The 55,195-nt window shown below is 73.2% G+C and carries 54 protein-coding genes (1 of these 54 cut by a window edge); 36 read left to right on the forward strand and 18 right to left on the reverse strand.

Features of this window, described 5'->3' with window-relative positions; genetic code table 11:
• Window positions 1–154: 154 nt before the first annotated feature.
• Window positions 155–1,756, reverse strand: coding sequence for an oxidoreductase (locus ACZ4XD_RS15425; protein WP_468042303.1), 1,602 nt, complete (start codon window positions 1,754–1,756; stop codon window positions 155–157).
• Window positions 1,757–2,019: 263 nt separating this feature from the next.
• Between ACZ4XD_RS15425 and hisD the strand changes: the two genes are divergently transcribed.
• Genes hisD through ACZ4XD_RS15480 form a run of 11 tightly spaced genes read left to right on the forward strand, consistent with a single transcriptional unit; the run spans window position 2,020 to window position 8,970 of the window.
• Window positions 2,020–3,372 (forward strand): histidinol dehydrogenase, encoded by a 1,353-nt coding sequence (hisD, locus tag ACZ4XD_RS15430; protein ID WP_468042305.1) that lies wholly within the window; start codon window positions 2,020–2,022, stop codon window positions 3,370–3,372.
• Window positions 3,369–4,487, forward strand: a complete 1,119-nt coding sequence (locus ACZ4XD_RS15435) for a histidinol-phosphate transaminase (RefSeq protein ID WP_468042307.1) — start codon at window positions 3,369–3,371, stop codon at window positions 4,485–4,487. The genes hisD and ACZ4XD_RS15435 overlap by 4 nt, the downstream gene beginning before the upstream one ends.
• Window positions 4,484–5,077, forward strand: a complete 594-nt coding sequence (hisB, locus tag ACZ4XD_RS15440; protein ID WP_362601629.1) for an imidazoleglycerol-phosphate dehydratase HisB — start codon at window positions 4,484–4,486, stop codon at window positions 5,075–5,077. Before ACZ4XD_RS15435 ends, hisB begins: the two co-directional genes overlap by 4 nt.
• Window positions 5,078–5,080: 3 nt before the next feature.
• Window positions 5,081–5,245, forward strand: coding sequence for a hypothetical protein (locus tag ACZ4XD_RS15445; RefSeq protein ID WP_468042309.1), 165 nt, complete (start codon window positions 5,081–5,083; stop codon window positions 5,243–5,245).
• Window positions 5,236–5,889, forward strand: a complete 654-nt coding sequence (gene hisH / locus ACZ4XD_RS15450; RefSeq protein WP_387248947.1) for an imidazole glycerol phosphate synthase subunit HisH — start codon at window positions 5,236–5,238, stop codon at window positions 5,887–5,889. Before ACZ4XD_RS15445 ends, hisH begins: the two co-directional genes overlap by 10 nt.
• Window positions 5,890–5,897: 8 nt before the next feature.
• Window positions 5,898–6,620, forward strand: a complete 723-nt coding sequence (priA, locus tag ACZ4XD_RS15455; RefSeq protein WP_026169748.1) for a bifunctional 1-(5-phosphoribosyl)-5-((5-phosphoribosylamino)methylideneamino)imidazole-4-carboxamide isomerase/phosphoribosylanthranilate isomerase PriA — start codon at window positions 5,898–5,900, stop codon at window positions 6,618–6,620.
• A 21-nt stretch (window positions 6,621–6,641) separates the two neighbouring features.
• Window positions 6,642–7,049: a Rid family hydrolase gene (locus tag ACZ4XD_RS15460; RefSeq protein WP_468042312.1), complete on the forward strand. Its 408-nt coding sequence runs from the start codon at window positions 6,642–6,644 to the stop codon at window positions 7,047–7,049.
• Window positions 7,046–7,810 carry an imidazole glycerol phosphate synthase subunit HisF gene (hisF, locus tag ACZ4XD_RS15465; RefSeq protein WP_042162104.1) on the forward strand — a complete coding sequence of 255 codons (765 nt, stop codon included), beginning with the start codon at window positions 7,046–7,048 and terminating at the stop codon, window positions 7,808–7,810. Before ACZ4XD_RS15460 ends, hisF begins: the two co-directional genes overlap by 4 nt.
• Before the next feature lie 26 nt (window positions 7,811–7,836).
• Window positions 7,837–8,106 (forward strand): hypothetical protein, encoded by a 270-nt coding sequence (locus ACZ4XD_RS15470; RefSeq protein ID WP_468042314.1) that lies wholly within the window; start codon window positions 7,837–7,839, stop codon window positions 8,104–8,106.
• On the forward strand, window positions 8,099–8,383 hold the full coding sequence (locus ACZ4XD_RS15475; RefSeq protein ID WP_468042315.1) for an SH3-like domain-containing protein: 285 nt from the start codon (window positions 8,099–8,101) through the stop codon (window positions 8,381–8,383). The genes ACZ4XD_RS15470 and ACZ4XD_RS15475 overlap by 8 nt, the downstream gene beginning before the upstream one ends.
• On the forward strand, window positions 8,380–8,970 hold the full coding sequence (locus tag ACZ4XD_RS15480; protein ID WP_468042317.1) for a nitrile hydratase subunit alpha: 591 nt from the start codon (window positions 8,380–8,382) through the stop codon (window positions 8,968–8,970). Before ACZ4XD_RS15475 ends, ACZ4XD_RS15480 begins: the two co-directional genes overlap by 4 nt.
• 1 nt (window position 8,971) lies before the next feature.
• Here the strand turns inward: ACZ4XD_RS15480 and ACZ4XD_RS15485 are convergent, their stop codons facing one another.
• Genes ACZ4XD_RS15485 through ACZ4XD_RS15495 form a run of 3 tightly spaced genes read right to left on the reverse strand, consistent with a single transcriptional unit; the run spans window position 8,972 to window position 12,370 of the window.
• The gene (locus ACZ4XD_RS15485) at window positions 8,972–9,715 is read right to left on the reverse strand and encodes a succinate dehydrogenase/fumarate reductase iron-sulfur subunit (RefSeq protein WP_468042319.1); all 744 of its coding nucleotides are present in this window, start codon (window positions 9,713–9,715) and stop codon (window positions 8,972–8,974) included.
• Window positions 9,712–11,661 (reverse strand): fumarate reductase/succinate dehydrogenase flavoprotein subunit, encoded by a 1,950-nt coding sequence (locus tag ACZ4XD_RS15490; RefSeq protein WP_468042321.1) that lies wholly within the window; start codon window positions 11,659–11,661, stop codon window positions 9,712–9,714. Before ACZ4XD_RS15490 ends, ACZ4XD_RS15485 begins: the two co-directional genes overlap by 4 nt.
• Before the next feature lies 1 nt (window position 11,662).
• Window positions 11,663–12,370, reverse strand: coding sequence for a succinate dehydrogenase (locus ACZ4XD_RS15495; RefSeq protein ID WP_468042323.1), 708 nt, complete (start codon window positions 12,368–12,370; stop codon window positions 11,663–11,665).
• A gap of 95 nt (window positions 12,371–12,465) precedes the next feature.
• Here ACZ4XD_RS15495 and ACZ4XD_RS15500 point away from each other — a divergent pair, with 95 nt between their 5' ends.
• Both ACZ4XD_RS15500 and ACZ4XD_RS15505 read left to right on the forward strand, forming a co-directional pair.
• Window positions 12,466–13,362 carry a LysR family transcriptional regulator gene (locus ACZ4XD_RS15500; RefSeq protein WP_468042325.1) on the forward strand — a complete coding sequence of 299 codons (897 nt, stop codon included), beginning with the start codon at window positions 12,466–12,468 and terminating at the stop codon, window positions 13,360–13,362.
• A 101-nt stretch (window positions 13,363–13,463) separates the two neighbouring features.
• Complete coding sequence (locus tag ACZ4XD_RS15505; protein ID WP_468042327.1) at window positions 13,464–14,096, forward strand: TIGR03085 family metal-binding protein; 633 nt, start codon at window positions 13,464–13,466, stop codon at window positions 14,094–14,096.
• Between the two features lie 26 nt (window positions 14,097–14,122).
• Here the strand turns inward: ACZ4XD_RS15505 and ACZ4XD_RS15510 are convergent, their stop codons facing one another.
• The gene (locus ACZ4XD_RS15510) at window positions 14,123–14,266 is read right to left on the reverse strand and encodes a hypothetical protein (protein WP_468042329.1); all 144 of its coding nucleotides are present in this window, start codon (window positions 14,264–14,266) and stop codon (window positions 14,123–14,125) included.
• Window positions 14,267–14,299: 33 nt separating this feature from the next.
• Between ACZ4XD_RS15510 and hisI the strand changes: the two genes are divergently transcribed.
• From hisI to lgt, 11 genes are all read left to right on the forward strand, one after another.
• A complete protein-coding gene (gene hisI / locus ACZ4XD_RS15515; protein WP_398834379.1) occupies window positions 14,300–14,689 on the forward strand; it encodes a phosphoribosyl-AMP cyclohydrolase in 390 nt (129 codons plus the stop codon).
• A 10-nt stretch (window positions 14,690–14,699) separates the two neighbouring features.
• Window positions 14,700–16,244 (forward strand): anthranilate synthase component I, encoded by a 1,545-nt coding sequence (locus tag ACZ4XD_RS15520; RefSeq protein WP_468042331.1) that lies wholly within the window; start codon window positions 14,700–14,702, stop codon window positions 16,242–16,244.
• Between the two features lie 66 nt (window positions 16,245–16,310).
• Window positions 16,311–16,976 (forward strand): TIGR02234 family membrane protein, encoded by a 666-nt coding sequence (locus ACZ4XD_RS15525; RefSeq protein ID WP_468042333.1) that lies wholly within the window; start codon window positions 16,311–16,313, stop codon window positions 16,974–16,976.
• 85 nt (window positions 16,977–17,061) lie between these two features.
• On the forward strand, window positions 17,062–17,307 hold the full coding sequence (locus tag ACZ4XD_RS15530; protein WP_030988665.1) for an HGxxPAAW family protein: 246 nt from the start codon (window positions 17,062–17,064) through the stop codon (window positions 17,305–17,307).
• 164 nt (window positions 17,308–17,471) lie between these two features.
• Window positions 17,472–17,912 (forward strand): DUF2752 domain-containing protein, encoded by a 441-nt coding sequence (locus tag ACZ4XD_RS15535; protein WP_468042335.1) that lies wholly within the window; start codon window positions 17,472–17,474, stop codon window positions 17,910–17,912.
• Window positions 17,913–18,090: 178 nt separating this feature from the next.
• Window positions 18,091–18,900, forward strand: a complete 810-nt coding sequence (gene trpC / locus ACZ4XD_RS15540; protein WP_018090304.1) for an indole-3-glycerol phosphate synthase TrpC — start codon at window positions 18,091–18,093, stop codon at window positions 18,898–18,900.
• Between the two features lie 184 nt (window positions 18,901–19,084).
• The gene (gene trpM / locus ACZ4XD_RS15545; protein ID WP_368080808.1) at window positions 19,085–19,213 is read left to right on the forward strand and encodes a tryptophan biosynthesis modulator TrpM; all 129 of its coding nucleotides are present in this window, start codon (window positions 19,085–19,087) and stop codon (window positions 19,211–19,213) included.
• 352 nt (window positions 19,214–19,565) lie between these two features.
• Window positions 19,566–20,852, forward strand: a complete 1,287-nt coding sequence (trpB, locus tag ACZ4XD_RS15550; RefSeq protein ID WP_468042338.1) for a tryptophan synthase subunit beta — start codon at window positions 19,566–19,568, stop codon at window positions 20,850–20,852.
• Complete coding sequence (trpA, locus tag ACZ4XD_RS15555; protein WP_468042340.1) at window positions 20,849–21,667, forward strand: tryptophan synthase subunit alpha; 819 nt, start codon at window positions 20,849–20,851, stop codon at window positions 21,665–21,667. Before trpB ends, trpA begins: the two co-directional genes overlap by 4 nt.
• A gap of 116 nt (window positions 21,668–21,783) precedes the next feature.
• A complete protein-coding gene (locus tag ACZ4XD_RS15560) occupies window positions 21,784–22,677 on the forward strand; it encodes a DsbA family protein (protein ID WP_468042342.1) in 894 nt (297 codons plus the stop codon).
• 119 nt (window positions 22,678–22,796) lie between these two features.
• Window positions 22,797–23,855: a prolipoprotein diacylglyceryl transferase gene (gene lgt, locus ACZ4XD_RS15565; RefSeq protein ID WP_468042344.1), complete on the forward strand. Its 1,059-nt coding sequence runs from the start codon at window positions 22,797–22,799 to the stop codon at window positions 23,853–23,855.
• Between the two features lie 86 nt (window positions 23,856–23,941).
• On the opposite strand, the gene ACZ4XD_RS15570 is transcribed toward lgt, so the two are convergent.
• From ACZ4XD_RS15570 to ACZ4XD_RS15595, 6 genes are read right to left on the reverse strand one after another with little or no spacing between them, the layout of a single operon-like run.
• The gene (locus ACZ4XD_RS15570) at window positions 23,942–24,958 is read right to left on the reverse strand and encodes an HpcH/HpaI aldolase/citrate lyase family protein (protein ID WP_468042346.1); all 1,017 of its coding nucleotides are present in this window, start codon (window positions 24,956–24,958) and stop codon (window positions 23,942–23,944) included.
• Window positions 24,955–26,214, reverse strand: a complete 1,260-nt coding sequence (locus tag ACZ4XD_RS15575; protein WP_468042348.1) for a CaiB/BaiF CoA transferase family protein — start codon at window positions 26,212–26,214, stop codon at window positions 24,955–24,957. Before ACZ4XD_RS15575 ends, ACZ4XD_RS15570 begins: the two co-directional genes overlap by 4 nt.
• Entirely contained in the window at window positions 26,211–27,671 is a 1,461-nt protein-coding gene (locus tag ACZ4XD_RS15580; protein ID WP_468042350.1) for an ADP-ribosylglycohydrolase family protein, read from the reverse strand. Before ACZ4XD_RS15580 ends, ACZ4XD_RS15575 begins: the two co-directional genes overlap by 4 nt.
• The gene (locus ACZ4XD_RS15585; protein WP_468042352.1) at window positions 27,668–28,972 is read right to left on the reverse strand and encodes an ADP-ribosylglycohydrolase family protein; all 1,305 of its coding nucleotides are present in this window, start codon (window positions 28,970–28,972) and stop codon (window positions 27,668–27,670) included. Before ACZ4XD_RS15585 ends, ACZ4XD_RS15580 begins: the two co-directional genes overlap by 4 nt.
• The gene (locus tag ACZ4XD_RS15590; RefSeq protein WP_468042354.1) at window positions 28,969–30,255 is read right to left on the reverse strand and encodes an ADP-ribosylglycohydrolase family protein; all 1,287 of its coding nucleotides are present in this window, start codon (window positions 30,253–30,255) and stop codon (window positions 28,969–28,971) included. Before ACZ4XD_RS15590 ends, ACZ4XD_RS15585 begins: the two co-directional genes overlap by 4 nt.
• Window positions 30,252–31,358, reverse strand: a complete 1,107-nt coding sequence (locus ACZ4XD_RS15595) for an ADP-ribosylglycohydrolase family protein (protein ID WP_468042356.1) — start codon at window positions 31,356–31,358, stop codon at window positions 30,252–30,254. The genes ACZ4XD_RS15590 and ACZ4XD_RS15595 overlap by 4 nt, the downstream gene beginning before the upstream one ends.
• Window positions 31,359–31,709: 351 nt before the next feature.
• Between ACZ4XD_RS15595 and ACZ4XD_RS15600 the strand changes: the two genes are divergently transcribed.
• From ACZ4XD_RS15600 to ACZ4XD_RS15610, 3 genes are all read left to right on the forward strand, one after another.
• Window positions 31,710–32,441 carry a VIT1/CCC1 transporter family protein gene (locus ACZ4XD_RS15600; protein WP_468042419.1) on the forward strand — a complete coding sequence of 244 codons (732 nt, stop codon included), beginning with the start codon at window positions 31,710–31,712 and terminating at the stop codon, window positions 32,439–32,441.
• Between the two features lie 318 nt (window positions 32,442–32,759).
• On the forward strand, window positions 32,760–37,382 hold the full coding sequence (gene gltB, locus ACZ4XD_RS15605; RefSeq protein WP_468042358.1) for a glutamate synthase large subunit: 4,623 nt from the start codon (window positions 32,760–32,762) through the stop codon (window positions 37,380–37,382).
• Window positions 37,375–38,835: a glutamate synthase subunit beta gene (locus tag ACZ4XD_RS15610; protein WP_468042360.1), complete on the forward strand. Its 1,461-nt coding sequence runs from the start codon at window positions 37,375–37,377 to the stop codon at window positions 38,833–38,835. The genes gltB and ACZ4XD_RS15610 overlap by 8 nt, the downstream gene beginning before the upstream one ends.
• 152 nt (window positions 38,836–38,987) lie before the next feature.
• Here the strand turns inward: ACZ4XD_RS15610 and ACZ4XD_RS15615 are convergent, their stop codons facing one another.
• Window positions 38,988–39,557: a hypothetical protein gene (locus ACZ4XD_RS15615; protein WP_468042362.1), complete on the reverse strand. Its 570-nt coding sequence runs from the start codon at window positions 39,555–39,557 to the stop codon at window positions 38,988–38,990.
• Window positions 39,558–39,624: 67 nt separating this feature from the next.
• On the opposite strand from ACZ4XD_RS15615, the gene ACZ4XD_RS15620 reads away from it, so the two are divergent.
• A complete protein-coding gene (locus tag ACZ4XD_RS15620; RefSeq protein ID WP_468042364.1) occupies window positions 39,625–40,386 on the forward strand; it encodes an ArsR/SmtB family transcription factor in 762 nt (253 codons plus the stop codon).
• Between the two features lie 15 nt (window positions 40,387–40,401).
• Here the strand turns inward: ACZ4XD_RS15620 and ACZ4XD_RS15625 are convergent, their stop codons facing one another.
• Window positions 40,402–40,983, reverse strand: coding sequence for a MarR family winged helix-turn-helix transcriptional regulator (locus tag ACZ4XD_RS15625; RefSeq protein WP_468042366.1), 582 nt, complete (start codon window positions 40,981–40,983; stop codon window positions 40,402–40,404).
• Between the two features lie 68 nt (window positions 40,984–41,051).
• On the opposite strand from ACZ4XD_RS15625, the gene ACZ4XD_RS15630 reads away from it, so the two are divergent.
• Window positions 41,052–41,774, forward strand: a complete 723-nt coding sequence (locus tag ACZ4XD_RS15630) for an SDR family NAD(P)-dependent oxidoreductase (protein WP_468042368.1) — start codon at window positions 41,052–41,054, stop codon at window positions 41,772–41,774.
• A 16-nt stretch (window positions 41,775–41,790) separates the two neighbouring features.
• Here ACZ4XD_RS15630 and ACZ4XD_RS15635 read toward each other — a convergent pair whose 3' ends face one another.
• Both ACZ4XD_RS15635 and ACZ4XD_RS15640 read right to left on the reverse strand, forming a co-directional pair.
• On the reverse strand, window positions 41,791–42,267 hold the full coding sequence (locus tag ACZ4XD_RS15635; protein ID WP_468042370.1) for a PPOX class F420-dependent oxidoreductase: 477 nt from the start codon (window positions 42,265–42,267) through the stop codon (window positions 41,791–41,793).
• Between the two features lie 72 nt (window positions 42,268–42,339).
• Complete coding sequence (locus ACZ4XD_RS15640; protein WP_042162163.1) at window positions 42,340–42,828, reverse strand: hypothetical protein; 489 nt, start codon at window positions 42,826–42,828, stop codon at window positions 42,340–42,342.
• A 157-nt stretch (window positions 42,829–42,985) separates the two neighbouring features.
• On the opposite strand from ACZ4XD_RS15640, the gene ACZ4XD_RS15645 reads away from it, so the two are divergent.
• Complete coding sequence (locus ACZ4XD_RS15645) at window positions 42,986–43,720, forward strand: MBL fold metallo-hydrolase (protein ID WP_468042372.1); 735 nt, start codon at window positions 42,986–42,988, stop codon at window positions 43,718–43,720.
• Window positions 43,721–43,800: 80 nt separating this feature from the next.
• Here the strand turns inward: ACZ4XD_RS15645 and ACZ4XD_RS15650 are convergent, their stop codons facing one another.
• Complete coding sequence (locus tag ACZ4XD_RS15650) at window positions 43,801–44,847, reverse strand: LacI family DNA-binding transcriptional regulator (RefSeq protein WP_468042374.1); 1,047 nt, start codon at window positions 44,845–44,847, stop codon at window positions 43,801–43,803.
• A 162-nt stretch (window positions 44,848–45,009) separates the two neighbouring features.
• Here ACZ4XD_RS15650 and ACZ4XD_RS15655 point away from each other — a divergent pair, with 162 nt between their 5' ends.
• Window positions 45,010–45,705, forward strand: a complete 696-nt coding sequence (locus tag ACZ4XD_RS15655; protein WP_468042376.1) for an alpha/beta fold hydrolase — start codon at window positions 45,010–45,012, stop codon at window positions 45,703–45,705.
• A gap of 39 nt (window positions 45,706–45,744) precedes the next feature.
• On the opposite strand, the gene ACZ4XD_RS15660 is transcribed toward ACZ4XD_RS15655, so the two are convergent.
• Window positions 45,745–46,644 (reverse strand): hypothetical protein, encoded by a 900-nt coding sequence (locus ACZ4XD_RS15660; protein ID WP_468042378.1) that lies wholly within the window; start codon window positions 46,642–46,644, stop codon window positions 45,745–45,747.
• Between the two features lie 264 nt (window positions 46,645–46,908).
• Here ACZ4XD_RS15660 and ACZ4XD_RS15665 point away from each other — a divergent pair, with 264 nt between their 5' ends.
• The 4 genes from ACZ4XD_RS15665 to ACZ4XD_RS15680 all read left to right on the forward strand — a co-directional run bounded on the left by ACZ4XD_RS15665 (window position 46,909) and on the right by ACZ4XD_RS15680 (window position 52,554).
• Window positions 46,909–47,703 carry a S1 family peptidase gene (locus ACZ4XD_RS15665; RefSeq protein ID WP_387245230.1) on the forward strand — a complete coding sequence of 265 codons (795 nt, stop codon included), beginning with the start codon at window positions 46,909–46,911 and terminating at the stop codon, window positions 47,701–47,703.
• Window positions 47,704–47,932: 229 nt separating this feature from the next.
• Complete coding sequence (locus ACZ4XD_RS15670) at window positions 47,933–48,109, forward strand: hypothetical protein (RefSeq protein WP_468042380.1); 177 nt, start codon at window positions 47,933–47,935, stop codon at window positions 48,107–48,109.
• A gap of 31 nt (window positions 48,110–48,140) precedes the next feature.
• Entirely contained in the window at window positions 48,141–49,298 is a 1,158-nt protein-coding gene (locus tag ACZ4XD_RS15675; protein ID WP_468042382.1) for a sensor histidine kinase, read from the forward strand.
• Between the two features lie 175 nt (window positions 49,299–49,473).
• Window positions 49,474–52,554 carry an endo-alpha-N-acetylgalactosaminidase family protein gene (locus ACZ4XD_RS15680; RefSeq protein WP_468042384.1) on the forward strand — a complete coding sequence of 1,027 codons (3,081 nt, stop codon included), beginning with the start codon at window positions 49,474–49,476 and terminating at the stop codon, window positions 52,552–52,554.
• A 42-nt stretch (window positions 52,555–52,596) separates the two neighbouring features.
• Here the strand turns inward: ACZ4XD_RS15680 and ACZ4XD_RS15685 are convergent, their stop codons facing one another.
• Complete coding sequence (locus tag ACZ4XD_RS15685; protein WP_468042421.1) at window positions 52,597–54,420, reverse strand: glycoside hydrolase family 35 protein; 1,824 nt, start codon at window positions 54,418–54,420, stop codon at window positions 52,597–52,599.
• Between the two features lie 214 nt (window positions 54,421–54,634).
• Between ACZ4XD_RS15685 and ACZ4XD_RS15690 the strand changes: the two genes are divergently transcribed.
• Window positions 54,635–55,195, forward strand: the 5' portion of a protein-coding gene (locus tag ACZ4XD_RS15690) for a helix-turn-helix domain-containing protein (protein ID WP_468042386.1). Its footprint extends 327 nt past the window's final position; 561 of the gene's 888 nt are visible here — the first part of the coding sequence; its start codon is at window positions 54,635–54,637; the stop codon falls past the right edge of the window.

Here is a 55,195-nt window from a genome sequence, read left to right on the forward strand (position 1 = left end):
TGTGGGGGGGGGTGGTGTGGGGGGTGGTTTGCTCCGTCTTCTCCCCTCCCCCCCCCCCCCCCCCCCCCCTCCGGCCCGTCCCCTCCCGTGGGTGGGTGGTGTGAGGCCGGTGGGGGTGCATGTCGGTGGTCGGGTGCGCCTCGTCGGTCGCTGTCTACTGCCGCCGCAGTAGGCGGGATGCGCCGGCCGCGACTGTCGTGGCGAGTACCCAGCCAGCCAGGATGAGCACGGCGGCCGCCCACTGTGCGCCGCCGCCCGGCTTCCAGGCGGCGCTCTGGTTGAGGTCTATCACCGGCAGGAGGAGGTCCAGGGAGTAGAGGTAGGGGTTCCAGGGGGGTGCCTCGCCCGTCTTGAGGGGCGGTGGCGGGGACATCGAGAAGTAGATCGTGCCGATCGCCCACAGGATGGCCATCCATACCGCGGCCCGTCCGGGGCGGTAGCCGTAGGCCACCGTCCAGTCCTGGAGGAAGCCCCAGGCCTTCGCCGCCAGCGGCAGCGTCTCGCGGCGCCGCCGCTGCTTGGCCAGCAGGACCTCGCGGGCGTCGGCATCCTCACCGGTGGTGCGCAGCGAGGCGGCGAGCATCTCGTACGGCTCGGGGGCGTACTCGGGGGTCGCCGCGGCCACCCACTGCAGCCGCAGCGAGAGCGGGAAGTGGCCGCGCGGGATCAGCGTCTCGTAGGCGAAGCCGGCCATCCACAGGCCGCCGAGCCCCGGCCAGCTCGCCGACTTGTCGACGAGGTTGACCACCCGGGCGCCGGAGAGGATCACCCGGCCGCGCTGCGGCCGCTCACCGAGGAACCGCAGCTCGGGCGTCTGGATGCGGCGCAGCGACAGCTCCTGGTCGGACTCCATGATGAACCGGGCGTGCTCGAAGTCGACCGCGTCACCGAACCGCCCGTCGTCCAGCCGCATCCCGCCCTCGCACTCGAAGCGCTGGACGCGGGTGCCGCGCGAGGGGGTGTAGGCGGTGCCGTACGGGGGAGTGGCGCCGCTGGAGAACGGGGAGTTGGGCAGCCCGGCGGCGGTCAGATAGAGGGTGCGCTCGACGGTCAGCTGGGGGGCGTTCAGGGCGCGGCGGCCGAAGGGGTTGCTCAGCCGGCTGCCGCGCAGGCTCAGCGACACGCCGACGGTGGCGCCGCGCAGCGACAGCTCCCCGTAGGACTCCAGCATCTCGGCCTGGAGGTCCTGGGTGACGGTCATCCCGTCCGCCATGATCGAGCGGCCCTGGCGGTCCTTGTGCACCACGGTCTGATTGAGCATCAGGTCCGTGCCTATATGGGCGTCGGTGAGCCGGATGCCGGAGTTCACCACGCAGCGCGGCAGATGGAGATCGCCCTCCGTCTGCAGCCGGGCCGCCTCCACCCGGGGTATCGCGCAGTTCACCAGCCGCAGGGTGGTGAAGCGGCTCTCGGGGAGCACCACCTCGGCCTCGAAGCGGCAGTCCCGCAGCTCCACGAATGGCTTGATCGTGCCGCCCGCAACGTCGAGAGTGTCCGTGATGTACGCGCCGGTGAGCTTGAGTGCGGAGACCCGGCCGGGCTGCGCCGGCGGCCCGTCGAGCAGCAGCAGCGCCACGACCCGGCCCCGCACCCGGCGCTCCGGGCCCCACAGATGCTGCCCGTGCGGATCGTCCCTGGCCGGATCGCCGATGTGCAGATCGCAGGTGCTGCCGTTGCGGAACGCCTGCCACATGCTCCATTCCGCGGAGGTCAGCTGTAGCTCGGCCGGCGCGTCGCCGTCCGCGGGTTCGGTCACTGTGGGTCCCCCTTGCTCTCCCGTGGTGTGTCGCCACCTGTTCGGACGCAATGCGTGCACTGGTCGTGGTGCGTCCCGCAGGTCTCCCCGTACGCCGTCGTGTGGCCCTTGCCCGCCCTGTGACTGCTTGAACACGCGCGGTCAGGGCCAACTCCGGTCAACTTCGAACGGCCGGGTCACGGTGCGTCCGGGGTGTGCTCCGCTGTGTATCACTGAGTGATACGGCCGCTCGGGCGCCGGAGCGGGTCTGAGACACTGGGGGCGTGATCTCCCGAATCGATCTGCGCGGTGACGCCCTTCCCGAGGGCGGCGCCCTGCGCGACCTGCTGCCCCGTGCCGAGTTCGACGTGGAAGCCGCCCTGGAGAAGGTGCGGCCCATCTGCGAGGACGTACGCCATCGCGGGACCGCGGCGCTGATCGATTACGCGCGGCGGTTCGACGGTGTGGAGATCGAGCGCGTACGGGTGCCCGCCGAGGCCCTGCGGGAGGCGCTCGACGGGCTCGACCCGGCCGTGCGGGCCGCCCTGGAGGAGTCGATCCGGCGCGCCCGGATCGTCCACCGCGCACAGCGCCGCACGGACGTCACCACCAAGGTCGTCCCCGGCGGCACGGTCACCGAACGCTGGGTGCCGGTCGAGCGGGTGGGCCTCTATGTCCCCGGCGGCCGCTCGGTCTACCCCTCGTCCGTCGTCATGAACGTCGTCCCCGCGCAGGAGGCCGGCGTCGCCTCGCTGGCCGTCACCTCCCCGCCGCAGGCGGACTTCGGCGGCCTGCCGCACCCCACCATCCTGGCGACCTGCGCCCTGCTCGGCGTGGACGAGGTGTACGCCGCCGGCGGCGCCCAGGCCATCGCGATGTTCGCCTACGGCACCGACGAGTGCCTGCCCGCCAACCTCGTCACCGGCCCCGGCAACATCTATGTCGCCGCCGCCAAGCGCCTGCTCAAGGGGCGGATCGGCATCGACTCGGAGGCCGGGCCCACCGAGATCGCGATCCTCGCCGACGACACCGCCGACCCGGTGCACCTCGCGGCCGACCTGATCAGCCAGGCCGAGCACGACCCGATGGCCGCCGCAGTCCTGGTCACCGACTCCGTCGAGCTGGCCGACAAGACCGAGAAGGAGCTGGCGCCGCAGCTCGCGGCGACCAAGCACGTCGAGGACCGGATCAACCCGGCGCTCTCCGGCCGGCAGTCGGCGATCGTGCTGGTCGACGGCCTCGACGAGGGCCTGCGCGTGGTGGACGCGTACGGCGCCGAGCACCTGGAGATCCAGACCGCCGGCGCCTCCGCCGTCGCCGCCCGGGTGCGCAACGCCGGCGCGGTCTTCGTCGGCCCCTACGCCCCGGTCTCGCTGGGCGACTACTGCGCCGGCTCCAACCACGTCCTGCCCACCGGCGGCTGCGCCTGCCACTCCTCCGGGCTCTCCGTGCAGTCCTTCCTGCGCGGCATCCACGTCGTGGACTACACCCGCGACGCGCTGGCCGAGGTCGCCCACCACGTGGTGACCCTCGCCGAGGCCGAGGACCTCCCGGCGCACGGCGCGGCGATCAAGGCACGTTTTGCCGGAGGCGTACCGGACAAGCACAGCGACTGGAAGGTCCCGCAGGGCAAGTGACCAGGATCGACGACCTCCCCATCCGGGACGAGCTGCGCGGCAAGTCGCCCTACGGCGCGCCGCAGCTGGACGTCCCGGTGCGGCTGAACACCAACGAGAACCCCTACCCGCTGCCCGAGCCGCTGGTCCGGCGGATCGCCGAGCGGGTCACCGAGGCCGCCCGGCAGCTCAACCGCTACCCCGACCGGGACGCGGTCGAGCTGCGCACCGAACTGGCCCGCTACCTCACCCACACCGCCGGCCACGAGGTCACCAAGGACCACGTGTGGGCCGCCAATGGCTCCAACGAGGTCATCCAGCAGCTGCTCCAGACCTTCGCCGGCCCCGGCCGCACCGCCCTCGGCTTCGAGCCGTCGTACTCGATGCACGGGCTGATCTCCCGCGGCACCGGCACCGGCTGGATCTCCGGCCCGCGCAACGACGACTTCACCATCGACGTCGAGGCGGCCACCGCGGTCATCGCCGAGCGGCGGCCCGACGTGGTCTTCATCTGCTCGCCGAACAACCCCACCGGCACCGCCGTCGAGGCCGACACCGTGCTCGCGCTCTACGAGGCGGCGCAGGCGGCCCGCGCCGACGGGGCCGGGGCCCTGGTGGTCGTCGACGAGGCCTACGGCGAGTTCAGCCACCGGCCCTCGCTGCTGCCGCTGCTCGCGGGCCGGCCGAATCTGGTGGTCTCCCGGACGATGTCCAAGGCCTTCGGCGCCGCCGGGCTGCGGCTGGGCTATCTGGCCGCCGACCCCGCCGTGGTCGACGCCGTCCAGCTGGTCCGGCTCCCGTACCACCTCTCGTCCGTCACCCAGGCCACCGCGCTGGCCGCGCTGGAGCACACCGACACGCTCCTGAAGTACGTCGAGCAGCTCAAGACCGAGCGGGACCGCCTGGTCACCGAGCTGCGGGCGGCCGGCTGCCAGGTCGTCGACTCCGACGCCAACTTCGTGCAGTTCGGCCTCTTCGAGGATTCCCACGCCACCTGGCAGGCGATCCTCGACCACGGCGTGCTGGTCCGTGACAACGGCGTACCGGGCTGGCTGCGGGTCACCGCCGGCACCCCGGCCGAGAACGACGCGTTCCTCGACGCGGTTCGCGCAGTACTGAAGGAGAGCAAGCGATGACCCGCGTAGGACGCGTGGAGCGCACCACGAAGGAAACGTCCGTGCTCGTCGAGATCGATCTCGACGGTACGGGCGACGTGCAGGTCTCGACAGGTGTCGGCTTCTACGACCACATGCTCGACCAGCTCGGCCGGCACGGCCTGTTCGACCTCAAGGTCAAGACCGACGGCGATCTGCACATCGACACCCACCACACCATCGAGGACACCGCCCTCGCCCTGGGTGCCGCCTTCAAGCAGGCGCTCGGTGACAAGTCCGGGATCTACCGCTTCGGCAACTGCACCGTCCCGCTGGACGAGTCGCTCGCCCAGGTGACCGTCGACCTCTCCGGCCGCCCGTATCTGGTGCACACCGAGCCGGAGAACATGGCGCCGATGATCGGCAGCTACGACACCACGATGACCCGGCACATCTTCGAGTCCTTCGTCGCCCAGGCCCAGATAGCGCTGCACATCCACGTGCCGTACGGCCGCAACGCCCACCACATCGTGGAGTGCCAGTTCAAGGCGCTGGCCCGGGCCCTGCGCTACGCCAGCGAGCGCGACCCGCGGGCGGCCGGCATCATCCCGTCCACCAAGGGAGCCCTGTAGCCCGTGAACGGTCTCTCCACCGTCTTCATCCTGCTCGGGCTCTTCCTCCTCGGCGGCGTCTACTCCTTCTGGAAGCAGCAGCTGCCCAAGAGCCTGATCGTGCTGCTGTCCATCGGCTCGGCGATGTGCCTGCTCGCCGGCGTGCTGCGGCTGGAGGTATGGAATTGACCTCGGCACCCCGTAAGAACGTCGTCGTCTTCGACTACGGCTTCGGCAACGTCCGCTCCGCCGAGCGTGCCCTGGCGCACGTCGGCGCCGATGTGGAGATCACCCGGGACTTCGACCGGGCGATGAACGCCGAGGGGCTGCTGGTCCCCGGCGTCGGCGCGTTCGCCGCCTGTATGGCCGGGCTGAAGGAGGCCCGCGGCGACTGGCTGGTGGGCCGCCGGCTGGCCGGCGGCCGCCCCGTCATGGGCATCTGCGTCGGCATGCAGATCCTCTTCGGCCGTGGCATCGAGCACGGTGTGGAGACCGAGGGCCTGGACGAGTGGCCCGGCACGGTCGGCCCGCTCAAGGCCGACATCGTCCCGCACATGGGCTGGAACACCGTCGAGGCCGCCGAGGGCTCGCAGCTCTTCGCCGGTCTGCCCGCCGACGCCCGCTACTACTTCGTGCACTCCTACGCGGTGCACGACTGGGAGCTGGAGGTCGGCAACCCGCACCTCGCCGCGCCCAAGGTCACCTGGGCCACGCACGGCGCGCCCTTCGTGGCCGCGGTCGAGAACGGCCCGCTGTGGGCCACCCAGTTCCACCCCGAGAAGTCCGGCGACGCCGGCGCCCAGCTCCTGACCAACTGGATCAACACCCTGTGAGCCCCCTGATGCCGAAGCTCGAACTCCTCCCCGCCGTCGACGTCCGCGACGGCCAGGCCGTCCGCCTCGTCCACGGCGAGTCCGGCTCCGAGACCTCCTACGGCGACCCGCTGGAGGCGGCCCTCGCCTGGCAGCGGTCCGGCGCCGAATGGCTGCACCTCGTCGACCTCGACGCGGCCTTCGGCACCGGCGACAACCGGGCGCAGATCGCCGAGGTCGCCCGCTCCATGGACATCAAGGTCGAGCTGTCCGGCGGCATCCGCGACGACGACACGCTCGCCGCCGCCCTCGCCACCGGCTGCCGCCGGGTCAACCTCGGCACCGCGGCGCTGGAGACCCCCGAGTGGGTCGCCAAGGTCATCGCCGAGCACGGTGACAAGATCGCGGTCGGTCTGGACGTGCGCGGGACGACGCTGCGCGGCCGCGGCTGGACCCGCGACGGCGGCGACCTCTACGAGACGCTGGCCCGCCTCGACGCCGAGGGCTGCGCCCGCTACGTCGTCACCGACATCAACAAGGACGGCACCCTCCAGGGCCCCAACCTCGAACTGCTGCGGAACGTCTGCGCGGCCACCGACCGGCCCGTGGTCGCCTCCGGCGGCGTGTCCTCGCTCGACGACCTGCGGGCGCTGGCCACGCTGGTGCCGGAAGGTGTCGAGGGCGCGATCGTCGGTAAGGCGCTCTATGCGAAGGCGTTCACCCTCGAAGAGGCGCTGGCGGCAGTGTCGTAACAGCGGACGAAAGGCGGCGTGATGACCATCGAGCGCGTACGGACCGACGGTCCCTGGGAAGAGAAGATCGGCTTCGCACGCGCCGTGGCGGCCGGCGACCGGGTCCTGGTCGCCGGCACGATGCCGCTGATCGACGGCGTCCTCCAGGGGGAGGGCGACCCCTATGTGCAGACCAAGGTCGCCCTCGCCAACGCCGTGGAGGCCCTCACCCCCTTCGGCCTCGGTGCCGAAGCGGTCCTCCGCACCCGTCTGTACCTCACCCATCTGCGCGACGTGGACGCGGCCGGCCGCGCCCACCGGGAGCTGTTCGCCGCGGCGCCGCCGGTCTCGACCCTGGTCGTGGTCTCCGGCTTCGTCGACTCCCGCGTCCTGGTCGAAGTGGAACTGGAAGCTTTCCGAGAAATGTCAGAGAGGCCTGAACCGACATGACCCTGGCGGTCCGAGTCATCCCTTGCCTGGACGTCGACAACGGCCGGGTCGTCAAGGGCGTCAACTTCCAGAACCTGCGGGACGCCGGCGACCCCGTCGAGATGGCGAAGATCTACGGGGACGAGGGCGCCGACGAGCTGACCTTCCTCGACATCACCGCCTCCTCCGGCAACCGCGAGACCACCTATGACGTGGTCCGCCGCACCGCCGAGCAGGTCTTCATCCCGCTGACCGTCGGCGGTGGCGTCCGCACCCCCGAGGACGTCGACAAGCTGCTGCGGGCCGGTGCCGACAAGGTCGGGGTCAACACCGCCGCCATCGCCCGCCCCGACGTGATCCGCGAGATCGCCGAGCGCTTCGGCAGCCAGGTCCTGGTCCTCTCGGTGGACGCCCGCCGCACCGACGCGGGCACCCCGTCCGGCTACGAGGTCACCACTCACGGCGGCCGCCGCGGCACCGGTATCGACGCCGTCGAATGGGCCCACCGCGCCGCCGAGCTGGGCGCCGGCGAGATCCTCCTGAACTCCATGGACGCCGACGGCACCAAGGACGGCTACGACGTCGAGATGATCGAGGCGGTCCGCAAGCACGTCACCATCCCGGTGATCGCCTCCGGCGGCGCCGGCAAGCTGGACGACTTCGCCCCGGCCGTCGCCGCCGGCGCCGACGCGGTGCTGGCCGCCTCCGTCTTCCACTTCGGCGATCTGCGCATCTCCCAGGTCAAGGACGCCCTCCGGGGAGCGGGCCACCCGGTGCGCTGACGGCGGTGCGCGCCTAGGCTCGCCCCATGAGCCGTGTCAACGATGTGGGTGGCCAGGCCGGGTTCGGGGCCCTGGAGATCGAGGCGGACGAGCCGCCGTTCCACGCCGACTGGGAGGCGCGGGTCTTCGCGCTGAACTCCGTGCTGGTGCGGAACGGGGTCTACCGGCTCGACCAGTTCCGGGACGCCGTCGAGCAAATGGCCCCGCAGGAGTATCTGGCGGCGTCGTACTACGAGCGCTGGCTGCACGCGATCGAGACGCTGCTCGCCGAACGGGGGCTGCTCGGCGATGGCTGACTTCCGGGCGGGGGAGCGGGTGCGGGTGCGCGCCGTCGACCCGGCGGGGCACACCCGGGTGCCGCGGTATGTGCGCGGTCAGGTGGGGCGGATCGTCGAGTGCCAGGGCCGGTGGGCGCTCGCCGACGAGATCGCGGCGGGCGTCGCCGAACCGCGCGTCGAGCCCGTCTACACCGTGGCCTTCGCCGCGGGTGATCTGTGGGGCGAGGGCGGTCACGAGGTGACCGTCGACCTCTGGGAGTCGTACATCGAGCGGGTACGGGAGGACGGCGCATGAGCGGCGAGCACACGAGTACACCGGTGGCGGCGCGGGTCAGGCGGCTGGAGGCGCGGCTGACCGGGGCCGGGGTGGTCACCGAGGAGCAGCTGGACGCGGCGCTCGCCGCGATGCTGGAGGGGGCCTCGCCGGTCAACGGGGCGCGGATCGTGGCGCGCGCCTGGACCGACCCGGGGTTCCGGGAGCGGCTGCTGGCCGACGCGAACGCGGCGCTGCCCGAAGTGGGGCTCTCGATGGCGGGCGGCATCCAGGAGCAGCGGCTCAAGGTCGTCGAGAACACCGCTACCACGCACCACGTCCTCGTGTGCACGCTGTGCTCCTGCTATCCGATCGGGCTGCTGGGGCCGTCGCCGTCCTGGTACAAGAGCGAGGCCTACCGCTCGCGGGTGGTGCGCGAACCCCGCGCCGTACTGGCCGAGTTCGGGCTGGAGCTGCCCGACGACACCACGATCACGGTGTGGGACTCCAGCGCCGAGAGCCGCTACATGGTGCTGCCGCGGCGGCCCGAGGGCACCGAGGGGCACAGCGAGCCGGAGCTGGCCGCGCTCGTCACCCGCGAGGGGCTCATCGGGACCGCCGCGGTCTGACTCAGCGGCCCTTCCGCGCCGCCCGCAGGTACTCGCGGTTCATCGCCGTGATGCTGAACAGCGGGATGCCCTTGGGGCAGGCGGTGGCACACTCACCGGCGAGGGTGCAGCCGCCGAAGCCCTCCTCGTCCATCCGCGCCACCATGTCCAGCACCCGGGCTCCGCGCTCGGGAGCGCCCTGCGGCAGCACATTGAGATGGTTCACCTTGGCGGAGGTGAACAGCATCGCGGCACCGTTGGGGCAGGCCGCCACACAGGCGCCGCAGCCGATGCACTCCGCATGCTCGAAGGCGGCATCGGCGTCCGGCTTCGGTACGGGCGTGGCATGGGCCTCCGGCGCGGCGCCGGTCGGCGCGGTGATGTAGCCGCCGGCCTGGATGATCCGGTCGAAGGCGGAACGGTCGACGACCAGGTCCTTGACGACCGGGAACGCCACGGCGCGCCAGGGCTCGATGTCGATGGTGTCGCCGTCGGAGAACGACCGCATATGGAGCTGGCAGGTGGTGGTCCGCTCCGGGCCGTGCGCCTCGCCGTTGATGACCAGGCTGCACGCACCGCAGATGCCCTCGCGGCAGTCGTGATCGAAGGCGACCGGGTCACCGCCGCTGAGGATCAGCTCCTCGTTGAGGGTGTCGAGCATCTCCAGGAACGACATGTCCGGTGAGATGCCGTCGATCTCGTAGGTGGACAGGGCGCCGTCGGCGGCGGCGTTCGGCTGGCGCCAGACGCGCAGGGTGAGCCTCATGCGTAGCTCCGCTGGGTGGGGTGGACGTACTCGAAGACCAGGTCTTCCTTGTGGAGGACGGGGGCCGTGCCGGTGGCGGTGAACTCCCAGGCCGCGGCGTAGGAGAACTCCTCGTCGCGGCGCGCGGCCTCGCCGTCCGGGGTCTGCGACTCCGTACGGAAGTGGCCGCCGCAGGACTCGGCCCGGTGCAGCGCGTCGAGGCACATCAGCTCGGCGAGCTCCAGGTAGTCCACGATGCGGTTGGCCTTCTCCAGGGACTGGTTGAACTCCTCGCCGGTGCCCGGCACCTTGAGGCGGCGCCAGAACTCCTCGCGGATCTGCGGGATCCGGTCGAGGGCCTTGCGCAGACCCGCTTCGGTGCGGGCCATACCGCAGAACTCCCACATCAGCTCGCCGAGTTCGCGGTGGAAGGAGTCCGGCGTACGGTCCCCGTCGACGGCGAGTAGCAGATGGAGCCGGTCCTGGGTCTCGGCCAGCACCTCCTGGACGGCCGGGTGGTCGTCGGTGACCTTCTCGTGGTGCGGGTTGCGGGCGAGGTAGTCGTTGAGGGTCGCCGGAAGGACGAAGTAGCCGTCGGCCAGGCCCTGCATCAGCGCGGACGCGCCGAGCCGGTTCGCCCCGTGGTCGGAGAAGTTGGCCTCACCGAGCGCGAACAGGCCGGGGACGGTGGTCTGGAGGTCGTAGTCGACCCACAGGCCGCCCATCGTGTAATGCACCGCGGGGTAGATCCGCATCGGCACCTCGTACGGGTCCTCGTCGGTGATCCGCTGGTACATGTCGAAGAGGTTGCCGTACTTGGCCTCGACGGCCTTCCGGCCCAGGCGCGTGAGGGCGTCCGCGAAGTCGAGGTAGACGCCCTGTCCGCCGGGGCCCACTCCCCGGCCCTCGTCGCAGACGTTCTTCGCGGCGCGGGAGGCGATGTCCCGGGGCACCAGATTGCCGAAGGACGGGTAGCTGCGCTCCAGGTAGTAGTCCCGCTCGTCCTCGGGGATCGTGTGCGCGGGCCGGTCGTCGCCCTGTGCCTTCGGCACCCAGATCCGGCCGTCATTGCGCAGCGACTCGCTCATCAGCGTCAGCTTGGACTGGTGGTCGCCGGTGCGCGGGATGCAGGTCGGGTGGATCTGCGTGAAGCAGGGGTTGGCGAAGTAGGCGCCCCGGCGGTGGGCCCGCCAGATCGCGGTGGCGTTGGAGTTCATGGCGTTCGTCGAGAGGTAAAAGACGTTGCCGTAGCCGCCGGACGCGAGGACCACGGCGTCCGCGAAGTAGGTGTCGGTCTTTCCGGTGACGAGATCCCGGGCCACGATGCCGCGCGCCCGCCCGTCCACGACGATCAGGTCGAGCATCTCGGTCCGCGGGTGCAGCTCCACGTTCCCGGCGGCGATCTGCCGCGACAGCGCCTGGTAGGCGCCGAGCAGCAGCTGCTGGCCCGTCTGGCCACGGGCGTAGAACGTCCGCGACACCTGCACGCCGCCGAAGGACCGGGTGTCGAGCAGACCGCCGTACTCCCGCGCGAAGGGGACGCCCTGGGCGACGCACTGGTCGATGATCTCCACCGAGATCTGCGCGAGCCGGTGGACGTTCGACTCACGGGCCCGGAAGTCGCCGCCCTTGACGGTGTCGTAGAACAGCCGGTGGACCGAGTCGCCGTCGTTGCGGTAGTTCTTCGCCGCGTTGATGCCGCCCTGCGCGGCGATCGAGTGGGCCCGGCGCGGCGAGTCCTGGTAGCAGAACTGGACGACGTGGTAGCCCTGTTCGGCGAGCGTGGCACCGGCCGAGCCGCCCGCGAGACCGGTGCCGACCACGATCACGGTGTGCTTGCGGCGGTTGGCGGGGTTGACGAGCTTCGCCTCGAAGCGGCGCTTGTCCCAGCGCCCGGCGACCGGCCCGCCCGGCGCCTTGGTGTCGCGGACCGGCTCCCCGGTCGCGTAGTCCACATAAGAGCTCATGTCAGCTCACCACTCCGGTCATGACGGCGACGGGTACGGAGATGAAGCCCACGGTCAGCACCAGCGCGAGGAGGTGGGCGAGGGTCTTCAGCAGGCGTTCGCGGGCCCGGCTGCCGACGCCGAGCGTCTGCGCGGCGCTCCAGAAGCCGTGCCGGATGTGCAGCCCGAGGGCGAGCATCGCGACGAGGTAGATGACGTTGCCGTACCAGGTGGAGAAGGTGTCCACGACGTTCTGGTACGGATGGCCCGCCTGGAAGCCGCCCGGATGCACGGTGCCGGTCGTCAGGTCCAGGACATGCCAGAGGATGAACAGACCGAGGATGATCCCGCCCCACCGCATGGTGCGGGTGGCGTAGCTGCTCCGGGCCTTCTTGTGCGCATAGCGGCTGGGGCGCGCCCGGAGGTCGCGGCGGCTGAGCTGGTAGGCGGACGTGGCATGGGCGACGACGGCCGTCACGAGGACCACCCGGACCAGCCACAGCGTCCACTCGTGGTGCATGAACGGTTCCCCGACGACGCGCAGCCAGTGGGCGTAGCCGTTGAACTCGTCCGCCCCGAAGAAGATCTTCAGGTTGCCGATCATGTGGACGACCAGATAGAGCAGCATGACCAGGCCGCTCACGGCCATCACCGTCTTCTTGCCGACGGTCGAGCCCCACAGCAGAGCCGCGAAGGACGGCCCTCGGTCCGTCCGTGTGTCCAGTGCCATGGGTCCCGACGGTAGGGACCGGGTGGCCCATCAGTCCAAGACATGGTGCGGCTCATCTCCATAGGTGCTGCCTATCGATGCCCTACCGTCGTCGTATGCAGTTGCAGCAGCTCCGCTACTTCGCCGCCGTGGCCGACACCCGGCACTTCACCCGCGCCGCCGAGCGCGAACATGTCGCCCAGCCCTCCCTCTCCCAGCAAATCCGCGCCCTGGAACGGGAGCTGGGAGCAGAGCTGTTCCACCGGGCCCGCGGCCACATCACCCTCACCGACGCCGGCGAGACGCTGCTGCCGTTCGCCCGGCGCATCCTCGCCGACGCCGAGACCGCCCGCCGCGAGGTCCAGGAGGTCGCCCAGCTCCGCCGCGGGCGGCTGCGCCTCGGCGCCCCGCCCAGCCTCTGCGCCAGCCTCGTCCCTGACGTCCTGCGCGCCTTCCACGCCGGCTACCCCGGCGTGGACCTGCTCGTCACCGAGGACGGCTCTCAGGACCTGGTCCGCGCACTGGCCGACGGAGCCCTGGACCTGGCCCTGATCATCACCCCGCTCCCGCTCCAGGCGCCCGCCCTGACCACCTCCGAGCTGCTGCGCGAGGAACTCGTCGTGGTCTCCGCCCCCGACCGCCCCGCCCCCGTCGGCCGGCGTACCCGCATCCGTGTGGAGGATCTGCGCGGGCGGCCGCTCGCCATGTTCCGCCGCGGCTACGACCTGCGGGAATTCACCACCGCGGCATGCCGGGCGGCCGGCTTCGAACCGGCCTTCACCGTCGAGGGCGGCGAGATGGACGCGGTCCTCGGCTTCGTTCGCGCCGGGCTGGGCGTCGCCGTGGTGCCCAGCATGGTCGCCGAGCGCTCCGGCCTGCGGGTCACCCGCTTCGCGACGCCCGGAATGCACCGTGTGGTGTCCGTCGCCCACCGCGGCGATGTCTCCCCGCCGCGCGCGGCCCGGGAACTGACGCGCATCCTGATGGAGCATGTGGACCCGGGCGCGTCCTGAACGGGGGCGGGCCCGGTGGCCGGGGCGACCGGGCGGTCAGTGGCGCGGGCCCGGGGCGCGGCGCCGTGGCAGGGGTGCGGGGCCGGTCGTAGGCTGGCCGCATGTCGACCCATGCGAAGCGTGAACGGCTCCTTCTCGCCGACTTGTTGGAGAGCGCCGGCCCCGAGGCGCCGACGCTGTGTGAGAACTGGAGCGCGCGGGACCTGGCCGCGCACGTGGTGGTGCGCGAGCGGCGCGCCGACGCGGCCGGCGGGCTCCTCGTCAAACCGCTGGCCGCCCGGCTGGAACGGGTCCAGGCGGAGTTCGCCGGCAAGCCGTACGAGGAGCTGATCCACCTGATCAGGACCGGCCCGCCACGGATGTCGCCGTTCGCCCTGAAGCAGATCGACGAGGCGTCCAACACCGTCGAGTTCTACGTCCACGCCGAGGACGTCCGCCGCGCCCAGCCGGACTGGGCGGCGCGCCAGCTGGACCCCGTGTTCGCCGACGCCCTGTGGTCCAGGATCGAGCGGATGGCCCGGGTGCTCGGCCGGAAATCGCCGGTGGGCCTGGTGCTGCGGCGGCCGGACGGGCGGACCGCGGTGGCCCATCGCGGCACCCCGGTGGTCACCGTCGTCGGTGAGCCGGGCGAGCTGACCATGTTCGCCTTCGGCCGGCAGCAGGTCGCCGATGTGCAGCTGGACGGGGACAAGGAGGCGGTCGACCTGGTGACGGCGGCGAAGCTGGGCATGTGAGCCCGCCCCTGCCCCGTAGGCACGCGCTACGAGCGGAGCACCACCACCGCGACCACCACGGCCACCACCACCGCCGCCGCGAAGACCGCGCCCAGGACCCGCGCCGCGACCCGCGCGGCGCGGTCCGGGTCCGGCGGCGGTGGCGGCGCGGACGGCGCGTGAGGATGCATAGGTGCAGGATGCCGCACGGCACAATGGAGACCATGAGCAGCCGCGCCACCACCCCGGACACCACCCCCGCCCTCGACCCCGCCATCGCCGCCCGCCTCAAGCGCGGCGCCGACGGCCTGGTTCCGGCCATCGCCCAGCAGTACGACACCGGCGAGGTGCTGATGCTCGGCTGGATGGACGACGAGGCGCTGCGCCGCACCCTGACCACCGGCCGCTGCACGTACTGGTCCCGCAGCCGCCAGGAGTACTGGGTCAAGGGCGACACCTCCGGACACGTCCAGCATGTGAAGTCGGTGGCGCTGGACTGCGACGCCGACACCGTCCTGGTCCGGGTCGACCAGGTCGGCGCCGCCTGCCACACCGGCGACCGCACCTGCTTCGACGCGGACGTTCTGACCACCCGGGACGCCCGGGACAAGTAGGCTCCGCGCCATGACCACGGGAACCACCGGCACCGCCCTTCCGGACCTCGACACCTTCCGCACCCTCGCCAAGGACCGGCGGGTCATCCCCGTCACCCGGCGGCTGCTCGCGGACGGCGACACACCGGTCGGGCTCTACCGCAAGCTCGCCGCCGAGCGCCCCGGCACCTTCCTCCTGGAATCCGCCGAGAACGGCCGTACGTGGTCGCGCTACTCCTTCATCGGCGTCCGCAGCGCCGCCACCCTCACCACCCGCGACGGGCAGGCGCACTGGCTCGGCACCCCACCCGTCGGCGTGCCCGCCGAGGGCGACCCGCTCGCCGTCCTGCGCGCCACCGTCGAGACCCTGCACACTCCCCGGGACCTCATCGAGGGCGAGGGGCTGCCGCCGTTCACCGGCGGCATGGTCGGCTACCTCGGCTACGACATCGTGCGCCGCCTGGAGAAGATCGGCGAGCAGACCACCGACGACCTCCGGCTGCCCGAGCTGACCATGCTGCTCACCTCGGACCTCGCCGTCCTCGACCACTGGAGCGGCACCGTCCTGCTGATCGCCAACGCGATCAACCACAACGACCTCGACACCGGCATCGACGAGGCGTACGCGGACGCGGTGGCCCGTCTGGACACCATGGCCGACGACCTCGCCCGGCCCGCGCCCGCCAGCGCCGCCGCACTGCCGCCGTCCGAGGTCCCGCCGTACACCGCCAAGTGGGGCGGCGCGGCCTACCAGGACGCCGTCGAGGACATCAAGGAGCGCATCCGGGCCGGTGAGGCCTTCCAGGTCGTGCCCTCCCAGCGGTTCGAAACCCCGTGCACGGCGAGCGCGTTGGACGTCTACCGGGTGCTGCGGGCCACCAACCCCAGCCCGTACATGTACCTCTTCCGCTTCGAGGGCCCCGACGGAGGCGAGGACGGCGCCTTCGACGTGGTGGGCTCCAGCCCCGAGGCGCTGGTGAAGGTCGAGGACGGCCGGGCCATGGTCCACCCCATCGCCGGGACCCGTCCGCGCGGCGCGTCCGTCCAGGAGGACCAGGCCCTGGCGGACGAGCTGATGGCCGACCCCAAGGAGCGCGCCGAGCATCTGATGCTGGTCGACCTGGGCCGCAACGACCTGGGCCGGGTCTGCGAACCGGGCAGCGTCGAGGTCGTCGACTTCATGTCCGTCGAGCGCTACAGCCATGTGATGCACATCGTCTCGACGGTCACCGGGCAGGTCGCGGCGGGCCGCAGCGCCTTCGACGTGCTCACCGCCTGCTTCCCCGCGGGCACCCTCTCCGGCGCCCCCAAGCCGCGCGCCCTCCAGATCATCGAGGAGCTGGAGCCGTCCCGGCGCGGTCTGTACGGCGGCTGTGTCGGCTATCTCGACTTCGCCGGCGACTCCGACACCGCCATCGCGATCCGCACCGCCCTGCTGCGCGACGGCACCGCCTACGTCCAGGCGGGCGCCGGGGTCGTCGCCGACTCCGACCCGGTGGCCGAGGACACCGAGTGCCGTAACAAGGCGGCCGCGGTGCTGCGCGCCGTGCACACCGCCAACCACCTGGGCAGGTAGCGGGCCGGTCACCCGCAGCACCCCCGCGCACCGGCCCCCGGCGGCCGGTGCGCGATAGTGGTACGCGTGAGTGCCGCATCCCAGACCCCCACCGACACCGCGCCGCAGGGCGATTCGGGCCCCCCGCCGGCCCGGCCCGCGCGCCGCGCGCACCGCAGCCTCGCCCTGGCGCTGCTGTCCGGCGCGGCGGGCGCCGGCCTGGCGCTGCTGGCCTCCGGCCGCACCTGGGCCGAGGGCTCCGCGGTGCTGGCCCAGGGCGCGCTGCCGCGCACGGTGACCGGCGCCGATGTGACCGGTGTGCCCGGTGCGCTGGCCGTCGTCGGCCTGGCCGCGCTGGTCGCCGTCTTCGCGGTCCGCCGGGCCGGCCGGATCGCGGTCGCCGCCCTGCTCACACTCAGCGGCGTGGGCATCGCCGTCGCCGCCGTGCTGGGCAACTCCGACACCTCGGCGCTGCGCGAGAAGGCCGCCACCGCGGTCGGGCTGACCGGAACCGATGTGCATCACGTCACCCACACCGGATGGCCGTGGGTGGCCGCGGCCGGCGGTCTGCTGCTGCTGGCCGCCGGTCTGCTGGCGCTGGTGTACGGACGCCACTGGCCTGCGATGTCGGGCAAATACGAGCGCACGCCCGGCGGCGGCCGCGGCCCGCGGCGGACGCCGGCCCCGCCGGATCTGGACCGCCCCGAGGAGATCTGGAAGTCCCTGGACCGCGGTGAGGACCCCACCCGGTAAAAGGGCTCCTTCCGGCATCGGTGACAATGGGCCGAGCGGATCATCGCGCCCCGACCCCGGCGCGACAGAGCATCGAGGAGCATTCATGTCGAGCAGTGGCCACGGACACACCCCCGCCGCCTGGACCGGCGTCATCATCTCGTTCATCGGCTTCTGTGTGGCCGGAGCCTTCATCGTGCTGGCGAATGTGCCCGGCTTCTGGGCCGGCATGGCGCTCATCGGTCTCGGTGCCGTCGTGGGCGGTCTGATGCGCATGGCCGGTCTGGGCTCGGAGCCCAAGCGCGCCGCCAAGCCGCGCCCCCAGGCGCAGGCGCAGCCGCAGGAGGGCTGAGCCCCCGCTCCCGTGGCGCCGGGGTCCGGCGCCACTCCCGCAGCACCCCCGAAGGCGCCGCTTCCCGGCCCGTACGCACCGTGGTGCCGTACCCGCCGTCCGTGACCGTTCCGTACGGCGGCCGAGAAGCTGCGCCTTCGCCTGTCCGGCCGGACAATCGGCACGTGAGCCAACCCGCGGTCCGGCCCGGCACCTCCCCGCGCGGCGGTCTGCCGCGCCGCCTCGTGGCGCCCCTCGGCGCCCTGGCCGCCGCCACCGCCGCCTTCGCCGTCCTCGGCGCCGTCGATCCGAACGAGCCCGGCCACTACCCCGTGTGCCCGCTGCTGCACCTCACCGGCGTCTACTGCCCGGCCTGCGGCGGGCTGCGCAGCGCCCATGCCGTCGCGCACGGCGACCTCGTCGCGGCGCTGGGCGCCAACGCGCTCGCGGTGGCCGGGTACGCCGCCTGTGCGGTCTTCTGGGCGCTCTGGCTGGGCAATGCCGTCCGTGGGCGCCGCACGGCGGGACCGCGGCCGCGAGCCGTCCACTGGTGGGCGCTGGGCGGGCTGCTGCTGGTCTTCACGGTCGTCCGCAACCTCCCCTTCGGCAGTGGGCTCGCACCGTGACCCGGCGGCCGTGCGGACCCGGTGCCACCGGCCCCGCGGCATCCGCAGAAGTCCAGGTCGTGGGATCACGGTCCACCGGATGTGAGAGCTGCCTCGCTTGGCGGATACCATCGGAGTGCCGGATGGGATCGTTCGTCCGGGGGACCGTCCACCACCGCTCCAGAAGGAGGCCGCTCGCGTGAGTGTGCTCGACGAGATCATCGACGGCGTGCGCGCCGACCTCGCGGAGCGGCAGGCGCGGGTGAGCCTCGACGAGCTCAAGGAGCGGGCCCAGAAGGCGCGCCCCGCGAAGGACGGCGTCGCCGCGCTCAAGGGCGAGAGCGTCACGGTGATCTGCGAGGTCAAGCGCTCCAGCCCCTCCAAGGGCGCGCTCGCCGCGATCGCCGACCCGGCCGGTCTGGCCGCCGACTACGAGGCGGGCGGCGCGGCGGTCATCTCCGTCCTCACCGAGCAGCGCAAGTTCGGCGGTTCGCTGGCCGACCTGGAAGCCGTCCGCGCCAAGGTCGACATCCCCGTCCTGCGCAAGGACTTCATCGTCACCGCCTACCAGCTGTGGGAGGCCCGCGCCTACGGCGCCGACCTCGCGCTGCTGATCGTCTCCGCGCTGGAGCAGGAGGCGCTGGTCTCGCTGATCGAGCGCGCCGAGTCGATCGGTCTGACGCCGCTGGTCGAGGTGCACGACGAGGAAGAGGTCGCCCGCGCGGTGGACGCCGGCGCCAAGATCATCGGCGTCAACGCCCGCAATCTGAAGACCCTGGAGGTCGACCGCGGCAACTTCGCCCGGGTCGCCCCCGAGATCCCCGACCACATCGTCAAGATCGCCGAGTCCGGTGTCCGCGGACCGCACGACCTGATCGCCTACGCCAACGACGGCGCGGACGCGGTGCTGGTCGGCGAGTCGCTGGTCACCGGCAAGGACCCCAAGACCGCGGTCTCCGACCTGGTCGCCGCGGGCTCCCACCCGGCGATCCGGCACGGCCGCTCCTGAGCGCCCCGGACCGCACACCGATATGACCGCCACCGCCGCAGACCTCCGCAGCCGGGCCCGGGTACCGCACCCGGGCCCGGCCGGGGTGCGCGCCGGGGCGGCCGTCCGCGTTCCCTGCCCGGTGGTGCCGTTCCACGGCTTCCCGCCCGCCCCGCACCGGCGTCCCGACCCGCAGCGCTGTGCGCTGCCGCCGTGGCACCGGGGCTGCCGGGCGCCCGCCCGGCGGGTCCACGGGCGCCGGGTCAGGTATCACATCGGTTCCGAGCCGGGACAGATCAACGGCATGCGATGGCGACCGGGGTCCGCGCGCTGACGCGCCGGCCCCGCCCGGGCGCCGGGACACGGGGGGACGCAGCGGTCGTCTGACCGCCTGCTCACCCCCCCACCCCCGAACCCACCCCCCGCCCCCTCCCCCGAAGGGGGAGAGGGGGAGGGGGCGGGGGAGCGCCCCGGCCGCCCGCCGGGGAGCGCCGCGTCCGGCTCCCAGGACGCCGGCCGGCCTCCGCGGGCGCCCCGTTGCCACTCCGCAGTGGCAACGGCCCGCCGCGCGACCGTCGCGTCGGAGAGCGCCGCCGCCGGCCCGCTCCGCGCGCGCCGCATACCGTGATGCCCATCCCGCCACCACTGGACTTCCGGGGCAGCTGCCCCGGCGAGGAGTGCGTCTGATGTCCGCCGGTTTCTTCCTTCCCGATCCCGAGGGACGGGTGCCGAACCCCGAAGGCTATTTCGGTGCGTTCGGCGGCAAGTTCATTCCCGAGGCGCTGGTCGCCGCGGTCGACGAGGTCGCCGCTGAGTACGAGAAGGCCAAGGGCGACCCCGCGTTCGCGGCCGAGCTCAACGACCTGATGGTCAACTACACCGGGCGCCCCAGCGCGCTCACCGAGGTGCCGCGGTTCGCCGGGCACGCCGGCGGGGCCCGGGTGTTCCTCAAGCGCGAGGACCTCAACCACACCGGTTCCCACAAGATCAACAACGTGCTGGGCCAGGCACTGCTCACCAAGCGGATGGGCAAGACCCGGGTCATCGCCGAGACCGGCGCGGGCCAGCACGGCGTGGCCACCGCCACCGCCTGCGCCCTGTTCGGCCTCGAATGCACCATCTACATGGGCGAGATCGACACCCAGCGGCAGGCCCTCAACGTCGCCCGGATGCGGATGCTCGGCGCCGAGGTCATCGCCGTGAAGTCCGGCAGCCGGACCCTCAAGGACGCCATCAACGAGGCATTCCGCGACTGGGTGGCCAATGTCGACCACACCCACTACCTGTTCGGGACCGTCGCCGGACCGCACCCGTTCCCCGCGATGGTGCGCGACTTCCACCGCGTCATCGGCGTCGAGGCACGCCGCCAGATCCTGGAGCGCGCCGGCCGGCTGCCGGACGCCGTGGTCGCCTGTGTCGGCGGCGGCTCCAACGCCATCGGACTCTTCCACGCCTTCATCCCGGACGCCGGGGTGCGGCTGATCGGCTGCGAGCCCGCGGGTCACGGCATCGAGACCGGCGAGCACGCCGCCACGCTGAGCGCCGGTGAGCCGGGCATCCTGCACGGGTCGCGGAGTTACGTCCTCCAGGACGACGAGGGCCAGATCACTGAGCCGTACTCCATCTCGGCCGGTCTCGACTACCCGGGCATCGGGCCCGAGCACGCCTTCCTCAAGGACAGCGGCCGCGGTGAGTACCGCGCCGTCACCGACGACGCCGCGATGCAGGCGCTGCGCCTGCTCTCCAGGACCGAGGGCATCATCCCGGCCATCGAGAGCGCGCACGCCCTCGCCGGGGCACTGGAGGCCGGCCGGGAACTCGGCGAGGACGGCCTGATCGTCGTCAACCTGTCCGGGCGCGGCGACAAGGACATGGACACCGCCGCCCGCTACTTCAGCCTCTACGACGCGGACGCCGCCGTCGAGGCGGACGCCGGCACCGAGGACGCGGAGATCGAGGGGGACGCCAAGTGAGCGGGAACATCAAGCTGTTGAGCGACACCCTCGCCGCCGCCAAGGCGGAGGGCCGGTCCGCGCTCATCGCCTACCTGCCGGCCGGGTTCCCGACCGTCGACGGCGGCATCGAGGCGGCCAAGGCCGTCTTCGACGGCGGCGCGGACGTCGTGGAGGTCGGGCTGCCGCACAGCGACCCGGTCCTCGACGGGCCCGTCATCCAGACCGCGGACGACATCGCCCTGCGGGGCGGGGTGAAGATCGCCGACGTCATGCGGACCGTGCGCGAGGCCCATCAGGCCACCGGCAAGCCCGTCCTGGTGATGACGTACTGGAACCCGATCGACCGCTACGGCATCGAGCGCTTCACCGCCGAGCTCGCCGAGGCGGGCGGCGCGGGCTGCATCCTGCCCGACCTGCCGGTCCAGGAGTCCGCGACCTGGCGGGAGCACGCCGACAAGCACGGTCTCGCCACCGTCTTCGTCGTCGCCCCCAGCAGCAAGGACGCCCGGCTCGCCGAGATCACCGCGGCCGGTTCGGGCTTCGTGTACGCCGCCTCGCTGATGGGCGTCACGGGCACCCGTGAGTCGGTGGGCGAGCAGGCGCAGGACCTCGTGCGGCGCACCAAGGCCACCACCGGGCTGCCGGTCTGCGTCGGCCTCGGGGTCTCCAACGCCGAACAGGCCGCCGAGGTGGCCCGGTTCGCGGACGGGGTGATCGTCGGCTCGGCGTTCGTCAAGCTGCTGCTGGCGGCGGACGGCGACCTGGCGGCCGGTCTCGCCGGGGTCCGCGGCCTGGCGGGCGAGCTGGCCGAGGGCGTGCGCGAGCGCTCCTGACGGCGGGGCGCGCGGGCCGGGCCGGGCGGGACGCGGGCCCGGCCGCTGTCCCTCGATAGAGCGAACATCGGTGCGGAGGGGTGCGGCGGCACCCCTCCGCTTCGTTGTCCAGGGGCGTGAGCCAGAAGAATCATGAGGGTAAGAAATCCGCCCGCGAGCGACTCCAGGAACAGCGGGAGAAGGAGAAGGCGCGCGCCCGGCGCGGCCGCCAGGCGATCGTCGCGGGGGCGGTGGTGGTGGTGCTGGCGGTGGCCGGCGGCATCGCCGTCTGGGCGTCGTCGTCCTCCGAGGAGCACGCCGCCGAGGACAACGAGGTCGCCGTCCCGAAGCAGGCCAGCGGCGGCGCCAGGCCCGCCGTCCCGGTGGGCGCGGCCGGCGCCCCGGCCACACTCACGGTGTGGGAGGACTTCCGCTGTCCCGCCTGCCGGCAGTTCGAGACCGCCTTCCGCCCGGTCATCCATGAGCTGGAGGACGCCGGCCGGCTCAAGAGCGAGTACCACCTCGTGACCATCATCGACGGCAACGCCGGCGGCCAGGGGTCCCGGAACGCCGCCAACGCCGCCCTGTGCGCGCAGGACGCCGGGAAGTTCCGCGCCTACCACGACATCCTCTACTCCCACCAGCCGCCCGAGCCGCAGGACAAGTTCGCCGACAAGCAGTACCTCCTCCAACTGGCCGGCAAGGTCAAGGGGTTGGTGACCCCCGCCTTCACCAAGTGCGTCAACGACGGCAGGTACAACCGCTTCGTGCAGAAGTCCACCGACGCCTTCGCCACCTCCGGATACCGCGGCACCCCGACCGTCCTGCTCAACGGCAAGGACCTCGCGAAGGAGAAGGGCGGCCAGCTCGGCCCCGCGGACCTCAAGAAGATGGTGCTGGACGCCGACAAGGCCAAGCAGCCGGGGAAGAAGAGCGCCGCACCGCACACCGGATCCTCGCCCCAGGGCAGGCACCCCGCACGGAGCGCCGCACCCCGGGCGGAGCCGACGGGCCACGGCGTCACCCCCTGAGCGGAGCCGCCCGGCGCCGCGGACACACAGCGTCACCGCGTGCCGACGGGGTCGTTACGCAGCCGTAGCCGGGCCGGGTTGCCGCCGACCCCGCCCGGCGCGGTAGCGTCGTCCCTGCCATGGACCTCGCATTCATTCCCAGCCCGTCGGTCGGCGTCGTGCATCTCGGCCCGATCCCGCTGCGCGGCTACGCGTTCTGCATCATCATCGGCGTCTTCGTCGGCGTCTGGCTCGGCAACAAGCGCTGGGTGCAGCGCGGTGGCCGCTCCGGAACCGTCGCGGACATCGCCGTATGGGCCGTCCCCTTCGGGCTGGTCGGCGGCCGTCTCTACCACGTCATCACGACGTACGAGCCGTACTTCGGCCCGAACGGCCACCCGCTCGACGCCTTCAAGGTGTGGGAGGGCGGCCTCGGCATCTGGGGCGCGGTGGCGCTCGGCGCGGTCGGCGCCTGGATCGGCTGCCGCCGGCGCGGTATCCCGCTCCCCGCGTACGCCGACGCGCTGGCGCCCGGTCTGGCCCTCGGGCAGGCGATCGGCCGCTGGGGCAACTGGTTCAACCAGGAGCTGTACGGCAAGCCGACCGATGTGCCGTGGGCGCTGGAGATCAGCTCCGACCCGGCCATCGGCCGCGTCGGCGGCACCTACCACCCGACCTTCCTCTACGAGTGCCTGTGGTGCCTCGGCGTCGCGGCGCTGGTGATCTGGGCCGACAAGCGCTTCCGGCTCGGCCACGGGCGGGCCTTCGCCCTGTACGTCGCCGCCTACTGCGCGGGCCGTGCCTGGATCGAGTACATGCGGGTCGACGAGGCGCACCACATCCTGGGCCTGCGACTGAACGTCTGGGTCGCGCTGATCGTCCTCGTCCTGGCCGTCGCCTACTTCGTGATCTCCGCCAAGAAGGCCCCCGGTCGGGAAGCGGTCGTCGAACCGGGTGCGCAGCCTGTCGAGGGCGCGGACGGCGAAGCCGCCGGTACGGACGACGCCGAGGACGGCAAGGTCTCGGTCGAGAAGCCGGCGGCGAAGACCGCGGCCGACGACGGTACGGCGGAATCCGGCGCCGACGCGGCCGAGGAGTCCGCGCCGGACGCGCCCGGCGACAAGAAGTCCGAGGACCCGGCGGACGAGCCCGCCGCGGACGCCAAGCCGGCCGGCAGCGGCAGCACCAAGAAGCCCTGAGGCGGCCCCGGCCGCCGTAACGCGCCGGGCGGACCCCGACAAGGGGCCGCCCGGCGCTGTGCTGTCCGGACCCGGTGGCCCGCCGGTCAGCGCCGGCGCCCGGCCAGGTCCAGCACCCGCCGGGCGCCCGCGACCACCGCCGCGTCCACGAACCGGCCGTCCGGCAGCGCCAGCGCCCCGCCCCCGGCCGTGGCGGCCCGCACGATCTCCCGGGCCGCCGCGACCTCCTCCGGCGAGGGGAGGTAGGCCGCCTCGATCACCGGGAGCTGGCGGGGGTGGATCGCCGCCCGGCCCAGGAAGCCCAGCGCCCGGCCCCGGGCGCAGGACCGGGCCAGCCCGTCGAGGTCGTGGACGTCCGGATGGACCGACTGCGGCGGCGGGGCCAGACCGGCCGCACGGGCGGCGACCACGGCCCGGCTGCGCGGCCACGCCAGCCCCGCGTCGTCCCGCACCCCCAGCTCCCCGCACAGATCGGCCTCGCCGAGCGCGATCCCGCGCAGCGCCGGATGCGCGGTGGCGATGGCGAAGGCGTGCTCGATGCCCAGCGCGGATTCGAGCAGCGCGTACAGGGCCGGGGTGGCGGGCAGCGCGCTCGCGGCGGGCGGGGCGGCGGGGGCGAGGGTGGCGGTGCCGCCGGGGGGTGTACGCACCGGGGCGAGGTGGTCCGCGCGGGCCTGCCCGGCCGGCGGGACGGGGCCTTCGGCGGCGTACGGGACGTGCGCGGGTGCCGGCTCCGCGGCCGTCGTCGCCCAGCCGGCGGCGCGGTGGACATCGGCCGGGCCCTGCACCTTGGGCAGCCGGAGACCGGCCAGGCCCGGCAGGGGGGCCAGGGTGCGGATCTCGTGCTCGGCGAGCGGGCCGTCCAGCGCGTTGACGCGGACATGGACCGGTACCGGCAGCGGGTCGCCCAGCAGCTCGGCGGTGGCCCGCAGCGCATGGTCCTTGCGGTCCGGGGCGACCGCGTCCTCCAGGTCGACCACCACCACATCGGCCCCGCAGCCGAGCGCCTTGGCCACCACCTCCGGACGGTCCCCGGGCACATAGAGCCAGGTCAGCGGGGTGGCAGCGGGTGTCTGGCGGGGAGCTCGGGACGCCGGCCTCACAGCGCACCCGCCGTGCGCAGCCCGGCGATCTCCGCCTCGGTCAGCCCGAGTCCGGCCAGTACCTCGTCGGTGTCCGCGCCGTGCGGGCGGCCCGCCCACCGGATGGCGCCCGGTGTCTCGGAGAGCCGGAAGAGGACGTTCTGCATCCGGACCGTGCCGAGCTCGTCGTCCGGGACCTCGGTGATCGAGCCCAGCGCCGCGTACTGCGGGTCGGTCATCACCTCGCGGATGTCGTAGATGGGCGCCACCGCGGCCTCGGCCTTCTCGAAGGCGGCCAGGACTTCCGCCCGGTCGTGCCGGGCGATCCAGTCACCGACCGCGGCATCCAGTTCCTCGGCGTGCCGGGCCCGCCCGTCGCCGGTCGCGAACCAGGGCTCGGCGATCACCTCGGGCCGGCCGACCAGCCGCATCACCCGTCCGGCGACCGACTCGGCCGAGGTGGAGACCGCCACCCAGGAGCCGTCGGCGGTGCGGTAGGTGTTGCGCGGGGCGACGTTCGCCGAGCGGTTGCCGGTCCGCGGCTGGACGTGGCCGAGCTGGTCGTACCAGAGCGGCTGCGGGCCGAGGACCGTCAGGATCGGTTCGATCAGCGCCAGATCGACCACCTGGCCGCGGCGGGTGGCCTCCCGTGCGCGCAGCGCGGCCAGCACGGCGTACGACGTGGTCAGCGCGGCGATCGCGTCGGCGAGACCGAACGGCGGCAGGGTCGGCGGCCCGTCCGGCTCCCCGGTGATGGCGGCGAAGCCGCTCATCGCCTCGGCGAGGGTGCCGAACCCGGGGCGCCGGGCGTACGGGCCGAACTGTCCGAAGCCGGTGACCCGGGCCAGCACCAGGCGCGGGTTGACCGCGGACAGTTCGTCCCAGCCCAGGCCCCAGCGCTCCAGGGTGCCGGGCCGGAAGTTCTCGACGACGACATCCGCCCCGGCGGCGAGCCGCAGCAGCACGTCCCGGCCGCCGGGGTGGGACAGATCGAGCGTCATGGTCCGCTTGTTGCGGCCCAGCAGCTTCCACCACAGGCCGATGCCGTCCTTGGTGGGGCCGTGGCCGCGGGACGGGTCGGGCCGGTGCGGATGCTCGATCTTGATCACCTCGGCGCCGAAGTCGCCCAGCAGGGTGGCCGCGAGCGGACCGGCGAACAGCGTGGCGAGATCGAGCACCCGCAGCCCGGCGAGCGGGCCGGCGGCGGGGGAGCCGGGGGTGGCGGTGTGGTCCTCGGTGGTGGGCCGGGGTGCCCCGGACAGGGAGGGGTCGGTCATGGTGCGGGGGCCTTCGTTCGGTCGGCGGGGGGAGCGGGCACGACCAGCGCGGCGGTGCGTGCCGCGAGGGCGTCGAAGCCGATGCCGTCCAGCCCGCGGACGCCGGTGGCCAGCCGGTTGTGCAGCGGTGCCGTCCAGCGGGCGGGCAGCGCCTGCGGCGACCCGGCGAGCAGGCCGGTCAGTGACCCGGCGGTGGCGCCGTTCGAGTCGGTGTCCCAACCGCCCGACACCACACGGCAGATGGAGCCGGTGAAGTCGCCGTCGGCGTGGGTGAGGGCGGCGGCCAGCAGCGCCGCGTTGGGCACGGCGTGCACCCAGTGGTGGTGTCCGTAGGCGCGGTGCAGTTGGTCGACGACGGTGGCGAAGCCGGCCGGGGTGCCGGTGGCCTCGTTCCGCGCCAGCGCGATACCGCGGCGGACGGCCCGCGCGAGCCGGGAGCGCGCGGGGATGACGGCCAGCCCGGTCCGCAGCGCACCGTGCACATCCGTGCCGCCGCCGGCCGCCGCGGCGAGCGCGGCCGCCACGAACATCGCGGCGTACACCCCGTTCGCGGTATGGCTGAGCGTGGCGTCCCGCCAGGTCTGGGCCGCGGCGGCGGCCGGGTCGCCGGGGTGGGTCCAGCCGTGGATGTCGGCGCGGATCTGCGCGCCGATCCACTCCCGGAACGGGTTGCGGTAGCGCGCGGTGTGCGGCGGCTCGATGCCGTCCAGGAGGTTGCGGTACGCCAGCCGCTCGGCGGTGAAGGTCCGGCCGGCCGGCAGCTCGTCCAGCCACAGCCGCGCCACGTCGCCCGTGGTGAAGCCGGGGCCGTGGCGTTCGAGGAGCAGCAGGCCCAGGAGCGGGTAGTTGAGGTCGTCGTCCTCGGGCATGCCGTCGATGTTCCCGGCGAGCGAGGTGGCGCGGCTGCGGCGGTTCCACGGGTGGCGGGCGGCCACCGCCGGGTCGAGTCCGGCCTCGGTGAAGTAGCCGGTCAGCGGCCAGTTCCCGGTCGCGCGGGCGAGCGCCCGGATCCCGTCGAGCGGCAGTTTCTCGACCGGTTTGCCGAGCAGACAGCCGGCCGCCCGCCCGAGCCAGGCGGCCTCCAGCCGGGTGGCCGGCACACCGCCGTCCGGGCGCGGCCCGCCGTCCCCGGGCCACGGCGCCCACGCGCGCTGAATCGCCGTCAGCTCGGTGGGCTCCTCGGCCGCCGACGGGCAGGGCAGCAGGGCCAGCTCGTCGAGCAGGGCCGCGGCGAGCGCCCGCAGGGCCGGACCGGCCGGAGCCGGGGAGGCGCCTGCCCGGCCCGGCGCCGTCGTACCGCCCGCCGCCCGCCACCGCCGCGCGAGCTCGGCGGCGTCCCGGCCGTCCTCCGCGGCCTGGCGCAGTTCGTGCCCGATCAGGTCCTCGGGCTGCACCCAGGTCACCCGGAGTGGCGCCGCGGGTGCGGGCGGGGCGGGCGCCGCCGCCGTGGCCGTCACGGTCCGACCGCCTCCGTCATCGCCGGGATCGCCGAGATCGCGGTGAAGGCCTGCTCATGGGTGCGGGCGCGGGCCCGGTCGCGGGTGAAGATCTCGCGTGCAACAGCGGCCAGCGCGGCACCGGGCGCTTCCAGGTCGAGGCGGCTGGCGCGGGCGACCTCCGTGCTCCACTCGGCCGGCACCGCCTCCGCGCCGCGCAGCGCGCCGGCCAGCGCGCCGCTCATGGTGGCGATCGAGTCGCAGTCGCGGCCGTAGTTGACCGAGCCGAGGACCGTGGACCGGAAGTCGCCTCCGCCGATCAGCAACATGCCCAGGGCGATGGGGAGTTCCTCGATGGCGTGCAGCCGGGAGGGGCGCCGGGCGCCGAGCGACGGGTTGCGGTAGTCCGGGCCGACCGTGTCGAAGGGGGCGACCGCGGCGCGCAGCGGCGCCGCCGCGGACGCGGGGTCGGTGACCGAGGACGCCGCCTCACAGACCGCCTCGATCGCGGCCCGGGTGCCGTCCTTGGCGAGCCGCAGCGCCTGGACGACGACCGAGGACGGGGTCGCGTCGGGGACGAACGCGGCGGCCACCGCCGCGGCGAACACCCCCGCCGCCTCCCGCCCGTACGAGGACTGATGGGCCCCGGCGATGTCCAGCGCCTCGGCGTAGGCCCGGTCCGGGTTGCCGGCGTTGACGATGCCGACCGGCGCCATGTACATCGCCGCACCGCAGTTGACGATGTTTCCGACGCCCGCCTCGCGCGGGTCCGCGTGCCCGTAGTGCAGCCGTGCCACGATCCACTTCTCGGCGAGGAAGATCCGCTGCACCGGCAGCGCCTCGGCCTCCAGTTCCGGGATCCAGCGCGGGGTGCCGATCAGATCCGGTACCAGGTGGTCGGCGATGTCATAGGCGTCGAGGTGGTCGCGCACCGCCTCGTAGACCCGCACCAGCGCATGGGTCATCAAGGTGTCATCGGTGACATGGCCGTCGCCCTTGTGGTACGGCGCGAGCGGGCGGGCGGTGCGCCAGTCGTCGTGGAACGGGCCGACGATGCCCTCGACCGGGCCGCCGTGCCGCTGCACGATCTCCTCCGGGGTCCGGCCCTCCACCGGCCCGCCGAGCGCGTCGCCGACGGCGGCGCCGACGAGTGCGCCGGTCGCCCGGTCCTCCAGGGACGGGGGGACCGGCGCGACGGGGGGCACCGGGTTCACCGGCGACGGCTTGGCGACCACGGTGACGGGGGTGACCGGCAGGATCCGGGTGGCCTGCGGGTCGGGAGTCGGCGCCGCGGCCGGTGTCTGCTCGCTTGCGTACGTCATGTGCGGGTGAGTCCTTCCACGGTGGGGGAGGGGGCGGGAGCCAGAAGGGCGCCGGAGACGGCTTCCGGACGGGCCGGCGGGGGAGCCGCGGCGGCTTCGGGCGCGGTCAGCTCCGTACGGGCGAGCAGCCCGGCCAGCTCGACCAGGTCCGTGCCGGCCAGCCGGGGCAGCGCACAGCCGGACAGCACCCGGCAGGCGTCGCGCCAGGTGCGGGGCAGGGCGTGCGCACCGCCGAGCGCTCCGGTCAGCGCCCCGGCGAGGGCCGGTGCGGAGTCGGCGACCCGGGAGAGACAGGCAGCGGCCGGCACCGCCTCGGCGACCCGTCCGTCCGTCGCGAGGGCCAGGGCCAGCGCCACCGGGACGGTCTCGGCCGCGGCGATGCCGTAGCTGTAGACGTGGTCGACGATCTCGTGCTCCAGCACGGGCACCAGGGCGAACGCGGTGCCGGGGCGGCCGGCCGGGCCGGGGCCGTCGGTGGCGAAGGACCGGGCGAGCCGGACCGCGTGCAGGGCGTTGCGGCGGATCTCGGTGCCGTCCGGGAGCTGGTCCAGCGCCGCCTCCACACAGCCGTTCGCCGGCGTGCCGCCGAGAGCGGCGGCGACCGCGGCGGCCATCGCCCGCGCCCCGTGCACCCCGTCGCCGTCCTGGGTGTAGCGCGCGTCGTACTCGGCCAGCTCGGCGGCGGCGGACGGCTCGCCGGGGTGCACCACGGCCAGGACGGCGGCGCGTACGCACGCCGCGTCGTCGAAGTAGTGCGGGTTGTCATGGCCGGTGGCGGGTGGCCGCAGCCCGGTGGCGAGATTGCCGAGCCCGGCCCGTACGGAGATCCGGGCGCGCAGCGGCAGCACGGCGGACTCGACCTCGGGCGCCCGGTCGGCGGCCGCGGCGACCTCGTTGGCCAGCGCGTTCCAGGCGAGATCGACCGCGGCCCGCATCCGGCGGTCCCGGCCCAGGTCGCTGAGGGGCGCACCGGCCGCGGTGAGCACCGATTCGGCGGTGAAGGCGGCCCACTCGGCGTCGTCGGAGGGGCCCAGCCGCAGCGGTTCGGGCGGCTGGTTGAGGGCGATCGGCACCGGCAGCGTGGTGGTCGCGTTCTGCTCGGCGAAGGTGTCCAGCTCCCGGGTTAGCCGCCGGGTCCACTCCGGCATCCGCGCCGCCCGGTGCCGGGCCGCCGGCCACCCCGCGGCGTCCCCCGAGGCCACCCCGAGCAGCAGCCCCTCGATACGGCTGCGGGCCCCGGCAGGGTCGCCGGTGTCGTTCCCCACCGCTTCCCGGCCGTTCATCGGGCGCCCGTCACGGCCCCGACGCCCGCTCCGGCGCCGGGCCCCGCGGCGGTACCCGCCCGCGGGCCCGCCCCCTGCGCGGTCAGCAGCTCCGCGATGTCCAGCACGTGATAGCCCGCCATCGACGGCAGACAGCTGCCGCGCGCCGGGCCGATGGCGGCGGCCCAGGTCTCGGGGATCGCCGCGGCGCCGCACAGCGCACCGGCCAGCGCACCGGCGACGGCCGCCGTGGTGTCGGCGTCGCGCCCCATGTTGACGGCCGTGAGCACCGAGGCGGAGAAGTCGCCGCGGGCCGCCTCGAACGCGCCGAAGGCCAGGCCGACGGCCTCCGGCGCCAGATCCGTCCAGGGGTAGCCGCCGATCACGACGGCGGAGCGCACCGCGCGCTCGGTGCCGAGCTGGGTGATGCCCGGGGTGTGCCGGGAGCGCTGGGCGGCCCCGACCGCGCGGCGCAGCGAGCGGGCGGTCCAGGAGTCCTCCGGCACGACGGACAGCGCGGCGGCGATCACCGCGTCGGTGGCGGAGGCGACCATGGCGGTGGCGACGCCGGCGGCCACCGCCCGGCCGCCGTAGATCCCCTCGCCGTCGTGGCTGACCGTGCCGTCGATGGCCACCAGCCGGGCGGCCTCGGCGGGCCGCCCGGCGGCGAACACCCCGAACGGCGCGGCGCGCATCGCCAGCCCGTCGCTCCAGGCGTGCCGGTGCTGGGCGGAGATGGGCGCGGCCAGGCCCCGGCGCAGGTTCTCCAGGGTGCCGCGCTCACTGAAGCCCGCACCGCGGAACGGCCCCTCGTCCCGGTCGGCGATCCACTGGTGCCAGGCGGCCTCGACCTGGGCGACGGTCAGCGCCGAGCCGTGCGCGGCCAGCAGCAGCCCCGAGAAGATCGCGTACTCGGTGTCGTCGGTGCCGGCCGGGTCCTCCTCGACGTATCCCTCGATCCGGCCCCAGCGGCGGCGGATCTGCGAGGGCTTCATGTTCTCCGCGGGGGCACCGAGCGCATCACCGACGGCGAGCCCGAGCAGCGCGCCGCGGGCCCGGTCGCGGACGGCGTCGCCCGCGCCGGGCCCGGCCGGTTCCGCGGGCGGAGGGTGCGCTGCGCTCATGTGCGTGCCGTTCTGTCGTACGGGCCGGGCCGCCGCCGGGCCCGCGGGGCGCCGCCCGGCTGCGCTGTATCCGTGCCACGCGACGGCCCGGCTCTCCTGTCCCGGGCGGCAGGGTCACCCGGTCGACCGCCTCGGACGGACCCGGAGCGGTGCCTCCGGTCGGTCCCGTACGGCTGTGTGATCCGGATCTCATGGCCGAGCCCGGGGAAAACCCGCAGGTCAGCGCGGTAAGTTCGGCCTTCCTTGCTAGCGGCGGAGGCCATCGGCCGCATAACTTCGAAGCGTTGGAGGGGGAAGCGCCGCCATCGGCCCACACCTCGCTCGCAGGGAGTAGGTACCGATATGTCCGTCATGGAGATCATGGATGCCGCGGCGCCGACGCATGTGGCCCACCGTGACAACCACACCCACCGGGATGTGAACGGCGGCTGGCTGCGCCCCGCCGTCTTCGGCGCGATGGACGGGCTGGTCTCGAACGTCGCCCTGATGACGGGCGCCGCCGGCGGTGCGCTGTCGCAGCAGGCGATCATCATCACCGGCCTCGCGGGCCTGGCGGCCGGCGCCTTCTCGATGGCGGCGGGGGAGTACACCTCGGTCGCCTCGCAGCGTGAGCTGGTGCAGGCCGAGCTGGATGTCGAGCGCGCCGAGCTGCGCAAGCATCCGAAGGACGAGCTGAAGGAGCTGGCGGCCCTCTACACCTCGCGCGGGGTCGAGCCGGCGCTCGCCCGGCAGGTCGCCGAACAGCTCTCCAGGGACCCGGAGCAGGCCCTGGAGATCCATGCCCGCGAGGAGCTGGGCATCGACCCGTCCGACCTTCCTTCGCCCGCCGTCGCCGCGATTTCTTCCTTCGGATCGTTTGCGTTGGGCGCGCTGTTGCCTGTGCTTCCTTACCTGTTGGGGGCGTCCGCCATCTGGCCCGCGGTGCTGCTCGCGCTGGTCGGGCTGTTTGCCTGCGGGGCGGTCGTGGCGCGTGTGACGGCACGTTCCTGGTGGTTCAGCGGACTGCGCCAACTGACCCTCGGCGGTGCCGCCGCGGGTGTGACGTACGTCCTGGGCGCACTGTTCGGAACCGTCGTAGGGTGACGTGTCATACGGGTGACTGCATAATTACAGCGTTACCCAGCGGTTTCGGTTTGTTGACGGCCGGGCATAAGGCCCAGGCGTCGCGGGCAATGTCGCTCGCCGAACGCCGCCTTGTGGGACGGCCCCGCTTCCGTCCGCGTACTGACTCACCGCAGGTGCGGTGTCCGCATGTTGGAAGCCCCTTTTCGCTTTTCGAGAAGGGGGCCATCCTGTAACCTGCACGAAATTTCGCGGAGGGCCAACGTCGTCCCTCGGCAATCCCCCAGGTCTCAAGGCCTGGGAGGGACCCCCATTGCCACCACGACGTTGGGAGAGCCGATGCGTTTCGCGTCCACGCACTCCGCGACCACCAGCAGCAGCGACGCCGCAGCCTGGTCGCCCATGGACGGCCGCCCCGCCCAGCAGGGGATGTACGACCCCCGCAATGAGCACGACGCCTGTGGCGTCGGCTTTGTGGCCACCCTCACCGGCGAGGCCAGCCACGCACTGGTCGAGCAGGCGCTGACCGTCCTGACGAATCTGGAGCACCGCGGTGCCACCGGCTCCGAGCCCGACTCGGGTGACGGCGCCGGCATCCTGCTCCAGGTGCCGGACGCGTTCCTTCGCGAGAACGTCACCTTCGAGCTCCCCGAGGCCGGCGCCTACGCCGTCGGTATCGCCTTCCTCCCGTCCGACGCCCAGGAAGCGGCCGAGGCCGTCTCGCGCATCGAGACGATCGCCGGCGAAGAGGGCCTGGACGTCAACGGCTGGCGCGTGGTCCCGGTCGCCCCGCAGCTGCTCGGCAACGGCGCCCGCGCCACCATGCCGGCCTTCTCCCAGATCTTCGTCAGCGACGGCGTGAACACCGGCCTGGCGCTGGACCGCAAGGCCTTCGCGCTGCGCAAGCGCGCCGAGCGGGAGGCCGGGGTCTACTTCCCCTCGCTGTCCGCCCGGACGATCGTCTACAAGGGCATGCTGACCACCGGCCAGCTGGAGCCCTTCTTCCCGGACCTGTCCGACCGCCGCTTCGCCACCGCCATCGCGCTGGTCCACTCGCGGTTCTCCACCAACACCTTCCCGAGCTGGCCGCTGGCCCACCCGTACCGCTTCGTCGCGCACAACGGCGAGATCAACACGGTCAAGGGCAACCGCAACTGGATGCGGGCCCGTGAGTCGCAGCTCGCCACCAAGCTCTTCGGCGCGGAGAACGGCGAGGACGCCGAGAACCTCTCGCGGCTCTTCCCGGTCTGCACCCCGGACGCCTCCGACTCCGCCTCGTTCGACGAGGTCCTGGAGCTGCTGCACCTGGGCGGCCGCTCGCTGCCGCACTCCGTGCTGATGATGGTCCCCGAGGCGTGGGAGAACTCCCCCTCCATGGACCCGGCCCGGCGCGCCTTCTACCAGTACCACTCCACGATGATGGAGCCCTGGGACGGTCCGGCCTGTGTCACCTTCACCGACGGCATCCAGGTCGGCGCGGTCCTCGACCGCAACGGTCTGCGCCCCGGCCGCTACTGGGTCACCGACGACGGCCTGGTCGTGCTCTCCTCCGAGGTCGGCGTCCTCGACATCGACCCGGCGAAGGTCGTCCGCAAGGGCCGCCTCCAGCCCGGCCGGATGTTCCTCGTGGACACCGTCGAGGGCCGCATCATCGAGGACGACGAGATCAAGGCGCAGCTCGCCGCCGAGCAGCCCTACCAGGAGTGGCTGGACAGCGGTCTGATCGAGCTCGCGGATCTGCCCGAGCGTGAGCACATCGTGCACACCCACGCCTCGGTCACCCGCCGCCAGCAGACCTTCGGCTACACCGAGGAAGAGCTGCGCGTCATCCTCGCCCCGATGGCCAAGGCCGGCGCCGAGCCGATCGGCTCGATGGGCACCGACTCGCCGATCGCCGCGCTCTCCGAGCGCCCCCGGCTGCTCTTCGACTACTTCACCCAGCTCTTCGCGCAGGTCACCAACCCGCCGCTGGACGCCATCCGCGAGGAGCTGGTCACCTCGCTGATCTCCTCGCTCGGCCCCCAGGGCAACCTCCTGGAGCCGACCGCGGCCTCCTGCCGCAGCGTGACCCTGCCCTTCCCGGTCATCGACAACGACGAGCTGGCCAAGCTCGTGCACATCAACGCCGACGGCGACATGCCCGGCATGAAGGCCGTGACCCTCTCCGGCCTCTACCGGGTCTCCGGCGGCGGCGAGTCGCTGGCCGCCCGGATCGAGGAGATCTGCGCCGAGGCCGACGCCGCCATCGACGACGGCGCCCGGCTGATCGTGCTCTCCGACCGGCACTCCGACGCCGAGCACGCGCCGATCCCGTCGCTGCTGCTCACCGCCGCGGTCCACCACCACCTCATCGGCACCAAGGAGCGCACCCAGGTCGGTCTGCTCGTCGAGGCCGGCGATGTGCGCGAGGTGCACCACGTCGCGCTGCTCATCGGCTTCGGTGCCGCGGCCGTCAACCCGTACCTGGCCATGGAGTCGGTCGAGGACCTGGTCCGCGCCGGCACCTTCCTGCCGGGTGTCGAGGCCGAGACCGCCATCAAGAACCTCATCAAGGCGCTCGGCAAGGGCGTCCTGAAGGTCATGTCCAAGATGGGCATCTCGACCGTCGCCTCCTACCGGGGCGCGCAGGTCTTCGAGGCCGTCGGCCTGGACGAGGAGTTCGTCGAGAAGTACTTCCACGGCACCGCCACCAAGATCGGCGGCGCCGGCCTGGACGTCATCGCCAAGGAGGTCGCAGCCAGGCACGCCAAGGCCTACCCGGCCTCCGGCATCGCCTCCGCGCACCGTGCGCTGGAGATCGGCGGCGAGTACCAGTGGCGCCGCGAGGGCGAGCCGCACCTCTTCGACCCGGACACCGTCTTCCGGCTGCAGCACTCCACCCGCTCGCGCCGCTACGACATCTTCAAGCAGTACACCGACCGGGTGAACGAGCAGTCCGAGCGGCTGATGACGCTGCGCGGCCTGTTCTCCTTCGCCTCCGACCGGCCCTCGATCCCGGTCGAGGAGGTCGAGCCGGCGTCCGAGATCGTCAAGCGCTTCTCCACCGGCGCCATGTCGTACGGCTCCATCTCCCAGGAGGCGCACGAGACCCTCGCCATCGCCATGAACCAGCTGGGCGGCAAGTCCAACACCGGTGAGGGCGGCGAGGACCCGGAGCGGCTCTACGACCCGGCGCGCCGCTCGTCCATCAAGCAGGTCGCCTCCGGCCGCTTCGGTGTGACGTCCGAGTACCTCGTCAACTCCGACGACATCCAGATCAAGATGGCCCAGGGCGCCAAGCCCGGTGAGGGCGGCCAGCTGCCCGGCCACAAGGTCTACCCCTGGGTCGCCAAGACCCGGCACTCCACCCCGGGCGTCGGCCTGATCTCCCCGCCGCCGCACCACGACATCTACTCCATCGAGGACCTGGCTCAGCTGATCCACGACCTCAAGAACGCCAACCCGCAGGCCCGCATCCACGTGAAGCTGGTCTCCGAGGTCGGCGTCGGCACCGTCGCCGCGGGTGTCTCCAAGGCGCACGCGGACGTGGTCCTGATCTCCGGTCACGACGGCGGTACGGGTGCCTCCCCGCTCACCTCGCTCAAGCACGCGGGCGGCCCCTGGGAGCTGGGCCTGGCCGAGACCCAGCAGACGCTGCTGCTCAACGGCCTGCGCGACCGGATCGTGGTGCAGACCGACGGCCAGCTCAAGACCGGCCGCGATGTCGTCATCGCCGCCCTGCTGGGCGCCGAGGAGTTCGGCTTCGCGACCGCACCGCTGGTCGTCTCCGGCTGCGTCATGATGCGCGTCTGCCACCTGGACACCTGCCCGGTCGGCATCGCCACCCAGAACCCGACGCTGCGCGAGCGGTTCAGCGGCAAGGCCGAGTACGTCGTCAACTTCTTCCAGTTCATCGCCGAAGAGGTCCGCGAGCTCCTCGCCGAGCTGGGCTTCCGCAGCCTGGACGAGGCCATCGGCCACGCCGAGCTGCTGAACACCTCCCGCGCGGTGGACCACTGGAAGGCGCAGGGCCTGGACCTGGCCCCGCTGCTGCACGTGCCCGAGCTGGCCGAGGGCGCCGTCCGCCACCAGGTCATCGAGCAGGACCACGGCCTGGAGAAGGCGCTTGACAACGAGCTGATCAAGCTCGCCGCCGACGCGTTGTCCGCGGACACCGCCGAGGCCGCCCAGCCGGTGCGGGCCCAGGTCGCGATCCGGAACATCAACCGGACCGTCGGCACCATGCTCGGCCACGAGGTCACCAAGAAGTTCGGTGGCGCCGGTCTGCCCGACGACACCGTCGACATCACCTTCACCGGCTCGGCCGGCCAGTCCTTCGGCGCGTTCCTGCCGCGCGGCATCACGCTGCGCCTGGAGGGCGACGCCAACGACTACGTCGGCAAGGGCCTGTCGGGCGGCCGGGTCATCGTCCGCCCGGACCGCGGCGCCGACCACCTCGCCGAGTACTCGACCATCGCGGGCAACACCCTCGCCTACGGTGCCACCGGCGGCGAGCTGTACCTGCGCGGCCGGGTCGGCGAACGCTTCTGCGTCCGTAACTCCGGTGCCACGGTGGTCTCCGAGGGCGTCGGCGACCACGGCTGCGAGTACATGACCGGCGGCAACGCGGTCGTGCTGGGCGAGACGGGCCGCAACTTCGCGGCCGGTATGTCCGGCGGCTTCGCCTACGTCATCGACCTCGACAAGGCCAACGTCAACAAGGAGCTCGTCGACGCGGTCCACGCACTGGACGACGCCGACAAGCAGTGGCTGCACGACGTCGTGCGCCGCCACCAGGAGGAGACCGGCTCCACCGTCGCCGAAAAGCTCCTCGCCGACTGGGATGCCGCGGCCGCGCGCTTCAGCAAGGTCATCCCGCCCATTTACAAGGCAGTGCTCGCCGCCAAGGACGCCGCTGAGCAGGCCGGACTCTCCGAGTCCGAGACCCACGAGAAGATGATGGAGGCGGCGACCAATGGCTGACCCCAAGGGCTTCCTGAACCACGAGCGCGAGATCGCCAAGACCCGCCCCGTCGAGGAGCGTGTCAAGGACTGGAACGAGGTCTACAAGCCCGGTTCCCTGCTGCCGATCATCAGCAAGCAGGCGTCGCGCTGCATGGACTGCGGTATCCCGTTCTGCCACAACGGCTGCCCGCTCGGAAACCTCATCCCCGAGTGGAACGACTACGCCTACCGCGAGGACTGGACCGAGGCCAGCGAGCGGCTGCACGCGACCAACAACTTCCCGGAGTTCACCGGTCGCCTCTGCCCCGCGCCCTGTGAGGCCGCCTGTGTGCTGGGCATCAACCAGCCGCCGGTGACCATCAAGAACGTCGAGGTCTCCATCATCGACAAGGCGTGGGACAACGGCGACGTCACCCCGCAGCCGCCCGAGCGCCTCTCCGGCAAGACCGTCGCCGTCATCGGCTCCGGACCGGCCGGACTGGCCGCCGCCCAGCAGCTGACCCGGGCCGGCCACACCGTCGCCGTCTACGAGCGCGCGGACCGTATCGGTGGTCTCCTCCGCTACGGCATCCCCGAGTTCAAGATGGAGAAGCGCCACATCAACCGCCGCATCGAGCAGATGCGCGCGGAGGGCACCAAGTTCCGCACCGAGGTGGAGATCGGCCGCGACCTCGACGCCAAGAAGCTGCGCAAGCGCTACGACGCCGTCGTCATCGCCGCCGGTGCCACCACCTCCCGCGACCTGCCGGTGCCCGGCCGTGAGCTGAACGGCATCCACTTCGCGATGGAGTACCTGCCGCTCGCCAACAAGGTGCAGGAAGGCGATCTGACCGTCGCCCCGATCAGCGCCGAGGGCAAGCACGTCGTCGTCATCGGCGGCGGCGACACCGGCGCGGACTGCGTCGGCACCGCCCACCGCCAGGGCGCGGCCTCCGTCACCCAGCTGGAGATCATGGGCAAGCCGGGCGAGGAGCGGAACGCCAACCAGCCCTGGCCGACCTTCCCGATGCTCTACAAGGTCACCTCCGCGCACGAGGAGGGCGGCGAGCGGCTCTACTCCGTCTCCACCACCCACTTCGAGGGCGACGAGGACGGCAACGTCCAGTGGCTGCACCTGACCGAGGTGGAGTTCAAGGACGGCCGCCCGGAGCCGAAGCCCGGCACCGAGCGGAAGATCCCGGCCCAGCTGGTCACCCTCGCGATGGGCTTCACCGGCACCGACCAGGAGAACGGCCTGGTCGAGCAGTTCGGCCTGGAGCTCGACCAGCGCGGCAACGTCGCCCGCGACGGTGACTTCGCCACCAACGTCCCCGGTGTGTTCGTCGCCGGTGACGCGGGCCGCGGCCAGTCCCTGATCGTGTGGGCCATCGCCGAGGGCCGTTCCGCGGCCAAGGGCGTGGACCGCTTCCTGACCGGAGCCAGCGCCCTGCCGGCTCCCATCAAGCCGACGGATCGCGCACTGACCGTGTGACCGTCCCCTGATGTCCCGTACAACGTCGTACGGAACAGCCGCGGCGCCTGTCCCCCTCCCCCGACCGGGAGGGCAGGCGCCGCGGACTTTTTTGCCGTGCGGCCCGTGCTGCCGGACCGGCTGCCGGACCGGGCCCGAAGCTCCCGGGCGCCCTACGCGCCACCGCGGGCGGCGGGGAAACGCCGCCCCAACTGCCGTGCCATCTCCTGTGCGGAGGCCGGTACGGCCTGCGGCGGGGGAGTGCCCGGCGGCCGGAAGTCATGCACCGGCGGATGCCAGGACCCCAGGTCGATCCGCCGGTCGCCCGGCGGCAGCACCCACCGCGGATCGGCATGCACCCGCAGCACCTGCGCCTCGATCTGCGTCCACGCGCCGTCGGTGACCGTCCGCTGGCCGACCCGGCGCGCCTCCAACTGCACCGGACAGTGCACCAGTCGGGGCGGTCGCACCAGCTCGGACGGCTCCGTCCACGGCGCGTCCGTGGACGGCATGGCGCTCGCCCCCTCCTCGGCCCCGGTCCCGTCCGGCGGCAGATTGAAGACCACGTCCGGGCGTACCGCGAGATTGCGTGCGGTCCGGCCGCGGGCCGGCAGCCAGACGCTGACGACCGGTCCGAGCTCCCACCGGACGCGCAGCTCGACCAGGACGAAGGTTCCGTCGTCGTTCTCCGTGGACAGCAGCGCCGGGGCGGCCGAACTGCTTTTCTCCAGGGCGCCGTTCATGCTGCCGAGGATAGAAGCCGGATGATTCGGTGCTCACCGAAATGTTATGAGAGGTTACTCTGTGTAGATGAACCGATGGGACGCCGATCAGGAAAGCGTCGCGGAGACCCCCGATCTGGCCGCCCTCGCGGCGCTGCTCGCGGACCGCACCCGTGCCACGATCTGTATGGCCCTGCTCGACGGCGGCACCTGGACCGCGGGCGAACTGGCCGAGTACGCCGCGGTGGCGCCGTCCACCACCACCGAGCACCTCAACCTCCTGGTCGCCGGCGGACTCCTCGCCGAGGAACGCCAGGGGCGGCGGCGCTACGTCCGGCTCGCCGGCCCGGAGGCCGCGGAGACCCTGGAGAACCTCGCCGGACTCGCCCCCTACCGCCGCGTCCCGGTCCGCTCGCTGGCCGAGGCCAACCACCGCCGGGCCCTGCATCACGCCCGGACGTGCTACGACCACATCGCCGGCGCCCTGGGCGTCGCCATCGCCGACGCGATGACCGAACGCGGCCTGCTGGCCCGGGATTACGGCCTGGTGCTGACCGCCGCCGGCGCCGACTGGCTCACCGCGCTCGGCCTCCCCGACGCCGCGCCGCCGGACGCCCATCGGGCCCATGTCCGCACCTGCCTCGACTGGACGGTGCGCCGCCAGCATCTCTCCGGCGCGGTCGGCGCCGCCCTCTACCGGCACGCCCTGGAACGCGCCTGGCTCGTCAAGGCCGTCGCCACCCGCATCCTCACCGTCACGGCGGCGGGCCGGGCGGCCTTCCGTGCGCAGCTCGGGCTCCCCGACGAGGCGCTCTTCCCGTCCCTCAGGCTTCCGCCGCCCCGCGGCTGACCGGCCGGGCGCCCCTCAGACGTCACCGACCTGGCTGATCCGGTCGTCGCCGAGCTTGCGCTGGGTGTCCTGAAGCAGGATCCGCAGCAGACCGGCGAGCTGGCTCTGCTGCCCCGGTGTCAGGCCGTCGATCAACTCCGCCTCGCGGTACAGCACTTGGTCGACGGTGGCCTCGACGAGTGCGTGGCCGGCCGGGGTCAGCTCGACCAGGACCGTCCGCGGGCGGCCCTCGCCGGGCCGGCGGGTCACCAGCCCCTCGCGCTCGGCACGGGCCACCCGCTGGGAGACCGCCCCCGCGGTCACCATGGAGCGACGGCCGAGCTCACGGGTCGTCAGGGTGTAGGGCGCGCCGCCGCGGCGCAGCACGCTGAGCAGATCGAGGGTGGCCGGGTCCACCCCGGCGCGGGTCAGCACCCGGCGCCGGTCGTCGCCCAGCAGCTTCGCCAGCTGCCAGATCGGCGTCACGATCCCGATCGAGGAGACCGGTGTGCCGGGGCGCTCGCGCTCCCAGGCGGCCGCGATCTCCTCCACGGGGTACGCGGAGGCATTGGCTCCTGCCCGGTCTTGGCCGTCCTGCGCCTCGGGTTCTCTTGCCACGGGCCCTCCCGGCGATGTTATGTTCAGGTCTAAATTTAGGTCTGAACGTGATGGACGGAGCTCAGCATATGTCACGCACCATCCTGGTCACCGGCGGCGGAACCGGCATCGGACGCGCCGTCGCCCACCACTTCGCGGACCGCGGCGACGAGGTCCTCGTCACCGGCCGGCGCCTCGCACCCCTGGAGGAGACCGCGGCCGGCCGGGCGACCGTCCGGCCGCTGGTGTGCGACCACACCGACCCGCGGTCGCTCACCGAACTGCTCACCCGGCTCCCCGAACGGATCGACGTCCTGGTCAACAACGCCGGCGGCAATACCGACCTCGACACCGGCGAGGCCACCGATCTGGCGTCCTACGCCCGGGACTTCCGCGCCAACCTCGACGCGAACCTGGTCAGCGCCGCACTGACCACCAGGGCGCTGGACGGCCGGCTGGCGGCCGGTGGCGCGGTCGTCCACCTCGGGTCGATCGCCGCCGACCAGGGCGCCGGCTCCTACGGGGCGGCCAAGGCCGGACTCGCCTCCTGGAACGTCGAACTGTCCCGGAACCTCGGCCCCCGCGACATCACCGCCAATGTCGTCTCGCCGGGCTATATCGCCGACACGGAATTCTTCCGCGACCGGCTCACCGACGAGCGCCGCGACCAGCTGGTGGCCGCCGCGGCGGTGGGCCGCGCCGGGTCCCCGGACGACATCTCGGGGACGGTGGCGTTCCTGGCGTCACCGGCCGCCCGGCACATCACCGGCCAGGTCCTGAACGTCAACGGGGGTACCCGCACCACCCGTTGACGCCCGGGCGGCCGGTTCAGGCGCCGCCGCCCTCCGTGAGCCGGGCCGGGAAGCCGCCGGTCGCGACCGGGCCCCAGCGCAGCGGCGTCACCCGGATCAGCGACTTGCCCTGCTTGCGCATGGCCTCCCGGTACTGGTCCCAGTCCGGGTGCTCACCGGCGATGTTGCGGTAGTACTCGACCAGCGGCTCGATGGCGTCCGGGGTGTCGATGATCTCGGCCTCACCGTCGACCTGCACCCACGGGCCGTTCCACTCGTCGGACAGCACGATGACGCTGACCGAGGAGACCCGGCGGGCGTTACGGACCTTGGCGCGCTCCGGATACGTCGCCATCACCAGCCGCCCGGAGTCGTCCACTCCGCACGTCAGCGGCGAGCCCTGCGGGGTGCCGTCGGAGCGGCGGGTGAGCAGGATCGCGCGATGCCGGGGGCGGACAAACTCCAGCAGCTCGGGCAGGTCGACACGGGTGGTGGTGGCGGTGGAAGGGCTCATGCGGATGACCCTAGGGCGTGCAGTGCCCTCGAAGCCGGACCGCGGCGCCGACCCACCGCCACAGCGCCCCGGTCAGCTCTTGAAGAGCTCCTTGCCGGTGGCCGCGTCCACGACCTTGCGATCGCCCAGCGCGCTCTTGAGCCGCACCTTCACCTTGTCGGTGGCCAGTTGCTCGGTGCACATCCCCTTGGAGCTCTTCCGCTTGCCCCAGCCGGTGATCACCACCAGGTCCTTCGACTCATGGCCGCGGGCACCGAAGTCCACATCGCAGGCGCTGTGCCCGACGGTGACGGTGATCTCCCGTACGTCCTTGCCCTTGGGGCGGTCCGCGCCGGCCAGCGGCAGCAGCGCCTGCTGCCGCCCGGTGACCGGGGAGACCTTCGGCCAGTGCCGCACGATCTGGTCCGCCCGCTGCTCGAAGGCGTCCGGCTTCTTCGGCGGTGGCGCGCTGCCCACGGTCTGCTGCTTCTGACCGCAGCCGGACAGCACGGCGGTGCCGGCCACCGCCAGCGCGAGCACGGTGGTGAGGGTACGGGTGCGGGAGAGGTGGGATCCTCGCATGACATGCCTCCTTGGTGTTCGGCGATGAGACGCACCGAAGGCAAGACAGGTTCCGGCCGCGTTCGGCCGTGTTCGACCGCGGCTTCCGCTCTGCGCTCAATCCGCCCACGGCGCAACGGCCGGTGGTCACCGGCGCGGTCCGGCTAGCGTCCCGGCCATGGACGCACTCACCGAAATCACCCCCACCGTCTGGCAACTCGCCTTCCCCGTAGGGCATGTGTACCTCGTCGCCCTCCCCGACGACGGATACGCCGTCATCGACACCGGCGTCCCCGGCTCGGCCCCCGCCGTCCTCGACGCGCTGGCCCGGCTCGGCGGCCGGCCGGACCAGCTGCGGCAGATCGTGCTCACCCACTCCCACATCGACCACATGGGCTCCGCCGCCGACCTGGTCGCCGCCACCGGCGCCCGCGTACTGGCCGGCGCGCCGGACGCCCCGTACATCCGCGGCACCGCACCCGAACCCGCGCCGGTGTGCAGCCCTTCGGAGCGGGCGCTGTTCGAGCGGGTCATGGCCGATTTCGCGGGCGCCGGGCTCCCGCCGCTGCGCCCCGTCGAGGTCGATGTCGAACTCCACGACGGAGATACCCTCGACGGCTGGCCGGAGCCGGTGCGGGTGCTGCACGTCCCCGGCCACACCCCCGGCGGGATCGCGCTGCACCTCCCCGAGAGCCGGGTGCTCTTCCCCGGAGACATCATCGGCACCACCCCCGACGGCACCCGGGCGGTCCTCGGCCCCGGCAACGTCGCACGCGAGGAGGCCATCGCCTCCTTCCGGCGGCTCGCCGCCCTCGACGCGGTCGACACGGTGTGCGTCCCGCACGGCGTCCCGCTCCGCACCGGCACCCGCGACATCCTGGCCGCGGCCACCCCCGAGACGGACTGGCTGTGAGGGCCGCGGACGGCGTGCGGCCCCGTCACCGGGCGCGGTGCAGGCCGCGGCGCAAGGAGCCGTAGCCCCGGGCCCGGCCGTCAGCCCGATGCGCGCGGTGTGACGTGGAAGGTGCCCAGCCGGTGGATCGCGGGCGGGGCGGCCGGGTCCAGGAGCAGGTCGGCGACCAGGCCCGCGATCCGCTCCGGGGGTGTGATCTCGGCGCGGACGCTGGTCAGCCGGGGGCGCAGCAGCCGCGCCAACAGCAGATCGTCCGCGCCGACCACGGCGAGGCGGTCCGGGCCGTCGGCGCCGATGGTGTGGCCGGCGTCCTGGAGGGCGCGCATCAGCAGCGTCGCGTACTCGTCGTTGTACCCGAACACCGCGTCCAGGCCCAGCTCCGGCCAGGCGGCGGCCAGCCCCGCCGCGGACTCCTCGGTGCGCGCGAGATCGAGCGGGCGCACCCGCGCGTCCGGATGCGCGGCGGCCGCGGCCCGTACGCCCGCCAGCCGGAGCTCCGCGCAGCCCGCCGGGCCCGGTTCGGCCGGGCGGACCACACCGATCCGCCGGCGGCCGCGGGCCAGGAGGTGTTCCCCGGCCCGGCGTCCGGCCTCCCGCTGGTCGAGGAGGAGGGTGTGGGCGCCGGGTGGCGCCGACGGGCCGAGGACGAGGACCGCGGCGGTCCCCGCGCGGTGCAGCAACTCGACGGCGGGGGCGTCCAGCGGGGGCCCGTAGAGGTTCAGTACGGCGGCGGGCCGCAGTTCGGCCCAGGCGCGGGCGGCCGCCATGGGGGAGCTCGCGGGCGCGCCGTGCAGCACGGGGGTGTAGCCGAGGCGGTGCAGCGCGGTCTGGAATCCGGCCAGGAAGCCGGTGAAGAGGGGCCCGAAGGTCGCGACCGCGTCGGCGGGGGCGGCCAGCAGCACGAGGCGGCCCCGGCCGGCCCGCAGACTGCGGGCGGCGGCGTGCGGCACATACCCCAGTTCCTCGGCGGCGGCCCTGACCCTGGCCTGGGTGCGCTCGCCGACCCGCCCGGCGGCCTGCCCGTTCAGGACGTAGGAGACCGTCGCGCGGGAGACCCCGGCGTGCCGGGCAACGGCCGCACTGGTCGGGGGAGTTGGGGTGGCCCGTGGGCCGGCTCGGTCCGTCATGCTGCTGGGCATCCTCGCACAGCGCAATCGTCCGGCGGGTCGGGCCGGAGCGCCCCCGCCGCCTCGGCTGACACGTGTAACGTCGGGCCGGTGCGCCACCGGACCGGCGAACGGGACCGGACCCCCGGGAGCCGGAGCGCGGGAACCGAAGAGAGGCAGGGCATGCAGCTGCACACCCACGAATGGGGCACCGGCGAACGCGTCGCGGTGCTGGTCCACGGCCTGATGTCCGATCACCGCACCTGGCACCGGGTCGGTCCGGCGCTCGCCGACCGGGGCTACCGGGTGCTCGCCGTCGATCTGCGCGGCCACGGCCGCAGCCCGCGCGGCCCGTACGGCACCGAGCTGTTCGCCGAGGACCTCGTGGAGACCCTGCCCGCCGCACCCGAGGTCGCCATCGGGCACTCCCTGGGCGGGCTGGCGCTGTCCCTGGCGGTGGAGCGGCTCCAGCCGCGGCGGGCGGTGTACTGCGATCCGGCCTGGTCGCTCGCCAGGGTCGGACAGCCCGTCGACCCGGCCCTGTTCGTCGCGTTCAAGCGGGCCGACCGGGAGATGGTGCGGACCTTCAACCCGCGCTGGTGCGAGGCCGATATCGACCTCGAACTGGCCACGGTCGCGGACTGGGACACCGGGACCGCCCTCGCGCTGTCCGCCGTCCACCTCCAGGACCACACGCCCGAGAAGCCGGTCGTCCCGTCCCTGGTGCAGTTCGCGGGGGAGGGCTTCCTCTTCTCCGAGCAGGCGGCGGCCGAGCTGACCGAGCGCGGCTTCGAGGTCCGTACGGTGCCCCGCACGGGCCACACCATCCACCGTGACGACTTCGACGGCTTCATGGCGGGCCTGGAGGGGTGGGTCTAGGAACGGTCCGGGAGCGGCCGCCCCTCGGCTGATATCCCGTCAGGTATCACAGTCCAGCAGCGTCTTGCACAGTCCGCAGCGCGCCTGGAGCCGGCCGCGGACCGGGACCCGGATCCGCTGATGGCAGGCGGGGCAGGGGAACGTGACCCGCAGCGGCGACGGGCCCTCGAAGGCATAGCCCTCGGCCGTGGCGGGCGGCCGGCCGGCGCGCCGCGGATCCTCCGCCGCCCGGCGGTCCTTGGCGTAGCGCAGCCGGGCCGCCCAGCCCGCGCCGGCGAGCGGTGGCCGGCGCAGGTCCTGGCGGGCCCGCGCGGCGCCCGCCGTGTACGCGTCGTACGCCTGCGGGCTGGTGAACCACGGCGCCGGGTCCTCCCCGAAGAACCGGGCCCGCTTGGCGAGGACGTAGCCGAACTCCTCCGGCGTCAGATAGCCCAGCTTCTGCGAGAACGGGCCGTGCTCGCGGTAGGCGTCCAGCAGCAGCCAGCCCGCGCCGAGGTAGGCGGCGGCGGTGTCGGTGAGGATCTCGTTGTCGCGGGTGCCGGGGAAGGTCAGATCCAGACGGTGCAGCGCGACATGTGTCACCTCATGGGCCAGTGCGGCGCCGATGTCCTTGCGGTGCGTGCGGAAGCGGTCGTTGAGCTCGATGAAGTACTCCGGGCCCGCGGTCAGTTCGACGTTCGCGGCATGCTCCATCTCCCGGAAGGTGATCACCGCCCGCGCGTCCGGCAGATGCAGTTGCCGGACCAGGGCGCCGACCACCCGCTGCGCGCCCAGATGCAGATCCTCGTCCTCGCCGAAGGCCACATCGACCGGCAGCACGCTGGTGTCGAAGGTGCGCACGGTGTCGTACGACAGGCGTTTGAACAGGGCATGGACGGCCGCGCGCACCGTGTCGAGGTGGGGGTAGCCGTGCTCGATCGCTCTGCCGCCGGTGGTCACCCGGCCACTGTACGGGGGGCCGGGAAAGTCCGGAATGAGGCGTACGGGCGTGGCGCGTACGGGAGTTGGCCGGATGCGCACCCTTGTCACTCCGCGCGCCCACTCCGGATAATCGCAGAGCGCTGTACGGACTCATCCCCCACTGGGTCCGGACGCCTCACGGTGTGCTGTCTTCCTCCATGTGCTGTGTGCGGCGGTCACATCCGGCTCCGGTGTTGGCATGGGCTCGTCATCGACGTGCAACCCCCCACGAAAGGAAGCCCGTTGCGCAGCTACCGGAAGCCCCTCAAGAGAACCCTCGCCGTCGGCGCGGTCGCCCTGGCCGCTTTCAGCCTCCAGCCCGGCTCGGCCTCGGCCGCGCCCGCCCCCGAACCGTCCACCAAGGTCGTCGGCGGCACCAAGGCCGACCAGGGTGAATTCCCCTTCATGGTCCGGCTGTCGATGGGCTGCGGCGGCGCCCTCTACGCCAAGGACATCGTGCTCACCGCGGCGCACTGCGTCGACGGCAGCGGCGACAACACCTCCATCACCGCCACCGCCGGCGTGGTCGACCTGGAGGACTCCGCCGCCGTCAAGGTCAACTCCACCAAGGTCCTCCAGGCCCCCGGCTACAACGGCAAGGGCAAGGACTGGGCCCTGATCAAGCTCGCCAAGCCGATAGACCAGCCCACCCTGAAGATCGCCGAGGACGACAAGCTCAACAGCGGCGACTTCACCATCGCCGGCTGGGGCGCCGACAAGGAAGGCGGCGAGCAGCAGCGCTACCTCCTCAAGGCGACCGTGCCGTTCGTCGACGACGCCGCCTGCCAGAAGGCCTACGGCGACCAGCTGACCCCCGGTGACGAGATCTGCGCCGGCAAGCTGGACACCGGCGGCACCGACACCTGCCAGGGCGACTCCGGTGGCCCGATGTTCCGCAAGGACGACGCCGGCAAGTGGCTCCAGGTCGGCATCGTCTCCTGGGGCGAGGGCTGCGCACGCCCCGGCAAGCCCGGTGTCTACAGCGAGGTGAGCGCCTTCGCCGCCGATATCAAGAAGGCCGCGGGCGAACTGGGCTGACCGGCCCCGCACACCGACGCCACACCTTCGGGCCCGGGGAGCCGCTCCCCGGGCCCTTTGCCGGGACGGAAGTCCCGGACCTCGGTCCCGGCCCTTGGTCCCGCCGCGCCACGGCCCTCGGTCCCTCCGCCCCGGGACCAAATACGGGTTCCCGGCCGGGTCCTGTGCCGCCATGGAGGACCGGACGGCCTCTGGGCGGCCCCGCCACCACCTCCCTAGCGTGAACGGCATGACCCCCGAGCCCCGCCGCCGGCCCCCGGCGCCCGACCGCGACCGCCGCACCACTGTCTTCGCCGCCCTGCTCCTCGCCGCCTCCGCCGCGACCCTCGCCTACGTCCTGCTCGGCGGTCAGCACGATCCCCTCGAGACACCGGACGATGCCCCCACGACGGCGGCGTGGGGGTGAACCGCACGGCAACACCGGACGGGTCCCGCGGATGAGCCCCCTGCCGGGGCGGCCGACGAGCCGGCCACCGCGCCGCATCGCGACCGCGGCCGGCCCGGCGGTGCTTGTGCTGCTCCTCGCCGGGCTGGAGACCGTGGCGATGGCCCACGAGCCCGCCCGGCCGCACGCCGTCATGGGGGCGACCGCCCTCGCGGTCTGCCTGTGCACGGTGCCCGGCGCCCGGATCCCGCTGACCGCCCGGGCCGCCGCCGCGGCCGTGATCTCCCTGACCGGGTCCGCGCTGCTGATCGCCGGACCGCGCCCACCCCACGTATGGGGCCTGGGCGAAGGACTCGCCCTGCTCCTGCTGCTCGCCGCCGTGGTCCGCCGGGCACCCGGCCGCACCGCCGCCGCCCTCGGTCCGCTGCTGGGCCTGGCCTGCGTCCTCACCCCGCTGCGCGACCTCCGCCCTGGCCTGTTCACCGTGGTCCAGGCGGTACTCACCGTGGTCGTCACCGCCTACTCGCTGACCCTGCGCCGGCAGGACGCCCAGCGGCTGCGCGATCTCGCCGCGGTCCGGGCCGCCGAACGTCTGGAACTGTCGCGGGAGCTGCACGACCTGATCGCCCACCACGTCACCGGCATCGTCGTCCAGGCCCGCGCCGCGCGCTGCACCGGCCTCCAGGGCCCGCCGGCCGACGCCACCTTCGCACGGATCGAGAACGCCGGCAGCGAGGCGCTGGGCGCGATGCGCCGACTGGTGCGGGTACTGCGTGAGGACGGGGCGCGGGCCCATCCGCTCGCCGGGCTCGCGGAGGTCCGTGCGATGACCGACACGTTCGCCCGTACCGGCCCGCCGGTCGTCCTCGCCCTCGAAACCGGCGCCGCGCACGCGCTGCCGGCCGAGGTGGCCGCGGCCGTTCACCGCATCGTGCGCGAGGCGCTCACCAACATCCGCAAGCATGCCGCGGACGCCACGGCGGTACGGATCGGCCTGCGGTCCGTCCCCCGCGGGGTGGAGTTGCGCATCGCCAACGACGGCGGCGCCCCCGCCCGCCTCTCCGAACAGGCCCGCGGCGGGGGCTTCGGCCTGGCCGGACTCACCGAACGGGCCGAGGCGATGGGCGGCCGGCTCACCGCGGGCCCGGCGCCGGAGGGCGGCTGGGAACTCACCGCCGTCCTGCCCCTCGACGGCGGCGCCACGGCCTGACCTGCCTCTCGACGGCGGGCTCGCCTGGTCCCTCTCTCGACGGCGGCCCGCCGCCTGCCCCGCCCGCCGCACATCTGTCCAACACCTGCCCCTCCTTTGTCCATAGGCGCACGCCCCGCACCGGCAGCACGCTGTCCGCCGACAGGCAGTGCAGGCACGAAGGAGGACCGTGCGCGTGAACGAACAGACCGCAGCCCCGGCCGGGCCCAGCCGCCGAAAGGTCGTCGCCGCCACCGCGCTCGCCGGGGTCGCCGGCGCCCTCCCGCTCGCCCCACGGCCCGCCACGGCCGCACCCCGCGCGGCGGAGGCACTGCTGCGGTCCGACGCGCTGGAGGTCCGCGTCGACACCGCCTTCCCGCGCGTCGTCTCCTACACCGACCGAGGCACCGGCGCCGTGCTGCACGGCGGGCAGACCCCGGTCACCCGGGTCCTCATCGACGGCACCGCCCACACCCCCCGGGTCACCCACCGCGCCCGCGCCGGCCGCGCCACCTACACCCTCACCTTCGACGGCGGCACCAGGATCACCGTCGAGATCGCCGTCCACGGCCGGCGGACCACCTGGCGGGTCACCGGCATCACCGACACCCCGGCACTGCGCGTCGGCACCCTGGAGATCCCCGGCCTCGCCCTGCTCGCCGTCCGCAGCGACCAGCCCGACGCCACCCTGCTCGCCGCCCGGATCGCCCTCGACAAGGCCACCAGCGGCGACACCCTGGTACGGGTCACCGACGACACCCCCGCCGAGGCCACCCCCACCGGATGCGCCTACGCCGTCGTCGCCACCGGCCAACTGGCCGCCGGCATCGACACCAACACCTGCTACGACCGGCCCACCGGCGCCACCACCTGGGAGAACGGCAGGCTGTGGCGGCAGACCGTGCACGGCGACGGCTTCGTCACCGCCCAGCTCGGCTGCGGCCAGTGGACCCACCGGGCGGCCGGCCAGCAAGTGGACACCACCGACCCGCTGCCGTACGCGACCGTCGTCGTCACCCGCGACCGCAACGGCGACGGCACCGCCGACTGGCAGGACGGCGCGATCGCGCTGCGCGACATCATGGTGCGGCCGCTGGGCGCCGACGAACAGCATCTGCGGGTCGTCCCGCACATCCCGTTCAACTTCGCCAGCCAGGCCACCAACCCCTTTCTCGCCACCCTCGACACCGTCAAGCGCATCGCGCTGGCCACCGACGGACTGCGGCAGTTCACCCTCCTCAAGGGCTACCAGTCCGAGGGCCACGACTCCGCCCACCCCGACTACGGCGGCAACTACAACGAGCGGGCCGGCGGCCTCACCGACCTCAACGCCCTGCTCCGCGCCGGCAAGAAGTGGAACAGCGACTTCGCGGTGCACGTCAACGCCACCGAGTCCTACCCGGTCGCGCACGCCTTCTCCGAAACGCTCGTCAACAAGGACGACAAACAGTGGGACTGGCTCGACCAGTCCTACCGCATCGACGCCCGCCGCGATCTGGTCTCCGGCGACATCGCCCGCCGCTTCGCCCAGCTGCGCGAAGAGACCGACCCCGCGCTGAACACCCTCTACCTCGACGTCTTCCGCGAGTCCGGCTGGAACTCCGACCGGCTCCAGCGCCATCTGCGCGACCAGGGCTGGCAGATCACCACCGAATGGGGCCACGGCCTGGAACGCTCCGCCCTGTGGTCGCACTGGGCGAACGAGACCGACTACGGCCCCGACACCTCACGCGGTATCAACTCCCAGCTGATCCGCTTCCTGCACCACCACCACAAGGACGTCTTCGCCGACAAGTGGCCCACGCTGCTCGGCCACGGCCGGATGGGCAACTTCGAGGGCTGGGTGGGCAAGACCGACTGGCACGCCTTCCACACGATCATCTGGACCGACGCGCTGCCCGCCAAATACCTCCAGGCATACCCGATCAAGACCTGGGGCGCGCACGAGATCACCTTCGAGGGCCCCACCAGGACCTCGGTCAGCGACGCCGAAGGCAGCCGCCGGATCACCACCGACGGCCGCCTCGTCTACGACGACGGCAGCTATCTGCTCCCCTGGGAGCCCCGCCGGGCCACCGACCCCGACAAGCTCTACCACTACAACCCCCGTGGTGGCAGCACGAGTTGGACGCTGCCCCGGGGCTGGTCGGCCGCCCGCGCCGTCTACGCCTACCGGCTCACCGACCAGGGCCGCACCCAGGAGACCCGGATCCCCGTCAACGACGGCAGGATCACCCTCACCGCCGAGCCCGGCGTGGCCTACGTCGTCCACCGCACCCGGGCCCCCGCTCAGGGCGACCCCCACTGGGGCGAGGGCACCCCCGTCACCGACCCCGGCTTCCACTCCGGAACCCTGGACGGCTGGCGGACCAGCGGCCCGGCCTCCGTCCAGCTCAGCAAGCCGGGCGACTACGAGCTGGTCATCGGCGCGGGCGGCGCCGCGACCGTCGCCCAGAAGCTCGCCCGGCTCACCCCCGGCAGCTACGCCGCCTCCGTCCAGATCGAGGTCGGGGCCACGGCGGGCGAACGGCGCCGGGCCGGCCTGGAGGTCCGCACCGCCGACGGAGTCACCGCCACCAACTGGACGGACACCTCCACCGCAGGCAACTACGTGGCGGCGGACCGCAAATCCGGCACCCGCTTCCAGCGCCTGTTCACGCACTTCACCGTCCCCGAGGGCGGCGGCCCGGTCACCCTCGCCCTGACCGCGGCGGCCGCCCGGGCCCGGGTCCGCTTCGACAACGTCCGCGTCGTGCCCGCCCGGCCCACCACCAAGAAGGGCGCCCTGGCCTACGAGGACTTCGCCCACGTCCCCCAGGGCTGGGGCGTCTTCGTCAAGGGCGACGCGGGCGGCAGCACCGACCCGCGCACCCATATCGCCCAGCGGCACGCCCCGTTCACCCAGCGCGGCTGGAACGGCAAGGCGATCGACGACGTCATCGACGGCGGCTCCTCGCTCAAGTCACGCGGCGAGAACACCGGGCTGGTCTACCGGACCGTCCCGCACACCGTCCGCTTCGCCGCCGGCCGCCGCTACCGGGTCACCTTCCGCTACGAGAACGAAAAGGCCGGCCAGTACGCCTGGGTCACCGCCGTCGACGCGCCGGCGCCCCGCGAGCTGAGCCGCCGCCCGCTGCCGGTGGCGACCCGACCCACCAGCTGGACCTATGAGTTCACCGCCCCGGCCGAGGGCACGGCATGGGTGGGACTGCGCAAGGTGGGTGACGACGGGACGGCGGAGTTCGTCCTGGACGCGTTCGAGGTGCGCGAGGTGTAGCCGGGCCGTGGGGGCGGGGCCGGCGCGCCCCCACGGCCGCCCTCAGCTCCCTGCCGTGCAGGGATACAGACCGGGCGCCCCCGCCCCTCTTCCCACCAGGGCCGGGGCGCCCTCCCACTCCCACAACAGCAGCGCGTTGTCGCCCTCGCGCAGCACCGGGCCCGGCACGTACAGCGTGCGCTGCGGCCCCTCGGCCCGATAGCGGCCCAGACAGAACCCGTTGATCCAGGCGAACCCGTGACGCCAGCCCGGCAGCGCGAGCTCCGCGTCACCGGGCCGCCCGCCCACCGTCAGCGTCCCCCGGTACAGCCCCGCACCGGCACCCGCACCGGCACCGGCACCCGCACCGGCACCGGCACCGGCCTCCGCCACCGCCCGGAACGGCACCCGGTCCGTCGCCCCCGCCGCCTCCAGCGCGTCCAGCCGCAGCCCCCGCGACCGCACCCCGTGCAGATACTGCCGCTCGTGCAGCAGCCCGCCCACGATCCCCTTCGACTCGGCCAGCCGCGGCCCGTAGTTGACCCGCCCCAGCGACGCCACCCACAACTCCACCGACGCCGGCCCCGCCACCTCACCGAGCACCGCGTCCTCGCCGTCCACCACGGCCCGCGGCTCCCCGTCGACGCACACCACCGCCCGGTCCCGCAGCCCGCGCACCCGCAGCGGGTACCGCCCCCGCGGCCCCGGAACCGTCACCTGATAGCGGACCAGCCCCCGGTCCACCCCCAGCTCCTCGAACGTCGCCGGGCCGGCCGCCTCGACCTCCGCACCGCCGAGCGCCGCCAGCACCTCCCCGGCCGGCGCCCACTCCCCGATCACCGCACGCACCGGAGCCGCCAGTACGGGCAGCGGCTCCGGCACCGGGGGCAGCGGCCCCTCCGCGTACTCGGCGAGCACCTCCCGGAACCGCCAGAACTTCTCGGTCGGCCGCCCGCGTTCATCGACCGGCGCCTGGTAGTCGTACGAGGTGACCGTCGGCCGCAGCTCCCCGTCCTGGAGCTCACCCGCGCGGTTCGCGCCCGCCCAGCCGCCGAAGCTCGTCCCGCCGTGCGCCATATAGACATTGACCGAGGCACCGCACTCCAGGATCTCCCGCAGCGCCGCCGCCGCGTCCTCCGCGGCACGCGGCTGCTCGCTGCGCCCCCAGTGCGTGAACCAGCCGCACCAGAACTCCATACACATCAGCGGCCCGTCCGCCCGATGGCGGCGCAGCGCCGCGAACGCCTCCCGGGCCCCGGAGCCGAAGTTGACGGTGGCCAGGACGCCGGGCACCGAACCGCCGCTCAGCATGTGGTCCTCCGGCCCGTCCGAGGTGCACAACGGCACCCGTACCCCCAGCGCCCGCAGCCGCTCCACGAGCCACACCAGATAGCCGGCATCGCTCCCGTACGAGCCGTACTCGTTCTCCGCCTGCACCAGGATCACCGGCCCGCCGCTGTCACACTGACGTGCCACGACCTGCGGCAGCAGCCGCCCGAACCACGCGTCCACGGCCCGCAGATACTCCGCGTCCCGGGTCCGCACCCGCCGCCCCAGCGGCCCGGTCAGCCACTCCGGCAGCCCGCCGTTCTCCCACTCCGCGCAGATGTACGGCCCCGGGCGGACGATCGCCCACAGCCCCGCCGCCTGCGCCGCGTCCAGGAACCGGCCCAGCGCCTCCGGGTCCCGGAACTCCCCGGGCCGCGGCTCGTGCAGATTCCACGGCACATACGTCTCCACGCAGTTCAGCCCCATCGCCCGGAGCATCGCCAGCCGGTGGCCCCACTGCGCCTCGTGCACCCGGAAGTAGTGCATCGCACCGGACAGCAGCCGCACCGGCCGCCCGTCCACCGTGAAGTCCCGCTCGCCCACCGCACACCGCGCCACGTCGCCCCGCCCCTGTGTCGTCCCGTGCCGCCGGCGCCGTGCCGTGGCCACCTGGGCGCCGACGGGCCGTACGGGCACGGTCATCGATACGTCATCGGTCACCCTCGCCCTCTGGCGGTGCGCCGGTCCATGGACAAAGATCGACCCTGCTTGGACGGTTCGACGGAGCGGCACGGAGAGACACGGAGAGACACGGAGCGACGGGAGGCCGGGCGTGTACCACACCTGGATGCGGTACTTCACGCCGAACCCGGTCCACCACCGGCTCGGCCTGGTGTGCCTGGGCGTCGGCCTCCAGCACGGCGCCCTGCCCACGGTCGGCCCGCGCACCCTCGACCACCACGTCGCCATCATCATCAGCGCCGGCCGCGGCTGGTGCACCGCCCCCGACGGCCGCCGCCACCCGGTCACCGCCCCCGCCCTGCTGTGGATCACACCGGGCGTGGTGCACCACTACGGGGCCGACCCCGAGACCGGCTGGGACGAAAGCTTCGTCGACTTCACCGGCCCGGCCGCCGCCACCTACACCGAACTCGGCTACATCGAGCCGGACCGGCCCGTCGTACCGCTCGCGGACACCGGACCCGCGCGGGCCGCGGTCGGGCGCATCGCACGGGCCGCACGCCGCGGCAACCCCCTGCTCGAAGTCGAGACCTCCGCCGCCGTCCACGAACTCCTGGTCGCCCTGCGCCGCGCCCGCGCCGACACCGACGCCGACGGCGACCCCGTCCTCCAGGCCCTGGCCCGCGACGCCTTCCTCCCCCTCTCGGTCGCC

Source organism: Streptomyces sp. NPDC029466 (genome assembly GCF_055574515.1).

What these genes read in the sequence shown, in the direction of transcription:
- hisB (WP_362601629.1), top strand. Translation starts at nt 4,484, where the DNA reads ATGACCCGCGTAGGACGCGTGGAGCGCACCACGAAGGAAACGTCCGTG.
- hisH (WP_387248947.1), top strand. Translation starts at nt 5,236, where the DNA reads ATGGAATTGACCTCGGCACCCCGTAAGAACGTCGTCGTCTTCGACTAC.
- priA (WP_026169748.1), top strand. Translation starts at nt 5,898, where the DNA reads ATGCCGAAGCTCGAACTCCTCCCCGCCGTCGACGTCCGCGACGGCCAG.
- ACZ4XD_RS15460 (WP_468042312.1), top strand. Translation starts at nt 6,642, where the DNA reads ATGACCATCGAGCGCGTACGGACCGACGGTCCCTGGGAAGAGAAGATC.
- hisF (WP_042162104.1), top strand. Translation starts at nt 7,046, where the DNA reads ATGACCCTGGCGGTCCGAGTCATCCCTTGCCTGGACGTCGACAACGGC.
- ACZ4XD_RS15470 (WP_468042314.1), top strand. Translation starts at nt 7,837, where the DNA reads ATGAGCCGTGTCAACGATGTGGGTGGCCAGGCCGGGTTCGGGGCCCTG.
- ACZ4XD_RS15475 (WP_468042315.1), top strand. Translation starts at nt 8,099, where the DNA reads ATGGCTGACTTCCGGGCGGGGGAGCGGGTGCGGGTGCGCGCCGTCGAC.
- ACZ4XD_RS15480 (WP_468042317.1), top strand. Translation starts at nt 8,380, where the DNA reads ATGAGCGGCGAGCACACGAGTACACCGGTGGCGGCGCGGGTCAGGCGG.
- ACZ4XD_RS15485 (WP_468042319.1), bottom strand. Translation starts at nt 9,715, where the DNA reads ATGAGGCTCACCCTGCGCGTCTGGCGCCAGCCGAACGCCGCCGCCGAC.
- ACZ4XD_RS15490 (WP_468042321.1), bottom strand. Translation starts at nt 11,661, where the DNA reads ATGAGCTCTTATGTGGACTACGCGACCGGGGAGCCGGTCCGCGACACC.
- ACZ4XD_RS15495 (WP_468042323.1), bottom strand. Translation starts at nt 12,370, where the DNA reads ATGGCACTGGACACACGGACGGACCGAGGGCCGTCCTTCGCGGCTCTG.
- ACZ4XD_RS15500 (WP_468042325.1), top strand. Translation starts at nt 12,466, where the DNA reads ATGCAGTTGCAGCAGCTCCGCTACTTCGCCGCCGTGGCCGACACCCGG.
- ACZ4XD_RS15505 (WP_468042327.1), top strand. Translation starts at nt 13,464, where the DNA reads ATGTCGACCCATGCGAAGCGTGAACGGCTCCTTCTCGCCGACTTGTTG.
- ACZ4XD_RS15510 (WP_468042329.1), bottom strand. Translation starts at nt 14,266, where the DNA reads ATGCATCCTCACGCGCCGTCCGCGCCGCCACCGCCGCCGGACCCGGAC.
- hisI (WP_398834379.1), top strand. Translation starts at nt 14,300, where the DNA reads ATGAGCAGCCGCGCCACCACCCCGGACACCACCCCCGCCCTCGACCCC.
- ACZ4XD_RS15520 (WP_468042331.1), top strand. Translation starts at nt 14,700, where the DNA reads ATGACCACGGGAACCACCGGCACCGCCCTTCCGGACCTCGACACCTTC.
- ACZ4XD_RS15530 (WP_030988665.1), top strand. Translation starts at nt 17,062, where the DNA reads ATGTCGAGCAGTGGCCACGGACACACCCCCGCCGCCTGGACCGGCGTC.
- trpB (WP_468042338.1), top strand. Translation starts at nt 19,566, where the DNA reads ATGTCCGCCGGTTTCTTCCTTCCCGATCCCGAGGGACGGGTGCCGAAC.
- lgt (WP_468042344.1), top strand. Translation starts at nt 22,797, where the DNA reads ATGGACCTCGCATTCATTCCCAGCCCGTCGGTCGGCGTCGTGCATCTC.
- ACZ4XD_RS15575 (WP_468042348.1), bottom strand. Translation starts at nt 26,214, where the DNA reads ATGACCGACCCCTCCCTGTCCGGGGCACCCCGGCCCACCACCGAGGAC.
- ACZ4XD_RS15585 (WP_468042352.1), bottom strand. Translation starts at nt 28,972, where the DNA reads ATGACGTACGCAAGCGAGCAGACACCGGCCGCGGCGCCGACTCCCGAC.
- ACZ4XD_RS15590 (WP_468042354.1), bottom strand. Translation starts at nt 30,255, where the DNA reads ATGAACGGCCGGGAAGCGGTGGGGAACGACACCGGCGACCCTGCCGGG.
- ACZ4XD_RS15595 (WP_468042356.1), bottom strand. Translation starts at nt 31,358, where the DNA reads ATGAGCGCAGCGCACCCTCCGCCCGCGGAACCGGCCGGGCCCGGCGCG.
- ACZ4XD_RS15600 (WP_468042419.1), top strand. Translation starts at nt 31,710, where the DNA reads ATGGAGATCATGGATGCCGCGGCGCCGACGCATGTGGCCCACCGTGAC.
- gltB (WP_468042358.1), top strand. Translation starts at nt 32,760, where the DNA reads ATGCGTTTCGCGTCCACGCACTCCGCGACCACCAGCAGCAGCGACGCC.
- ACZ4XD_RS15610 (WP_468042360.1), top strand. Translation starts at nt 37,375, where the DNA reads ATGGCTGACCCCAAGGGCTTCCTGAACCACGAGCGCGAGATCGCCAAG.
- ACZ4XD_RS15615 (WP_468042362.1), bottom strand. Translation starts at nt 39,557, where the DNA reads ATGAACGGCGCCCTGGAGAAAAGCAGTTCGGCCGCCCCGGCGCTGCTG.
- ACZ4XD_RS15620 (WP_468042364.1), top strand. Translation starts at nt 39,625, where the DNA reads ATGAACCGATGGGACGCCGATCAGGAAAGCGTCGCGGAGACCCCCGAT.
- ACZ4XD_RS15630 (WP_468042368.1), top strand. Translation starts at nt 41,052, where the DNA reads ATGTCACGCACCATCCTGGTCACCGGCGGCGGAACCGGCATCGGACGC.
- ACZ4XD_RS15635 (WP_468042370.1), bottom strand. Translation starts at nt 42,267, where the DNA reads ATGAGCCCTTCCACCGCCACCACCACCCGTGTCGACCTGCCCGAGCTG.
- ACZ4XD_RS15640 (WP_042162163.1), bottom strand. Translation starts at nt 42,828, where the DNA reads ATGCGAGGATCCCACCTCTCCCGCACCCGTACCCTCACCACCGTGCTC.
- ACZ4XD_RS15645 (WP_468042372.1), top strand. Translation starts at nt 42,986, where the DNA reads ATGGACGCACTCACCGAAATCACCCCCACCGTCTGGCAACTCGCCTTC.
- ACZ4XD_RS15650 (WP_468042374.1), bottom strand. Translation starts at nt 44,847, where the DNA reads ATGACGGACCGAGCCGGCCCACGGGCCACCCCAACTCCCCCGACCAGT.
- ACZ4XD_RS15655 (WP_468042376.1), top strand. Translation starts at nt 45,010, where the DNA reads ATGCAGCTGCACACCCACGAATGGGGCACCGGCGAACGCGTCGCGGTG.
- ACZ4XD_RS15670 (WP_468042380.1), top strand. Translation starts at nt 47,933, where the DNA reads ATGACCCCCGAGCCCCGCCGCCGGCCCCCGGCGCCCGACCGCGACCGC.
- ACZ4XD_RS15675 (WP_468042382.1), top strand. Translation starts at nt 48,141, where the DNA reads ATGAGCCCCCTGCCGGGGCGGCCGACGAGCCGGCCACCGCGCCGCATC.